Origin of the sequence: Haloechinothrix alba, from assembly GCF_900188115.1 — a bacterium.
Classification (GTDB): Bacteria; Actinomycetota; Actinomycetes; order Mycobacteriales; family Pseudonocardiaceae; genus Haloechinothrix; species Haloechinothrix alba.
The window spans coordinates 55746-113416 of sequence record NZ_FZNW01000012.1; the positions used below are offsets into that span (position 1 = coordinate 55746).

Consider the following 57671-nt stretch of genomic DNA (forward strand, 5'->3'; position numbering starts at 1 on the left):
CTCCACGGCCGGCACCCGCCTCGGCGGGCTCCTTGCCCTGGTAGCCGGACAGAAGCTGCAACACCTGCTGGCGGACCCTGTTGAGGTCGGCGCCCAGCTTCACCAGTACCTGCGCGGCGACACCCTCGCCCTCGCGGATCAGCCCGAGCAGGATGTGCTCGGTGCCGATGTAGTTGTGGCCGAGCTGCAACGCCTCGCGCAGGGACAGCTCCAGTACCTTCTTGGCACGCGGTGTGAACGGGATGTGCCCGCTCGGCGCCTGCTGACCCTGCCCGATGATCTCTTCGACCTGCTGGCGTACACCCTCGAGCGCGATCCCCAAGGACTCGAGCGCCTTGGCAGCGACACCTTCACCCTCGTGGATCAGACCCAGAAGGATGTGCTCGGTGCCGATGTAGTTGTGGTTGAGCATCCTGGCTTCTTCCTGGGCCAGGACAACCACCCGCCTCGCGCGGTCGGTGAACCTCTCGAACATTCCCACTCCCTCGACTGCTGCGTCGGCGGTGATGATGTCATCGTGCTCGGCGGGCTGCCCAGCGCGACTTATTCAGCACCGTAAGACCACTGTAGTAGCCATCCCCTGCCGGTTGGGTAACCACTACGAGGCTTTCCACCCGGGAAGCCCGCTAACGGCTTTCCTCGGGCCATTACTTCAGTCCACCACGTCGCCGCAGGCAGCGCACCCGCACGACGACATCCCGGGTGGAATCACCAGATCCGCTGGTCACACTCCACACAACGCGCGCGACCGTGCTGAGGGTTCCCGTATCGACCCCGTGTCCGCTCAGCGCGAACGGCCCTCCGGTCGGGTGAGTCGCACCGGCGGTATCAGCCATCAAGCGGAGCGATTAACCCGACGTGACGAATGACATCCCCGCGATCCGACTCCAGTACGTTAAAGTTAGGCACACCTAAGCACTCGAATGGACGCCGGAAGGGCAGTGGAGGTGGTCATGCCTGCACCGTTGCCGGTCAGTCGTGCCGCACGGGACCTTCCGGAGTCGATCTCCCGAGTCAACCAGCGTCAAGAGCTCGTGCACATCACGCTGGACACGCCGACGCCGGGCCGCCGAGGGCAGCGGGAATGGCAGCAGTGCGCCGACCTGCTCGCCCATCCGGACGGGCTCGCCACCTGGCGTGAGGTCGCGGCGGAATGGCTGCTGGCCGAGTACGGCGAAGCCCCGCACCAGACGGTGGCCGCGGGCGTCCGCTCCTGGTACCTCCAGGTGCCCGCGTATCTCGCCACGCTGCTGTTCCATCACGAGCGCCGCGTGCCCTCGCTGCGGCCGGAGGACCTGTCATTCCGGATCGCCGCACGCGGCAAGCCGGAGCCCGCCGGTATCGCCGTGGCGAACCGGGCCTTCGCCTGCCTGCCGGACGACCCGGCCGCGGGCTCGAGCGAGGCATTCGTCGTCGACTCCGAGGACCGGCTCGTCCAGCTGCTGCGCGCCCGGTACGTGGCGCACGCCGCGCGCTTCGTGCGCGCCTACCAGCCGACCGTGCGATTCGGCGCCCGCAACCTGTGGGGGGCTGCCACCGACGCGCTCGACGTCGGCATGTGGCGAGCAGGCAAGCAGAACGGTGACGAAGGGGCCGGGGTAACGGACGCGGAGTTGCTGCTTCGCGACTGTTCCGGCCCGTTCACCTCGGCGTCGACCCTGCATCCGGCCACGGACGAGCACGGCCGTCTCGGTTGGACACGGCGCAAGGAGTCGTGCTGCTTTCACTACATGCTCAGCGAGGGCAAAGGTCCCTGCCGGACGTGCCCCCGCGTCATCCCCCCGCTGTAGTGCACCGCGTCCGGAGGGCTGTTCACACCTCGCCGGGCGCGGCCCGGCAGCCGTACTCGCCGCTCACGAGTTGCCGCTCACGAGTGGCACAGCCGCGGCCTTCGCCCGGCGAGTTGCGAATAACCCTCCGGCGCTCCCGGGAAGGGGAGGTGTCACTTCCGCTTGTGGTAAGCGTCCACGACCTCGCTGGGAATGCGGCCACGGTCCGAGACGGTATATCCGTTCTTCCGCGCCCATGCCCGAATCGCCTGGTTCTGTTCCCTATCCACCGACGCGGAACGGCTCGATGCGGCACTGCTCTTTGTTCCCGCCTTCTTCCGGCCACCAGAACGCCGGGCGTGCTCGATGTATTGCGCCAGGGCGTCGCGCAGCTCCTCGGCATTCTCACCCGACAAGTCGATCTGGTAGGTAACTCCGTCCAAACCGAACTCGACAGTCTCTTCAGCCTCGCCACCATCCAAATCATCGATGAGTGACACGAGCACCTTCTGGGCCATTCGTTCCCTCCAGCCTAGGAATGATCAGAACCTTCGTGTATGCACGTGCGACCTCACCCACGGCAGTGGCAACAGCACGGCAACACATTAATACTCTAATTCCATGCTAAACGCAAACCGACAGCGGGTCCGACAACTTCGCTTCGCCATTCGCCTCCACCACGCACCGTTTCCTGTCACGGGGTTTCGACCCCTCGATCCGCGACCGGCCTCCCCATTCATATGTCGGGCTATTCGCCACAGTCGGCTCACCACGCATCACCAGCGACCCGCTGTCCCCGGCCGTGAGCCGCCCTTCGGGCTGCCCCGTTCGCCGGCCCGTGAATAGCCCTCGGGTAAGAGCGTTCAATGCCGACACATTCATCGCGTGCCGTATCCCGGCCCACCCCGAACGTGATGCCGCCGGATTGTCCGCAGCCGGTGACCGTGCGGCCCAGGCAACCAACCACACCACGCATAGCACCCCATGAGGTCGATCCGGTGGCTCACCGGATTGTGAATAACCTTCCGGCCCCACCCGGCCAACAGATCATACGACCCGGAAAAGAACGCGGAACGCGCGGGTCGGATACCGCCTGCACCGGCACGCACCACCACCTGCCCTCATAACGCGCCGGTCATTCACGAAGCCTACGTGCGGGGATCGCGCGAAGAATCCGCGGGCGCGCTGCACCACGATTGAAGGGCGCGGATGAGGGGCGAAAGGACGACGACAGGCAGCGGCCAACAATCCTCGCCGGGCGATGAGACGGCGGTGAATACCGCCGCCGGCAACGCCCCAGGCCATTCACGAGCAGCCACACGAGGTGCCGCGCGGAATGTATGACACGGAGCCCGGCCGTGGAAGGCGGCGGGTGACAGGCGGAAGAGTCGCCGCGGCCGACAACGGATACCGCCCCGGCACCCCGTCAAGAATATCCCGGTACGGGAACAACCCGGGATCTGTTCGCATCAATCCGTCGGTGCGATGGCCGTCGGCGAACTCGACCGCGGATACCCGAGGGCATTCCTCGTCCCTGCGGCTGCCCCGACCGGCGATCCGTGCTCGGCCGACCAGCGCCGCAGGGGCCGGATCCTCACCGCACGTTGCGCTCGTAGGCCAGCCGTAGTCCCGCCATCGTCAGATCCGGCCGGTGTTCGGTGACCGAGCCACACTCGCCGATCATCAGTGGGGCGAGCCCGCCGGTGGCGATCACCGCGACATCCTCGGCGGTGAACTGAGTATCCGCGCACAACTCGTGCTGGAATCGGCGCACCAGCCCGTCCACCTGCCCGGCGAACCCGTACAGGATCCCGGACTGCAAGCACTCCACTGTGGTCTTTCCGATGACCGAACGCGGCGGCACCAGCTCCACCTCGCGCAGTGCCGACGCCCGCGAAGCCAGGGCGTCGAGTGAGATCTCCACACCCGGTGCGAACGCGCCTCCCAGGAACTCACCCCGCGCCGAGACGGCGTCGACGACCGTGGAGGTCCCGAAGTCCACGACGACGCACGGCCCGCCGTACAGCTCGTGCGCAGCGACCGCGTTGGCGATCCGGTCGGGGCCGACCTCCTTGGGGTTGTCGACGCGCAACGGCAGCCCGGTCCGCACACCGGGCTCGATGATCACTGTTGGTACCAGCTCGTAGTACCGCGCGAACATCACCCGCAGCTCCCGCAACACGGACGGCACCGTGGACAGCGCGCAGATGCCGGTCACAGTGTCCGCGTTCTCCGCGAGCATGCCCCGTACGGACAGCGCGAGCTCGTCCGCGGTTACCCGGGTGTCGGTACGCATACGCCAGTCACTGACGAGCTCGGCGGATGCTCCCCTGCCGGTGTACAGGCCAATGACGATGTTGGTGTTACCGACATCCACGGTAAGCAGCATGGTTACCGAGCCACGCCTAGCTGTGTGCGTACACCGCGGTGCCCGGCCGCGTGATCGGTGTAGCCCCGCTGACCAGCCCGGATCCCTCCGGCGCGTGCCCGGGGTCACCACCGGTGTGCTCGATGCGGTTGTCGCCGTCCACGAAGAGCACTCTCGGCTGGTAGGTGACGGCTTCCGCGTCGTCCATCTGCCCGTAGGAGATCAGGATGACCAGGTCGCCAGGGTGGACCAGGTGGGCGGCCGCGCCGTTGATCCCGAGGACCCCGCTGTCGGCCTCGCCGGGGATGACGTAGGTCTCCAGGCGCGCTCCGTTGGTGATGTCCACGATCGTGACCTGCTCTCCTGGCAGCAGGTCGGCCGCGCGCATCAGTGTCTCGTCCACGGTCACGGAACCGACGTAGTGCAGGTCGGCCTGCGTGACGGTCGCACGGTGGATCTTCGACTTCAGCATGGTGCGGTACATGGTGGGAACTCCTGGATACGGGTGCCTGGGGCGTCAGATCGGGTCACCGATGACGAGTCCTGCGTTGTCGATCAGCCGGGTGCCACCCACCCGGGCGGCGATCAGCAGCCGTGCCTCTCCCTCGTCCGGCGCGGGCCCCAGCTCGGGGTCCCGCAGTGCGAGGTAGTCCACGGCCACCTCGGGTTGCGCGGCCAGCGTCTCGCGGGCCGCCTCGTACACCGCGTCCGGACCGTGGTGGCCCGCGTGCGCTCCTGCGGTGAGGGCCGCTGACAGCACGACGGCCTGCTCCCGCTGCTCGTCGGTGAGGTAGCGGTTGCGTGACGACAGCGCGAGCCCGTCACGTTCGCGCACCGTGGGGACACCGATCACCGACGGCTCCATGTTGAGGTCGCGCGTCATCCGCTTGAGCAGCACCAGCTGCTGGTAGTCCTTCTCGCCGAACAGCGCGTAGTGCGGGCGCACGATGTTGAACAGCTTCGCGACCACGGTCAGCACCCCCGCGAAATGCCCCGGCCGGTGCGCGCCTTCCAGCTCGTCACCGAGGGGTCCCGGGTGCACGGTCACCGCGGCGTCGCTGTCGTAGAGCTCGCTCACATCCGGGGTGAACACCAGCTCCACCCCGGCTCGCTCGAGAGCCTCCAGATCGGCCTCACGCGACCTGGGGTAGGCCTCGTAGTCCTCGCCGGGGCCGAACTGCAGCGGGTTGACGAAGATCGACGCGGCGACGACGGTGTTGGGGATCCGCTTCGCCCTGCGCACGATCTCGAGATGCCCCTCGTGCAGCGCGCCCATCGTCGGGACGAAAGCGACCTTGTTCCCGACCCGCCGCAGGGCGTTACTCGTACGGGTCACGTCCTCCGCGCGCGCCAGCACGTTCAGCTGGTCCCGGGTGAACCGGGCCTGGCTCACGGTCACTGCTTGCCCCCTAATGCTGTGTCGATGTCGGCGGCGGCCTCCTCGGTGAGCAGCCCGGTCTCGCGGGCCCGCACCGCCGTGCGGTGCGCGAGCGTCGTGTAGCTGCCGACGATCTCGGGGGCGTGCTGAGACAGCACATCGAGGTGCGCGCGCACCGTGCCGGAGTCGCCCCTGGCAACGGGACCGGTCAGTGCCCGGTCCCCGTGCCGGAGCACGTTGTCCAAGGACGCGGACAGCAGCGGCCCCACCAGTCGCTCGGCCTGGGCGACCCCGGCACCACGAAGCTGGTCGAGACAGTCGGCGATGAGCGTGATGAGGTGGTTGGCGCCGTGCGTCAGCGCGGCGTGGTAGAGCGGTCGTGCCGCCTCCGGGAGGCGTACCGGCTCGGCCCCCATCTCCACCGCGAGCGCCTCGCCGACCGGCCACGCGGCCTCGTCGTCCGCCGCCGCCGTGACGCCGATGCAGCAGGACGCCAGCCGCTGCACGTCCTCCGAACGGCCGGTGAAGGTCATCGCGGGGTGCAGGGCGAGGCACAGCGCGCCGGTCCCGGCGGCCGGGTCCAGCACATCGACACCGTGCGCGCCCGAGGTGTGCACGACGATCTGACCGGAACGCAGCGCCCCCGCGGCGACCAGTCCCCGTACCGTCCCGGGCAGCACGTCATCGGGTATGGCCAGCAGCACGAGATCGCTGCGCCGCGCGACGTCGTCCGGGCCGGCGATCTCGGCTCCCGGCAGGAGCTCCTCGCAGCGGCGAACCGAAGCGTCCGAGACGGCCGACGCGGCTATGACGGTGTGACCTGCGGCGGCGAGTGTCGCGCCGAGCACACTTCCTACCCTGCCGGCCGAGACGATACCGACAGAGAGCCGTGCGGGCCGGTTCATGTACATAGCTCCTTCGCTCGTTCCAGTCCCGCTCCACAGCAGGCTCTCCCGCGCAACTGGCCGGAGCGTTCCGGGTACCGGACGATGAGCGCGAGAGTAGCTGACACGCCGCCGTGCGCGCCTACTCTAGGTGACCAGCTTCACGTGTCAGGCACGCAGGTCGTGCCGGGCCCGCGGTCACTCCCGCCGTCTACGCCTCCGGGGTTCGACACCGCCGCCGTAGGAGGCCAGCAGCTCACTGACCGGCCGTCCCTCCGCGTGCGTCCCCGTGTCATCCGGCTCATCGGCCTCGTGCGCACCGCGCGCTCGCCGGTCATCGGCGGCCGGCCATTGACCGCCCGTCCGGTCCTCGCCCACCAACCGGTCATGAGTGGCATCGCCTGCGACCCGGTCATGCCGGGAATGCAGGCCGTGCTCGGCGGGGCGCTCGTGGCCGGAGCGGTGCTCGTGTTCGGGCCGGTCATGCTGACCCGCCCGAACCGCGCTGTGCGCACCGTGCGCGCCGCCGTGCCCGTGCCGCGGGGGGTCGCTGTCATCGGCGCCCCACTGCTGCCAGGTCCGTGGCTCGTGCTCGGCGACGTGCGAGCCGTGTCCGGCTGTGTGACGACCGGTCGGACCGGCGGCCGGACCGGCATCCGGCTGCCCGTCCGGCCGGCCCGACGACTGGCCCTGTGGCCGGCCCGACGACTGGCCCTGTGGCCGGCCCGGCGACTGGCCCTGTGGCCGGCCCGTTCCGTGCGTCGGTCCGGGACCGGTGGGAGGCGTGAACCAGGAGGAGGCTTCGCCGGAAGGGCCACCGGTGGCAGGCGAGTCCTCCGGACGAGCATGGTGGCTTCCCCGCGGCGGGGCGGGGTTGTGCGGCTCGTTGGCGCTGTGACCGTTGTTGTGCGCGGCAGGGGTACCACTTCCGCCGCGCGCGGCGTGCCCGTTGTAGGAGCTGCTATGGCCGTTGTACGGGGCACTTTGGAAGCCGCCTGCCGAGCTGTTCGCGGAACCGCCGTGCGAGGCGTCGCTGTACTCGATTACCCGAGCGAACGTCTCGGTGGACGCCTCCTGAGGCTGCCCGGGACGCACCCCGTTCGCGTGCCCGGCGCGCGCGGGCGCCGGGCTTCGCTGCCGGGCACCGTCGTGGTCGCTGTCCGTGCCCGCATTGTCACGGTACGCCGCGCCGTGGCGAGCGCCGTCCATGCTGTTCGCCAGCGCCTCGAGGCCGAGTTCGTCGTACGCGTCCATGCCACCCTGCTCGAGGTACCGCACGTCGTCCCCGCCGGCCCGCATCCGGGTGGCCTGGGCGGTCAACGCGATCCGCTCGTACAGCACCTCGCCGTCGAGCAGCTGGCGTAGCGTCTGCTGCAACGCCTCGACCTCGGAGCGCAGCCGGTCCAGCTCCGCGCGCGACGCGTCCTCGAGCTCCTTGCGCTTGGCGAGCTCGAACTCCAGCTCGTGCTGCTTGCGCGCGGTCACCTCGCGCTCCAGCTCCTGCTCGTAGACCTCCTGTGCCCGTTCGACCGAGTCCTGAGCCTGCTCGGCTACCTCCTCGGCCTGCACGGCATGCGTGCGGTAACGGGCAGCGAGCACGCCGGCGAGCATCGCGGCCCACAGCGCAGCGAGCAGTCCCAGGCGAAGTGCACGATCGTCCGACGTCAGCAGCAGCACACAGATCGCCCCGGCAGCCAGGACCGCGCTCGCGACGAGCATCAACGTGCCCGCGCGGCCGCCGGGTGCAACCTTCATGGCCGTGAGCCTACCTGTTAGTGACGAGACCGATACCAACTCGGTACTTTCGTTGTCGTCTCCTACGAGGTATCCACACCGATCTTGTCATCGAACGGTGAGTGAAACGGCATCCACCCGGCCGGCGCGACACTACTCCGACGACCGGTCACGCCGCTGCTCGTCGTCCGGCTCGGGCGAACGGCAGCTGTACTCCAGCCACAACGCGGCCCCGATCAGGCAAGCAGCGCAGATCACTCCGACCACCGCACTCGGCACATCGTCGGCCGCCGCCTGCACGGTGCTCGATCTGGGGGTCAGGTACAGCAACGCGCCGAGCCATCCACCCAGCATGAGTGCACCGAGCAGCGAGGACGCCTTGGCCAGGATGACGAACCTGGCGATGAGCAGCCCGGCGTAGACACGGCCGTCCCTGATCCTGCCCCGTGCCGATACGGCGAACCCGAGCTCGATCAGCGCGAGGACCAGCAACGTGACACCGGCCAGCGTCGGTAGGTCCGGCATCGCCCGGTACGCGTTGTCGAACAGCACGTACCCCACGCCGAGCCCGATCAGGCCCGCGAGAACCAGGTCTCTCGCCCGAGTGAACTGCACCCGGCCAGCGTATCGGGCACGGCCTACTGCAGGCGCAGGTCGTCCCGCCGCCGCACACCCGCGCGCTCCTCCGCGGGCAGCTGCTCCAGCAGCCCGGCGACCGGCCCCTGCTCCGGAAGCCGGGCCCGCGGCTCGATCTCCAGCCACGGGACAAGCACCGTCGCGCGCGAGGCGGTTCCCGGGTGTGGCAGCAGCAGGCGCGGGTCCTCTGAACGCACCTCGCCGACGACGACCAGGTCGACATCCAGGGTTCGCGGGCCCCATCGCCGCTCCCGCACCCGGCCGGCTGCCTCCTCGAGTTCCTGGGCGCGGCGCAACCAGTCCCACTCGTCGCGGGCACGATCATCCACAACACACACGGCGTTGAGGAAGTCCGGCTGGTCGGACACACCCCACGGCCGTGTCTCGTACACCGACGACACGGCGACCAGAGCCTCCCGCACACCGTCGACGGCGAGCTGCAGATACCCCAACCGGTCCCCGAGGTTCGACCCCAGCGAGAGCACGGTCCTGCTCACGAGACGCGCTCCCGGCTGACCGTGACCGCGACGTCCCCGAACGGAACCCGGATCGGGGCCGAGGGCTTGTGCACCGTCACCTCGACCCCCCACAGGCGCGGGTCGTCGGCCAGGTCATCGGCGATCCGTCCCGCGAGTGCCTCGATCAGGTCGCACGGCTCGCCGCCGACGATCTCGACAACCCTGTTGGCCAGCGCGCCGTAGTCGACGGTGTCCTCCAGCCGATCGCTGCGCTGCGCCTCGGCCAGGTCGGCGCGCAGCCGCAGGTCCACGACGAACTCCTGGCCCTGCCGCCGCTCCGAGTCGAACACCCCGTGCCTGCCGAAGGCCCTGATTCCCGTCAGGTCGATCCGGTCGTGCGGCTCGCGCACGACCTCCCGGCCCGCGCCGTCCCGAGTCGACCCCATCGATGCCTCACGCACCACCGCGAGCCCACGCAGCCGACACCGATACGGCGTCGAACGACGCACCGACCTCGTGCACCCGGACCCCCCACGCGCCCGCGGCCGCCGCCAGGGCCGACACCGCTGCCGTGGCGACCTCCCGGCCGTCGGGCTCGCGCGGGTTGCCGTCCGCATCCGGCAGCAACGCACCGAGGAACCGTTTGCGCGACGCACCGATCAACACCGGGAACCCCATGACGAGCAGCGTGTCGAGGTGATGCAGCAACGCCCAGTTGTGCTCGGCGCGCTTGGCGAAGCCCAGCCCGGGGTCCAGTACGACCTCCTCGGGCGCGACGCCCGCCGCGACCGCCGCATCCACCTGCTGCGACAGCTCGGTACGGACCTGCTCGACCACATCCGTGTAGGTCGCCAGCGAGTCCATCTCCCTGCTGTGCCCACGCCAGTGCATCAGCACGAACGGCACCCGCGCGGCGGCTGCGACCTTGGCCATGTTCGGGTCGGCCAACCCACCGGAGACGTCGTTGATGACGTGCGCACCCGCGTCGAGCGCGGCCTCGGCGACCTCGGCGCGAGTGGTGTCGATGGACAGTTCCAGCCCGTCCGCGGCGAGAGCCCTGATCACCGGGAGGACGCGCTCGATCTCCACATCGGCCGCGACCCGGTCCGCTCCCGGCCGGGTGGACTCCCCGCCGACGTCGATGAGGTCGGCGCCGCGCGCGGCCATCTCGTGCGCGTGGCGCAGCGCGTCGTCGACGTGGTAGTACCGTCCGCCGTCGGAGAACGAGTCCGGGGTGACGTTGAGAACCCCGACCACGCTGCACCTGCCGGCGTGGCGCGGTACCCCGGCGCCGGGTGTGAACCGCAGTGCACTCATCGGATTCGCCCCTTGAGCAGGTCCAGCGCCTCCGCCCGGGACGACGCCGACGACTTCAACAGACCCCGCACGGCCGACGTCGTGGTCCTGGCGCCCGGCTTGCGGATCCCGCGCATGGCCATACACAGGTGCTCGGCCTCGACGACCACGATCACGCCGCGCGGTTGCAACCTGCGTTCCAGCGCGTCCGCGATCTGCGACGTCAACCGCTCCTGCACCTGCGGTCGCCGCGCGTAAAGGTCGACGAGCCTGGCCAGTTTGGACAACCCGGTGACCCTGCCGTGCTCGTCGGGGATGTAGCCGACGTGCGCGACACCGTGGAACGGCACGAGGTGGTGCTCGCAGGTGCTGAACATCGGGATGTCGGTGATGAGAACCAGCTCCTCGTGGCTCTCGTCGAAGGTGCGGTCGATGACCGCGGCCGGGTCGGTGTGCAGCCCGGCGAAGAGCTCCCGGTAGGCACGCGCGACCCGGGCGGGCGTCTCCTGCAGACCCTCCCGGTCCGGGTCCTCGCCGCATGCGATGAGCAGCTCGCGGACGGCCTTCTCCGCGCGGCCGGCGTCGAACACGCGTCCCACGCCGGTCTCGCCGAGTTCCCCGGCCCCGTCCGGCTCGCCGTCGCGAACGTACTCGTCGCCGCTGGCGACATAGGGGCCGAGCTCGTCACCCTCGATGTTGCCCATCCTGCCCGTCGGCGTTCCGTCGATGCTTCCCGTCACCTGGCTGCCCATCTCCGTACTGCCCGGCCTGTGGCCACCCGTCGTCGTCGGCCGGCGTCTGGGACTGCTCACTTCCGAGCTGCCCACGCTCGCTACCGACGGGACCTTCCGGCCCCTGCGCACCCGGTCCCGGTGTTCCAGGTCCGGGTGCTCCCGGTCCCTGCGAGCCGGGTCCGTACTGCCGGTTCCGGCCGCTCGGGCTGGTAGCCGGCTTCCACCCGGGCGGGGCACCGTAGTTCGGCGGGCCGTTCGGGTTGCCCTGCCACGCCGAGCCCTCCTGCTGCGACTGCGGCCCGTAGCCACGGTACGCCTGTCCACCGTTCGGCCCCGTTCCGTACCGGGGGTCGCGTTGCTGGGGGTCGCCCGGCCACTGCTCGCGCTGCGCGCCGTGCCGGGTGTCCGTGCCCGTCCCGTTCGGCCCTGCCTGCCGGTAGGCGTACGGGTTGGCGGGGGCAGCGGACGGCTCCTGCTCGGCCTGCCGGCTCGACTCCTGGCCCTCTCCGGCCGCCTGCCCGGTCGCCGGGCCGCCGGCCGGAGCACTGCTCACCGGCTCCGGTCGCGACTGCTCCGGCGGTGGCCACGGCTCGCCCCGTTCGGCAGCGACCTCGGCAGGTGTCTTGATGGGCGGCTTCTCCGAGGGCTTGCGGCTGCCGAACTCGTTGAACACCGTGATGCGCGGCCGCTTGGAGACCTTCGCGAAGATGCGCTCCAGGTCGGGACGCTGCAGCGTCTCCTTGCGCAGCACCTCGTAGACCAGGTCGTCGAGTACGTCGCGGTAGTTGGACAGCACCTCCCACGCCTCGGTGTGCGCGGTCTCGATCAGCTTGCGCACTTCCTCGTCGATCTCGTGGGCAACCTCGAGCGAGTAGTCCGCCTCCTTGCCCGCCGAACGTCCCAGGAACGGGTCGCCCTGCTCCTGGCCGTACTTGACGGCGCCGAGCCGGGCACTCATGCCGTACTCCTTGACCATCGCCTTGGCGATCTTGGTCGCCTGCTCGATGTCCGAGGAAGCCCCCGTGGTGGGCTCGTGGAACACCAGCTCCTCGGCCGTGCGCCCGCCCATGGCGAAGACCAGCCTGCCGATCATCTCCGAGCGGGTCATCAAGTCCTTGTCGTCCTCCGGCACGAGCAACGCATGCCCGCCGGTACGGCCGCGTGGAAGGATGGTCAGCTTGTACACCGGTTCGATATCCGGCATCGCCCACGCGGCCAGCGCGTGCCCACCCTCGTGATAGGCGGTGATCTTCTTTTCCTTCTCGGAGATCACCTTGCCCTTGCGCGCGGGACCGCCGATGACGCGGTCCACGGACTCCTCGAGCGCGTACTCGTCGATCTCGGTCCGGTGCAGGCGCGCGGTCAGCAGCGCCGCTTCGTTGAGCACGTTCTCCAGATCGGCGCCCGACATACCCGCCGTTCGCTTGGCGAGGCCGTCCAGGCTGGCGTCCGGTGCCAGCGGCTTGCTCTTCGCGTGCACCTCCAGGATGGCCTTCCTGCCGCGCAGGTCGGGCGCCTGTACCGGGATCTGCCTGTCGAACCGGCCGGGACGCAGCAGGGCCGGGTCGAGGATGTCCGGGCGGTTGGTGGCGGCGATGAGGATGATCCCGCCCTTGGAGTCGAACCCGTCCATCTCGACGAGCAGCTGGTTCAGCGTCTGCTCGCGCTCGTCGTGGCCACCGCCGAGTCCGGCACCGCGCTGCCTGCCGACCGCGTCGATCTCGTCGACGAAGATGATGCACGGCGCGTTCTGCTTGGCCTGCTCGAACAGGTCGCGCACCCGGGAGGCACCGACACCGACGAACATCTCCACGAAGTCGGAGCCGGAGATGGTGTAGAACGGCACCCCTGCCTCACCGGCGACCGCACGGGCCAGCAGCGTCTTGCCCGTACCGGGCGGGCCGTAGAGCAGCACGCCCTTCGGGATCTTGGCCCCGAGCTCCTGGTAGCGCGCCGGGCTCTGCAGGAAGTCCTTGATCTCGTGCAGCTCCTCGACCGCCTCGTCGGCACCGGCGACGTCGGTGAACAAGCTGGTCGGCATGTCCTTCGTGAGCTGCTTCGCCTTGGACTTGCCGAAGTTGAGTACCTTGCTCCCGCCGCCCTGCGCGTTGTTCATGACCCAGAACAGCAGCAACAGCAGCAGCGCCAGCGGGATCATGTAGATCAGCATCTGGCCCAGCAGCGAGCTCTGCGAGACCGACGTCTCGACTTCCACGTCCTGCCCGAGCAGGTCGTTGTAGATGTCCTGGGACACCCGCTCCGGGTACTGGGTGATGATCTGGCTGGTCGACTCCCCCTCGACACTGATCGACTCGTCGAGGTCGAGCAGCAGCTGCTGCTCCTTGTCCTCGATCTCGGCCGAGCCGATGTTGCTCGCCGAGATCTGCTGCATGGCCTGCGACGTCGAAACCTCGGTGTAGCCGCGGTGGTCGTCGAGGAGCGTGGAGAACAGGAAGTACAGACCCACAGCCAGGGCGATCCACACCAGTGGGTTCTTGAGGAGCCGCTTTCGGTCCATGCTGATCGGCCGCTGAGGCCTTGACCCTCCCTGAATTAACCTCGAGAGTTTGCGATGCCTACCGACGGGTGGGCACGGCGCGGGCACGCCACGGGGAGTAACAGCAGTGCCGACGAGGCCGACACCGCATCATTTCAGGGTACCGCCCGGCAGTCACCCCTCCCACCGCCCCAGGCATACCCGACCAGAGGCGGCAAACCGGGAGCCCAAGGTGACCCCGCTTCCATAGAGGGAGCCGAATGTCACGTTCGGCTCCCTCCCTGGCGCCCGGTCAACGGTTGGTGGACGGGCGTTGTTCCGTGCCGGCCCCAGCGGACCTACCGGGTGTGACTCAGCTCGCCGGTCAGGTCCGCCAGGCGGCTGCGTAGCGTCTTCGTGTCCGCCGGGGACACGGTGATCCACTCGTGACCGTCCGAACCGGTCCTGGTCAGGCTCAGGTAGCGGCCCGTGTCGGTGTCGAACCACGCCAGCACCGGGGAGCGGCGGCGGGAACCGAACTCGTCGCGGGCGTTGGCGGCAAGCTGTCCACCGCGGATGCGCGGCTGCCCGGCCAGCCGGGCGTAGTCCGCACGCTGGTCACCGGCGGTCCGCTCGGACAGCCTGGGGCGTGAGCGGGTCCGGGACTGGCGCGCGAGGCCCAACCCGAAGCGGCTCGCCAGGCCCTCCTCGGGTTCGTCCGCCACGCTCGACGCGTGCGCACCCCGTGCCGGAGCCGTACGCGCGGCCTCCTCCCGGGAGATCGTGATCGAGCGCTCGGTACCGCGCCGGCACGCGGGCAGCAGATCGACGATCTCGGTTACCGCGGCGTCCGGGTAGATGGGCCGGAGCCGGATCCCCTCGGCGTCCTGCACCGCGAGCACCCCGCCGGAGCCGTCGGCCGCCGCGATCGCCGCGACCGGTTGCCCGCCGAGCTCGGGGACGAACAGCGCGTCGACGCTGTGCGGAGCGCGGGCCAGCAGCGTCAACCAGTGTTCGACGGCAGGCTCGATCCCGCCGACGGTGTCCTTGACGCCGTCGGCGCGCAACTCGTCCTCGGTACGGAAGCGCAGCGCCACCCGCTCGTCCATCGTCGCACCGTGTGAGGACACGCGGAGCGGGTACGGCACCTCACCCAGCCCCGCGGACTCCCAGAGGAAGTCGAAGGCGACCGGTGTGAAGAACCGCGCGGCGGATGTTCCCTGCGTCATTCTGTTGCCCTCCCGTTCGGCCGACCGGCGGCGGGAACGCCGCCTACCCTGCCATCGCCGAGCGGCGGGCTCCCATTAACATCTCGCCGACCCTGTGCCGCATGGTCGGCGCGTCGGCAGGGGCGATGGTGACCCAGTCACGGCCGTCGCCGCCCTGGCTCACCTGCGTCATGTAGCGCCCGCCGTCGGTGTCGAACCAGCTCAGCACCGCCGAACGCGACTTCTCCCCGAACGACGAGCGGCTGTTCGCCCCGATCTGTCCGCCCCGCAGCCGCGACTGGGCGTGCAGGCGCGCGAGCGCCTTGCGCTCCTCATCGGTACCCGGGCGTGTGGAGCCGTTGCCGCGTCCGGGCCTGGCAGCGAGCTCCGCCTCAGGCCTGCGCTGCAGGAAGTCCGCACCTGGGCCTGCCATGAGCTGCTCGATCGGTACCGTCACGGACCGCTCCTGGCCCCGCTGCGCGCGCGGCAGCAGCGACACGACCGCGGTCGCCAGCCCGTCCGGGTCGACCGCATCCAGCCTCAGCCCGTCGTCGGCCTGCACGGCAAGCACCCCCTTGCCACCCGCCGCGGCCGCGAGCGCGAGCACAGCACCGGAACCGGCATCGGGGATGAACATCGAGTCGACACTCGAGTCGGCCTGCGCGAGCACGTCCAACCGGTCGGCAAGCTCCGGGTGGAGCCTGCCGCGCTGGTCGAGCAGGCCGCGCTCGGCAAGCTCGCCGAGGGTGCGCCTGCGCAGCTCGGCTCGCTCGTCCATGGTGGCCCCGTGCGAGCGCACCTCGAGCGGGTACGGAAGCTCCCCGGCGCTGTGCGACTCCCAGAGGAAATCGAGCTCCAGTGGCGACAGCGGATCGGCCGCCTGCATCACTCTTCCTCGTCGATCATGCCGATAACGGGCGGTGTCATCGCTTCGCCCGGGCCGAACAGCTCGTCGGGATCGGGCTCGATCAGGTACGACTCGTGCGTGCGGTCCTCGTCGCCGCCCGCCGAGGCACCGGCCCCGCCTGCCATCCCGGCACCACCGCCGCCCATCGGCGTACCGGCTGGCGGCACCGGTCCGCCCGCGGCGGCCTGCGCACCGTAGCCCTGCGCGCTCTGTCCCGCTGTTCCGCCTGCGGGGGCCTGGTTCGCGGTGGCGCTTGTCTGCTCAGGGGAGGCGGGTGCGGTGCCGCTGTCCTCGGGCGGCTGCTGCCCTTCGGGCGCCTGCTGCTCCTCGGCCTGCGCGTTCTCGCCGCCTGCCGGGCGCTGCTTGCTGCCCGAGCGGTTGGCCTTGGCCATCGCCTTGGCCCCGCCTGCACCCACACCGGCCGCGAGCGCGGCCGCACCTGCCGTCACGCCGACACCCGACCCGCCCGAGCCGGACACCGGAGCGTTCCCGGAGGTCGTGACCGGGCCAGCAGGCGTGGCCGTCCCGGGTGAGGGCAGCGCGGGCTGCACGGACGCCTGCTGGTGCCCCGCGGCCGTACCGCCCGCGGCGACCGCACCACGCGCGGGCACGGGCTCCTGCGCGGCGGCACCGGTGGTTCCCAGCGCTGCGGCACCGCCGCCCGCACCGACTCCGACTCCGGAGCCGTACCCACCGATCCCGGCAGCTCCGGAGCCTCCGCTGTCGACCACCGGTCGCATCGCGAGCGACTCCGGCCCGAAGCTGGGGGTCCTGTCGTCGGTCTGCTGCAACGCAGCCGTGTAGGCGTTGCAGTACGCGATCTGCTGTTCCTTCACATCGCGGGCGGCGTCCGACTGCGCCTTGAGGTCGGCGGTCATCGCCTCCGGCCCGCCTTCCAGCATCGCCTGCAGCGCCTGCTCGGGGTCGAACTCCCGCGGCGGCGGCATCTTCTTGACCTCGGCTGCTGCCGCGGCCTGCTCGGCCATCCGCGTCCCCATCGCGCGTGCCGCCTCACCGGCCGACTCGCTGGACCTGGCGATCGCCGCCAGCGTCCCCTGCGCGGCGCCGGATGCCTGCCCGACCCAGGCGTGTCCCAGCTGGTTGATCGCCTCGAACAGGCCGTTGGCGACGTCGGTGAGAGCCGTACCGTGGTTCGACCACGCCTGCCCGGTCGCGTCGACCATCCCGGGGTCGTTGCGCATGGTCGCGCCGTTGTAGAGCTGGGTACTGTCCCGGCTCGCCCAGTTCGGCGGGTTCGTGATCGCCCGGTCGTCACCGAACAGGAAGCCCTGGTCACCCGCGCGCACCGCCGCGACAAGCTCCTCGTGCCTGCCGTCGGAACCGGTGAGCGTGCCGGAGCCCGCCCCGCCACCGGAAGCGGTCTCGCCGCCTGCGCCTTCCTGGCCGGTCGATCCACCGTCCGGCAGGTCGGCCTGGCCATCACCGCCCCCGGGCCCGGCTGCTACCTCGGTGTTCTCGGGATCCATGCTGCCCCCTGTCCTCGCCCGCGAATGCTTCTCTCGTGTTCGCTGATCCTTACAGCTGCCTGTCCAGCTCGGCCGCCGTATTGGCTTCCATCTCCTCGTAGTTGCGAATCGCGGAGTTGATCGCGCTCTCCACCTGCTCGTACTGCGCACGCAGGTTGCGAAGGGCCTGCAGGTAGGAGTCGCCGTGCCCACCCGCGCGGTCGGCATACTTCGCGGCCATCGCGTCGCCGACGGGATTGGCCCCCAGCTGTGGTGCTACGCCGACATCGGACGCCTTGGTGATGAGGTCATCCACCGCGTCCTTACCGGAGCGGATCTTCTTCAGTACGGCCTGCGCGGCGTCCGGGTCGAGCCCGATCTCCCCAGTCGCGGCGGCCTCCATGAACGCTGCGGTGTCCATACCGCTGTAGGACATTGTCACTCTCCCCTGGTCCACCGGCCACACTGCGCGGCCACGGCTGCCGTCACCCAGGCTAACGCAATCTCGTGGTCGCTATGACGCGTTCCGGAAGAAAAGGGTTCCAAGGGGATGCTCCACGACCCTCGCGCGCGCGAGGGTCACCCCTCGTACACGTGCGGCGCCAGGGTGGCGATGTAGGGCAGGTCCCTGTAACGCTCGCCGTAGTCGAGCCCGTACCCGACGACGAACTCGTTGGGGATGTCGAACCCGACGTAGGCGACCGGCACATCCACCTTCACCGCGTCCGGCTTGCGCAGCAGCGAGCACACGGCCAGCGAGGCGGGGTTACGCGTGGCGAGGTTGCGCATCAGCCAGGACAGCGTGAGCCCCGAGTCGACAATGTCCTCGACGATCAGCACGTGCCGGCCGGTGATGTCGCGGTCCAGGTCCTTGAGGATCCGCACCACCCCTGAGGACGTCGTCGCCGAGCCGTACGAGGACACGGCCATGAACTCCAGCTGGGACGGGACAGGCAGGGCTCGCGCGAGGTCGGTCATGAACATCACCGCGCCTTTGAGGACGCCGACAAGAATGAGGTCCTCCTCACCGCCCTCCGGGTAGTCCGCTGCGACAAGCTTGGCCAGCTCCGCGGTCTTGTCCTGGATGTCTTGCTCGGTGATGAGCACGGAGGCGATGTCGCCGGAGTACACGGTCGGTTCCCCTCTAGTCGGGTTCTTGCGGTCGGTCGGTGACGCTTCCGGACACGAAGTGCTGCACACGAAGCGTCCCATGTGCGCGGCTCGCCACCAAGTTCCCTGGCAGCCACACGCCTCCCTGGCCACGCCACGCGGAGACCAGCGCATCGACGGAGCGCAGGTGCCCGTCGGAGAGGTCGCGGGCACCGGCAGCGTGCAGCCAGTGCCGGAGCGCCCGCCTGCGTAGCGCCGCGCGCGCTGTGCCGAGCGTCTCGGCGTCGAGCCCGTCCGCGACGTCCCCGGCGCCCGGATCGCCGTGCCCGGGCAGCCGGGCCTCGGCGTAGAGCTCCCCGGCCAGCTCGTCGAGCACGACGAGGTCCTCGCGGAGCTGCGCCGCGGTGCGCGCCAGCGCAGCGGAGACCCCGTCCTGCAGCACGTCCTCCAGCAGGGGGAACACCTCGGTACGCAGCCGTGACCTGGTAAAGCGCGGGTCCGCGTTGTGTGGGTCCTGCCACGGGCGCACGCCGAGCTCGGCACAGGCCTGCTGGGTGTCTGAGCGGGGCAGGTCCAGCAGGGGCCGCGCCCACGGCGGGTCCAGCGGCCGCATCCCGGCGATCGAGCGCGGCCCGGAGCCGCGACCCAACCCGAGCAACACCGTCTCTGCCTGGTCGTCCCGGGTGTGGCCGAGCAGCACGAGCGCGTCCTCCTCCGGCATCGCCGCGCGCAGCGCCGTGTACCGCGCCCGGCGCGCGGCCGCTTCCGGCCCACCGGCTCCGTGCACGTCCACCGGCAGCACCCGTGTCTCGGTCACGCCGAGCGAGCGGGCTGTGTCGGCCGCCCACGCGGCGGTGTCGGCCGAGCCGTCCTGCATGCGGTGGTCGACGACGAGCCCGCGGGTGGCTATGCCCAGCCGCGCGCAACTGTATGCCGCCGCATCGGCCAGCGCGAGGGAGTCCGCACCGCCGGAGATCGCCACCCCGACGACACCGGCGCGCCTGTGCGCAGCGCACTCCGGGGCACCGAGCAGGTCACGCACGGCCGAGCGCACCCGCAACCCAGCGGGTCCGACCGTGTTACCGGTCATCGCCGGTGTACACCCTGCGCAGCCACGCATCCGGATCGGTGATCTCGTCGCGCGTCGGCAGGTTCTCCGGTGCCTGCCACACCTCGTTGAACCCGGTCATCCCGGCACGGTCGATCACGTGCCGGACGAACGCCGCGCCCTGCTCGTACTGCTTGATCTTGGCGTCGATACCCAGCAGGCTGCGCAGGAACCGGTCGATCAGGCTGCCGCCCTTGCGGCGCTCGGTGAACTTGCGCCTGATCTCCTCGACGCTCGGCACCACCCGCGGTCCCACCGCGTCCATGACGTAGTCGGCATGCCCCTCGAGCAGCGTGGCCAGCGCGATCAGCCGGTCGAACGCCCGGCGCTGCTCGGGCGACTGCAGCGCCTCTGCTATCCCCAGCGCACCCGGCCGGTGTTTCCTGGCCTCCCTGAGCACCTCGGGCAACCTGCTCAGCGAGCCCGCCGTGGTGTCGTCCATGGCATTGATGAACCGGTCGACCTCGGTGGCGAAGTACTCGCGCAGCCAGCTCACCGCGGTGAACTGCAGACGGTGCGTGCACTCGTGCAGGCAGACCCACATGCGGAAGTCGTCACCCGAGACGTCCATGGCGCGCTCGGCCTGGATCACGTTCGGCGCGACCAGCAGCAACCTGCCCTCGCCGGGTTCGCCTGCGTCACCCGCCCCACCGAACGGGTCGTACTGGCCGAGGACCTTGGACCCGAGGAACGCGAGAGCGAGGCCGGTCTGCACACCGGCGCCACCCGCCATCAACGGCCGGAACGGGTTGCGCGCCGCCGTGCCCGGCGAGCCATCTCCCTCGCCGGAGGAGTCCCCGTCCGGACCCCGCGTCGTCAGCGCGCGCAGGCCCGCGGCGGCGGACTCGACCCACCCGCGCCGGTCGACCACCGTTCCCGGCAGGAGGGGAAGGTCCGTACCGAGGCCGGTCAGCTCGCGGACGTGCCGCTCCGCACTCACCGACAGGTCGGAAAGCTGGGTAACGACACGGTCGGCGTCCCCCCGCGGCACGCTCGGGCCGCTACCGACGAGGCGCACGCCGGTAGCCGCCGCGACCGACCAGTCGACAGGGACACGCCCACCGGACTCGCTGCGCTCGCTCCGCGTGTTCACGCCCTCGACGCTACCTGCCGGGCACGCGGGCACGCTCGTCGGATCGGACCGCCCGCGCTGCGCGTCGAGCGGGACCCGCACCCTCATTCGCAGCCGCAGTCGCGCAGGGTGGCTGCGATCTCATCGAGCGCGGCCCTGCCCTCGCGCACCGTGGAGCCTTCGGACATCAACGCGAACACCAGCACGCGGCCTTCCTGGTCGAGCACGGTGCCGGCGAGCGTGTTCACCTCCGACAGCGTGCCCGTCTTGGCGCGGACCCAGCCCCGCGCGGACTCCGCGGGCTCCTCGGCATAGCGTTCGAGCAGGGTGCCGTCGCCGCCCGCGACTGGCAGGCCGTCCAGCAGGGGGCGCAGCTCGGCGACGGGACGATCACCATCGAGCGGTCCGGCCGTCACCGCGAGCAGCTCCGCCAACAGCCGGGCGGGTATGCGGTTGTGCTCCGAGAGCCCGCTGCCGTCGTGCAGTTCGACGCCGCTGGTGTCGAAGCCCGCGCGCCCCAGCACGTCGAGCGTGGCCTCGGCCGCGCCCTCGAACGAGGGCTCCGTGCCCTCGGCGATGGCGACCTGCCGGGCGACGGCCTCGGCGAGGAGGTTGTCCGACGCGGTCAGCATCTGGCGCAGCAGGTCGGTCAGCGGTACCGAGCGCACCTCACCGAGCACCTCCGCCTCCGGCGCGGCATCCACGACGCTGGGCTCGGCCACCTCGGCGTCCAGCCGCTCGGCGAGCGCGGTCACCAGTTCACCGGCGGGGTTCTCCTGGCGCATCGGGTGATCCTCGTCCAGCTCGGTCCGCGCGCCGTCCAGCATCCCCGCGACGACGGGCGCGGCATAGGTGGAGGGCACGTCCTCGGACGACCATCCATCGGCGGTGGTGTCGCCGGTGTAGGCGGACAGGTCGACGGCCACCGTGTCGATCTCACCGCCCGCGGCGTCGAGTACCTGCTCGGCGAGCTCGTCCAGCCGTGGCGCGCCCGGGTAGAACGTGTCCTCGCCGTCCGCGGCCCGCGACAGCGTCGGGTCCCCGCCGCCGACGAGCACGACGTCTTCGGGCTGCTCGCCCCGCACCACGGTCGTGGACAGCCTGGTCGTGCCGTCCAGCGACAGCGCGGCCGCAGCCCCGGTGAGCAGCTTCGTCGTCGAGGCCGGGGTCAGCGGGCGGTCGGCATCCTGCTCCCAGAGCACCGAACCTGTGTACGGGTCCATCACGCTGCCGGTCAGGTCGCCGAGCACCGGGTCGGACACGGCGTCCTCGATCGCCGCGGTCACGCCCGCACCGCTCGGGCGTTCCGCGGTCGCGTCCGAGCCGAGCAGGCCACGTTCCACCGCGGCCGGCTCGGGTACCGGGCCGAGCGGCGCGTTCGGCGCCCACGGCAGCTCGAGGCGGTTCGACACGTCCGGCACGGCCAGCGCACCGGCGAGCGCGGCCACGACGAGCAGCGCTACCGAGCCGAGGACCAGCTTCCTCCGGTGGCTGCGGGGCGGGGCGTGCTCCTCGGTCGGACCTTCGTCGGCGGGCGCACCGATGCGTTCGGGCAACACCTGCCCCGGCGCGGGCGGCACACCGCCGGGATACCCCCCGTCGTGCGCGTGCTCCTCGTCCTCGTCGACGGTGGGCCAGCCGTGTTCGCCCTCGTGGTCCTCATCCGCCACGCATCTCACCCCTTGGCCGAACCCGGCTGCTGACCTGACTACCGTCCTCGCCTCCGAGCATAGGCAGCCACGAACGGCGGCCCGCGCCGGCTTCCGCGGGCGGTCTCGCACACGTGCTCCGCGCGGGCGGGGCGCACGACCCGAAGCGGTCGAAGTCACAGCTGACGAGCGACATCCTCTCCTCCCCGTGAGCCAGCACATAGTCCACACTGGGAAGGCCAGTACGAGAGTTCCGCACACCCGGCCGGCACCGTGGTCGCGGGTCCGCACGTCGGACGCGCCCCAGGACGTGTCGCGCCGCCCACGAGAGCAGCGAGGACGCCGTGGAGTTCGACGTCACGATCGAGATCCCCAAAGGGGCACGCAACAAGTACGAGGTTGACCACAAGACGGGCCGGATCAAGCTGGACCGCACGCTGTTCACCGCAACGCAGTACCCGGCCGACTACGGGTTCATCGACGACACGCTCGGCAGGGACGGTGACCCGCTGGACGCGCTCGTTCTCGTGCAGGAGCCGACGTTTCCCGGCTGCCTGATCCGCTGCCGGACGATCGGCATGTTCCGGATGACCGACGAGAAGGGCCCTGACGACAAGGTTCTCGCCGTGCCGAGCGACGACCCGCGGCTGGAGCACCTGCGCGACATCCACCACCTGAACGAGTTCCACAAACTCGAGATCGAGCACTTCTTCCAGGTGTACAAGGACCTCGAGCCTGCCAAGAGCGTCGAGGGTTCCAGCTGGGGCGGCCGCGACGAGGCCGAGACCGAGATCAAGCGCTCCCTGGAACGCGAGGTCGAGCGCCTCGCCAACCTCGGCGACAGCGACCCCCACTAGCAACACCTTCGAGTAGGTGGGAGCCGAATGTGACATTGGGCTCCTTCTAAGAACCCAATGTCACATTCGGCTCCCACCCCTGGGGTGGGGTGACCGTTACTCGTCGATGCGTTCGACGCCTGCGCGGTGGCGCTCGGCGAGCTGCTGGTAGACCTCGGCGTTGTGCTCGACCCAGACGCGTGCCGAGTCGCTCAGCGGCACGTGTTTCTTGGCGGGCGAGCCCATCGCGATCGTCTCCTCTGCGACCTCCGAGTCCGGTGTGACAACCGAGCCCGCAGCGACCAGGGCCTTCGCCCCGATCACCGACCGGTCGAGAACCGTCGAGCTGTTCCCGATCAGCGCCTGCTCGCCGATGGTGCAGTCGTGCACGAGGCACATGTGCCCGACGGTGACGTTCTTCCCGATCTCACACACCCCACCGTTGAGATGCACGACCGCGTTGTCCTGGATATTGGCGCCCGCACCGACGACGATCCGGCCGAAGTCGGCGCGTAGCACCGCCCCGTACCAGATCGACGCTCCCGCCTCGACCGTGACGTCGCCGACCAGGGTGGCGGTCGGCGCGACCCACGCGTCGGGGTGAACGTTCGGTCGCGAGCCCTCAAAAGCAAACATCGGCATGGACGCATGCTAATCGGCGGACACACCCGGCACGCCCGCAGGCTCAGCTCGCCGCGCTGATCCCCTTGATGGCCTTGAGCTCGCCCATGAGCGTCGCGCTGGGCTCCACCGAGAAGCGGTCCAGGGCGAAGATCGTCTCCCTGCTGCCGCCGAGCAGCTTGAGCCGCACCGGCGTATCGCCCTTGTGCACCTCGAGGGTGCGTTTGAGCTCGGCGACCGCACCGGCGTCGAGCTGATCCTCCGAGGCAAGCAGCACGAACGGCTGCTCCTCGTCCTCCGGTCCGATGTCGGACAGGTCGAGCGGCACCAGCCCGCCGCCGAAGACGGACATCTTGTCCTCGCGCCAGTTCACCCGTCCCTTGACGACCACAGCGTTGTCCTCGACCAGATCGGCCGAGTACAGCGCGTAGGCCCGCGCGAAGAACAGCACCTCCAGCGAGGCGTCCAGGTCCTCCACCGTGCAGATCGCCCAGGGCTCGCCGCTCTTGTTCACCCTGCGGTCCAGACCGGTGATCAACCCGGCCACGGTGATCTCGCCCTCGCTCGGCGGGTCGTGCAGGATCGCCGCGATCGGCTTGGGCGCGTGCTTGCGCAGCGCCCGTTCCGCCCCGTCGAGCGGGTGCCCCGAGACGTAGAGCCCGAGCATCTCCCGCTCGTAACCGAGCTTCTGCTTACGCGGGTACTCGTCCTCACCGATGTCGAGGTGCGCAAGCGGCGAGGAGGACTCGGTACTCTCCGCGCTGGAGTCCGCGCCGAACAGGTCGAACTGACCCATGGCTTCCTGCCGCTTGAGCGGGACGACGGCATCCACAGCCTCCTCGTGGCACTGCACGAGGGACAGCCGCGTGTGGCCGAGCGAGTCGAACGCCCCGGCCTTGGCCAGGGACTCGACGACCCGCTTGTTGCACGCGACGAGGTCGCACTTGTCCATGAAGTCGGCGAACGAGGAGAACTTCCCCTTCTTCTCGCGCGTCGCGATGATCGACTCCACGACGTTGGCCCCCACGTTGCGCACCGCGCCGAGCCCGAAGCGGATGTCGTCGCCGACGGCGGCGAACCGCTGCGCCGACTCGTTCACATCCGGCGGCAGCACCCGGATACCGAGCCTGCGGCACTCGGAGAGGTACACGGCGGACTTGTCCTTGTTGTCGCCGACCGAGGTCAGCAACGCCGCCATGTACTCGGCGGGGTAGTTCGCCTTGAGGTAGGCGGTCCAGTACGACACCAGGCCGTAGCCCGCGGCGTGCGACTTGTTGAACGCGTAGCCGGCGAACGGGAGGATGGTGTCCCACAGCGCCTTGATCGCTTCCTCGCTGAAACCGCCCTCGCGCAGCGGGCTCTGCCGCATCCCCTCGGCGAAGCCCTCGAACTCCTTCTCGAGGACCTCCTGCTTCTTCTTGCCCATCGCGCGGCGCAGCACGTCCGCTCGGCCCATCGAGTACCCGGCGACCTTCTGCGCGATCTGCATGATCTGCTCTTGGTAGACGATCAGACCGTAGGTGTCGCCGAGGATGTCCGAAAGCGGGTCCTCCAGCTCCGGGTGGATCGGGATGACCTGCTGCCGCTTGTTCTTGCGGTCGGCGTAGTCGTTGTGCGCGTTGACGCCCATCGGGCCCGGCCGGTACAGCGCGAGCACGGCGACGATGTCCTCGAATCCCGTCGGCTGCATGCGCCGCAGCAGGTCGCGCATCGGGCCGCCGTCGAGCTGGAACACGCCGAGGGTGTCGCCGCGGCCGAGCAGCCGGTACGACTCGGGGTCCTCCAGGCCGAGCCGGTCCAGGTCGATCTCCTCGCCCCGGTTGGCCCTGATGTTGCCGATCGCGTCCTCAATGACCGTGAGGTTGCGCAGGCCGAGGAAGTCCATTTTCAACAGACCGATGGCCTCGCAGGACGGGTAGTCCCAGCCCGTGATGATCGCGCCGTCCTCACGCTGCCACAGCGGGATGCAGTCCATCAGCGGCTCGGATGACATGATCACGGCGCAGGCGTGCACACCCGCGTTGCGGATCAGGCCTTCCAGCCCCTTGGCCGTGTTGAAGATCGTCGCGACGTCCTGGTCGTTCTCCACAAGCGACCGGACCTCCGCCGCCTCGGCGTAGCGCTCGTGCTCCGGGTCGACGATCCCCTCGAGGGGGATGTCCTTGGCCATGATCGGCGGGGGAAGGGCCTTGGAGATCTTGTCCGCGAGCGCGAAACCCGGCTGTCCGAAGTGTACTCGCGCGGCATCCTTGATGGCTGCCTTCGTCTTGATGGTGCCGAAGGTGATGACCTGCGCGACCTTGTCCTCCCCGTACTTCTCCGTCGCGTAGCGCACCATCTCGCCGCGCCTGCGGTCGTCGAAGTCGATGTCGATGTCGGGCATCGACTCGCGTTCCGGGTTCAGGAACCGCTCGAACAGCAGCGTCTGGGGGATCGGGTCGATGTTGGTGATCCCCATCGCGTAGGCAACGAGCGCACCGGCGGCAGACCCCCGGCCCGGCCCCACCCGGATACCCACGCTCTTGGCGTAGTTCACGAGGTCACCGACCACGAGGAAGTAGGCGGGGTAGCCCTTCTCGGCGATCACGCCGAGCTCCATCTCGGCGCGTTCCTCGTAGCCCTCGGGAACCCCCTCGGGGAAGCGCCACTGCAGCCCGTTCATCACCTCGCGGTGTAGCCAGCTCGCCTCGGTGTGCCCCTCGGGCACCGAGAAGCGCGGCATCCTGTCCCGGTGCGCGTAGACGTCGGCGTAGGACTCGACACGCTCGGCGATCTCCAGGGTGGCGTCACACGCTCCGGGGACCTCGGAGTCCCAGTACTCGCGCATCTCCGCGGCGGACTTGAGGTAGTAGCCGTCCCCGTCGAACTTGAACCTGTTCGGGTCGTTGAGCGTCTTGCCCGCCTGCACGCACAGCAGCGCGCTGTGCGAGTCGGCCTGGTCCTGGGTGACGTAGTGCGAGTCGTTCGTGGCCAGCGGGGTGAGCTCGAGCTTGCGGCCGATCTCGAGCAGGCCCTCGCGCACGGACTTCTCGATCGGCAGCCCGTGGTCCATCAGCTCGAGGTAGAAGTTCTCCTTGCCGAAGATGTCCCGGTAGTCCGAGGCAGCCTGCATCGCCTCGTCGAACTGGCCGAGTCGCAGGCGGGTCTGCACCTCGCCGGACGGGCAGCCGGTGGTGGCGATGATGCCATCGGCGTGTTCGGAGATCAGCTCACGGTCCATCCGCGGCTTGCGGTAGTGCCCCTCCATGCTCGCCAGCGAGGACAGCGTGAACAGGTTGCGCAACCCGGTCGCGTTCGCCGCGATCATCGTCATGTGCGTGTAGGCACCGGCGCCCGAGACGTCACCGCCCTCGCCGTACTCGTCCGCGCCGCGCTGGCTGCTCTGCCCCCAGAACACCGGCTTCTTGTGGAAACGGCTCTGCGGCGCGACGTAGGCCTCGATCCCGATGATCGGCTTGACACCGGACTTGAGGGCCTGCTGGTAGAACTCGTCGGCGCCGTACATATTGCCGTGGTCGGTCATGCCCACAGCGGGCATCTCGAGCCGGGAGGCCTCGGTGAACAGGGCGGCGATCTTCGCGGCGCCGTCGAGCATCGAGTACTCGGTGTGGACGTGCAGGTGAACGAACGAGTCCTGCGACACCGCCGGCTACCTCCCCATGGCTCGCCTCGTACGTCTCCGACGGCTCCTACCTTAGCCTCCCGAAGAACGGGGTGCGGGACGTGCCCGACGGCGCGTCCCGCACCCGTGTTCACCGGTCGCTCACCGGCCGGTAGGCGGCCCGGTCACGTACCTGCGCGCTCAGCTGTTCAGGCGCGCGCGGGCGAGGTACAGCGCGGCACCGCCGCCGATCAGCAGCAGAGCGCCGACCCAGATCAGGGAGCCCGCACCGAACCCGGTATCGGCCAGCGGCCCGGAGGCGCTTGCCGGGGTCACGTCGTCCTGCTCCTCGTCCTCGGCCTCGGTCGTGGTCGACTCATCGGTGGTCGACGTCGACGACACCGGGGTGGACGAGCCCGGGGTCTCCGACTCCGTGGTCTCCGGCAGCTCGCTGGTCTCCGGCGGCTCGCTGGTCTCCGGCGGCTCGCTGGTCTCCGGCGGCTCGCTGCTCTTCGTGGTCGTGGGCGCTGGCTCGTCCGGCGACGTCGGGGTCGGCGTCGAGTCGTCGAGCTCACCGCAGACGAACCAGTGGCTGATCTGCGGGATCTCACCGCCGGGGTTCAACGGCGCCCGCAGCTCGTCCCACGACGCCGTAGCGGGCAGCTCACGCTCGCCGGGCTCGTAGACGTTGTATCCGGGACCACCCTTGACCACGATCCCGGTGACCTCGGAGACGTCAGCGACGACCGAGGTGATCGTCAGATACTGGTCAGTGTTGAGCTCGCCACCGTCGAACACGACGTTGGCGAGGTCGTCATCCTCCCCGTCGTGCACCGCGATGAGGTCGCCGCCGAGGTCGACCTCTGCGCAGGTTTTGGCGTTACCGTCGCCGATGTTCGCGCGCGAGTCCTCGTCGCTCGTCGCATGGGCGGCCGCGGCCCCCAGCATCATGGCCGCGGACAGCGCGGCCGCGGTGGCCGTTCCCACCACCGCACGTCGTATCCCTGGAGGGGATAAGGGCATAGGGCTTCTCCTTCGTAATGCCTGTGCGGTTGCTCCTGCCCCGGCAGAGACCGGGCAGGAGCAACCGCACAGGCACGAGATGGACAGTCTGTGTCACAGGGTCCATCGATTCGTCCCCCACAAGGGTTACGCCCATTCGATAACAGAGATATATCAACCGGAAACGACACTCACCGTGGTACCGCCGGATGCGGCAGCCGTTCGAGGTGAATCGGCAGCCCGTCCGTGGGCGTCGGGCCGGTACCGTACCGCATCGGCGGCTCGTACCCGGCCGGGACGCTCCACCGGAAGCGGAGCAGCATCTGGTGCATGATCGCCTTGACCTCCATGCTGCCGAAGTGCATACCGATGCACTTGTGCACGCCCCCGCCGAACGGCGCCCATGCGTAACGGTGCACCTTGTCCTCCCGGCGATGCTCCGCGAACCGCTCCGGGTCGAAGGTGTCCGGGTCCGGCCACCACTCCTTCATCCGCTGCGTCGGGTAGATCCCGGCGACCACCTTCGTCCCTGCCGGGATGTAGTGGCCGAGCAGCTCGGTGTCGGCGACGGCCTCGCGGAAGAGGCCGCCCACCGGCGCGTTGATGCGCATGGCCTCGGCGAAGACCATGTCCAGCGCCGGCAGCCGGTCCAGGTCCTCGTAGTCGAGCGCGGGCTTGCCCAGCTCCTGCGACTCGGCGCGGGCACGCTCCTGCCACTCGGGGTACCGGCCCAGATAGTAGGCCATCATCGCCAGGGTGATCGTGCTGGTGTCGTGCGCGGCCATCAGCACGAAGATCATGTGGTTGACGATGTCCTCGTCGCTGTAGCGCTCGCCGTCCTCGCTCTCCGCCCGGCAGAGCACGCTGAACAGGTCGTCGCCGTGGCCTGCCCGCTTGGCGGGCAGCTGCCTGCGGAAGTACTCCTCGAGCACGCGCCTGCCACGCAGGCCACGCGCCCAGGTGCCGCCGGGCACGTTGGCCCGCACGACCGCGTGACCGCCGTGCACGGCGTCGACGAAGGCCTTGTTGATGCGGTCTGCGTCAGCACCCACGTCGTCTCCGACGAAGACATCCGTGGCGATGTCCAGGGTGAGCTGCTTGGCCGCGGTGTAGATCGGGAACCGGTCGTCGGGGTGCCAGCGCGCCACGCCGCGCTCGATACTCGGGTTCATCGCGCCCAGGTAGCCGACCAGGCGGTCCTTGGTGAAGGCCTGCTGCATGATCCGGCGATGGTGCCGGTGCTCGTCGAAATCCATCAGCATGATGCCGCGATGGAAGAACGGGCCGATAAGGTACTCGTAGAACCCCTCGTTGGCGAACGCCTTGTCCCTGTTGATCGCCACCCTCTCCAGCGCTTCGGGGCCGTTCACGGCGACGACCTTCGTGCCGAGCAGGCCGATCCACTGCACCGGCCCGAACCGCGCGTACCGGCGCCGGAAGAAGCCCAGCATGTCCGTCAGCGCACTGATCGAGTGCCCGATGAGCGGCAGCCCGTAGTCCCCGGGTACCGGCTTGAGCCCGGAACCGGGCGGTGGCTCGGCAAGCGGCCGCACCCTGCTGGGAACCCGCTCCGACACCGATCGCGCGGCGGCTTGCACCTTGCTGGTTACTCCGGTCATGGCGAGGTTCCTTTCGCGACGCTGTGAACCGTGCCACGAGCGACGCTATCGGAATCATATGTTTCCGTAAACACTCGTTTCCGGAGTTGGGTTCTGTGCCAGACTTGGGCCCGTGACGCGGGCAGTGACAGGGGTCTACCGGGGCGCATCGGCCGAGCAGCGACGTGCGCAGCGGCGCCGCAGGCTGATGGACGCGGGTCTGGACATCATCGGGACGCAGGGCTGGTCGGCCACTACCGTGCGCGGCGTGTGCGAGCAGGCGCGCGTCGGTCCCCGGTTCTTCTACGAAAGCTTCGACGACCTCGACGCGCTCGCCGCAGCCGTGCACGACGAGATCCGGGACACCGCGCTGGAGCGCGCGCTGGAGGCCGTCGCGGCGGCCCCGGACGACGTGGGTGCCAAGATTCGTGCCGGGATCGAGACCATCATCACCGACGTCACCGACGACCCGCGCCGCGCGCGCGTGGCCTTCGCCGAGGCGCACGGCAGCGTGACCCTCATGCACAGGCGGTTCACCGCGATGCGCACTATCGCCGGGGTCATCGTGGACCAGGCCCACGAGCTGCTCGACCTGCCCTCGGACAGCGAGCACGTGGTCCAGGCCGTCGCGCAGCTGCTCACCGGCGGCGTCACCGAGCTGGTACTGGTCTGGATCAACGACGGCGTGGCCATCGACCGCACCGCACTCATCGACATCAGCGTCGAGTTCACCCGCACCATGCTCGAGAACCTGACGGACATCACCGAGAAGGTGTCGGGCGGTGCAGGCGAGGCACCGGGCACGGCAGACTCACCCGACGGACCGAGCGAAACAGGGAACGCTCCACACTAGGCATCGGGACAACCCGCGCCACCGTCGAGCTGCCCGTCCGGAGGCGGTGCGAGCAACAGGCAGGGCTCACACGGCATGCCCCGGATACCGTCCAGCAGCTCCAGCTCACCCGCGCCGAACGAAGCCCCGCAATAGGCATCCAACTGCGCCGCATCGCCGCCCGGCTCCGGGAAGACGTGCGTGACGCGGCGCGCCTCGCCGACCGTGCCCGGCAAGGGGCGTGCCAGCAGCAGGCGTACCCCCATCACGTCTCACCCCGTTCGGGGTGGAGACCGGTGGGAACGGGCGAGGTCGGGGTCATGCCCGTTCCCACCGGAGCCATCAACCGTGCCAGGTAGGCCGCGATCGGCCCCCGCCTGCGGCGCTGCCGCAGCTCGCTCGCCCGTTCCGGGGTCACCACGCTCGGGTGCACCCGCACGAACCGCACACAGGTAACACACGCCGGGCCCGGCGGCTCCAGCATCGAACCCGGCATCACCACATGCCCGCACAGCGCGCGGTACTTCCCACCGCGCCGCCCCGTCAGCCCGGACAGCTCGGCATGCGTGACCACGTGATCCCGGCCATCGGACAGGCACCCCAACCACGAGGCGCGTACGCGCCGCTGACTGTCGTGATTAGACACGAGCCGTGCTCACGAAACATTGCGAGCGAACGCAACCGGCACATAAGTCCGCAACCGCATACCTGCTGCCCTCCACGGCAATCTCTACTGGGAAGCGCCCCATCTCGGGACATCTCCAGGAGACACCCGGATACAACGGAGACCCCGGAAAAACGTTCCGGGGTCTCCGCGATGGTTCGGAAGGCGCGTTGGCCGGTCAGCGATGGTGCACGGTGGTGGGCTCGCCGTGCTCGAGATACTCCGGCGTCGGCGTCCGCAGCGCGGAGCGGATCCGGCGCGCGAGACGATCGAGAGTGTAGCCGTCCAGCTCCTCCAGCCGTACGTAGCGGGCTTCGGCGATCTCACCGTCAGCGAAGGTGAAGCGCGTGTCGGGGTCGAGCCGGGGACCGTCGAACACGAAGAGTATCTTGTCGCCCTCGGAATCCGAGGGTGCCCAGTCCACGGCGAGCAGGCCACCGACCGCGATGTCTAGGCCCAGTTCCTCGCGTACCTCGCGAGCGGCGGCTGCCTGCGGGGACTCACCGGGCTCGACATAGCCGCCAGGGATGTCCCAGAAGTCCTTGTAGGTCATCCGCAGCATCAGCACCCGGCCGGTGTCGTCGGTGAACAGCACACCGGCCGCTACGCGCGGCGCCGCCGCGTTCAGCCGTTCGTCTGGCATGGCCCCAGCCTACGTCAGCTCATGCCACGTTCAGCCGACTCGCCAACCCGGTTAGGTCATCCCCGAGTGCGCCCTTGGCGCGGCGCATCCAGGTCAGCACCAGATCTCGGCTCAGCGAGTGGTGCCGGACCTGCTCCGGGGCCGACTGCTCAGCTTCCAGGATGAGCCCGAGCGCGGCGTCACGGTCGCTGACAGCGCTGTGCGCGCGGGCGACCTCCAGGTGGTGGCGCACCTGTCGCTCGGTCGGCAGGGGTGTGGGATCGACCCGCGGCCCGAGGTCCAAGGCCTGTTGGATGTTGCCCAGCTCCATAGCGGTCGAGACCTTGTGTATGGCCACGTTGGTCGGGCCGAACGCGGTCCACATCAGGTTGTCATCACGCCCGATGCGTTGCGCCGCCGTGTCCGCCTGCTGCAGGAACTCCCGCGTCACCGCCCGGTCGTCGGCGCGGGCAGCGGCCATGGCCCCGGTGAGATACATCGTCCCGTACACCGACACGTAGGCACGGCTAGAGTCGCTGGTCAGCCCGCCGAGATTGCGCGGTGCATCGCTGATCAGGCCCACGGCGTCGCTGTAGCGGCCGGTCGATAGCAGGGCATGACACACCGAGCGGGTCAGCGAGGCCAACACGACCCGCTCCTCGGCTTGCTCGGCCAGGTCATAGCCTCGCTGCGCAGCCACACACGCGAGGTCGGTCTCGCTGAGCTTGGTCAGCACCGCCGTACTCGCCTGGTACGTCAATGCCAGTAATCGTTGGCACCGCACCTTCTCCTGACCCTCGTACTGATCCACCGCATACGCCAGATCCTCAATGAGACCGGACAGCGAAGCCGTCATGTAGCCGAACCGAGAGGCCTGGTAGGCATCCCACACCGCGCTCACCCGGCTGAGCAACACATCCGGCGTCTGAAGCTCCCGATCAGTCGAACGCCCCGGAATCAACTGCCGGTAGGTCAGCAGAGCGTCACGCAACGCAGGAACCGTCTTACGGGGCGTCTCCGGCGACCACTCCACCAGCGACGGCTCGGCCAGCAGATCCCCAAGGGTGACGTCCAACTCCCACGCGATCACGTTGATGACCGACAAACGATCGAGCTGAATACGGTTGTTCTCAACCTTGTTCAACCAGTCCTCAGTCCGACCGATCAGGTCAGCCAACACCCGCTGCGACAACCCCCGCCGACGCCGATACCACGCGATCCGCTCACCGATCGTCAGCCGAACCGTCTCCCGCTTCACGCGGGTAGCTTCTCACCTCACCCCGTCAGGAAATCCAACCGGCGCGGCCTTCACCGTCACCTTCGCGCTTTCATCCAGGTCAGGACGTATGCTGCCACCGAAAGATCCGCAACCGCAAGCAGCATGCTCGCAGATGAATCAACCCCTGTGCGTCGGGCACGGCATAAACCAGCTTCGAACGCACGGGGAGCTGGGTATCCCCATCACGCCAGCGGACCAACGAGGGGCGGCTCATGGCTCGCATCGACTACTTCCACGACCCGCATGCCCCGGAGGCAAATAACGTGGTCCCGTCGGTCACCGTCGGGGTGCGCGACGAACAGGGCCGCATCCTGCTCGTGCACAAGGCCGACAACGATCTCTGGGCACTACCGGGCGGTGGGCACGACGTGGGGGAGTCCATCACCGACACCGCCGTACGCGAGATCCGCGAGGAAACCGGCACCGACGTGGAGATCACCGGGCTCGTCGGCCTCTACACCGACCCCAACCACGTGATGGCTTACGACGACGGCGAGGTGCGCCAGCAGTTCTCCATCTGCTTCTCCGCCCGGCCCACCAACGCGACAGCGCAGGCCGACGGCACCGAGACGAATGAGGCCCGGTGGGTCGACGTCGATTAGCTCGACGCCCTCAGCATTCACCCGTCCATGCGGATGCGCATCGACCACTACCTCGAAGAACGTGCACACCCCTTCCTCGGCTGACCACCGGACAGCCCGCCGCTACCGCATGCGCCGAGCAGCAATCATGGCGACATCCTCCCCGGCACGAACGGAAGCGCGCCACGGTCTCCTCATAGCGCGGGATCGTGCCAGCGACCGTGCGGCTCGATCAGTGCGTCGGCAGCAGCGGGGCCCCACGTACCGCGCTCGTACCGGTGGGGTGGCGACTGCTGCTCGGCCAGCAGCGGCTCAACGATGCGCCACGCCTCCTCCACGGTGTCCGACCGCGCGAACAGGCGTTGGTCGCCGTGCACCGCGTCGTACAGCAGTCGCGCATAGGCGTCGAGGCGCGGACCTTCGCGGTCCTCGTCGTAGACGTAGTCCAGCTCGACCGGGCGGCTGACGAGCTCGTTTCCCGGGGCTTTCATGTGCATCGCCATGGACACCCGTTCCCCCGGCTTGGTGCGAAACGCCAGGTGATTCGGGTGCCGCGGCGGTTCCTGGCCCCGCGTGAAGAACAACTGCGGGGGTCGCCGGAACTCGACGAGGATCTCGGTCGCGGTGGTCGCCAGCCCCTTGCCGGCCCGGATGTAGAACGGCACGCCCGACCAGCGCCACGAGTCGATCGCGAGCCGCAGGGCGACGAACGTCTCGGTGTGTGACTCCGGATCGACTCCCGGTTCCTCGCGGTAGCCGTCGAACTGCCCCCGCACCGCATCGCCGGGATCGACCGGTCGCGCGGACCGGAGCACCTTGGCTTTCTCGTCGCGCAGTGCGGTGGCGTCGGTAGCCACCGGCGGCTCCATCGCGGTGAGCGCCACGAGCTGCATCAGGTGGTTCTGCGCCACGTCACGAACGGCACCGACCCCGTCGTAGAACGCGCCCCTGCCCGCGACACCGAAGTCCTCGGCCATGGTGATCTGCACGCTGTCGATGTAGTTGCGGTTCCACGCCGGTTCGAGGATGGTGTTGGCGAACCGCAGGACCAGCAGGTCGAGCACCTCCTCCTTGCCGAGGAAGTGGTCGATCCGGAACACGGCCTCTTCCGGGAACCGCGCGAGGACACACCGGTTGAGCTCCCGCGCGGACTCGAGGTCCCTGCCGAACGGCTTCTCGAGTACGACCCGGGCGTTGTCGTTGAGGCCGGCTTCGGCAAGCCGCTCCACGACGGTCTCGAACAGCGCCGGGGGGATTGCCAGGTACAGCAGCGGACGTCGCGAGCCGTGCAGTGTCGCGCGCAGGCGCTCGTAGGTCTCCGGCTCGGTGTAGTCACCCTGCACGTACGTCACTGCGGACGCCAGCCGCTGCCACGCGGAGGCGTCCGGCGACCCGTCGCCGTCAGCCGCGATGGCGTCCCACACGTGCTGCCGGAAGTCGTCGTCCGACCAGTCGGAGGCGGCGACGCCGACCACGCGCGGCGGGAGCCATTCTGCCCGTGCCATCTCGTGCAGCGCGGGAAGCAGCTTCTTCCGTGCCAGGTCGCCGGTCGCGCCGAACAGCACGACGGCATCACACCGTTGGTCCATCACACCGAACGTACTCCGTGACCGGCAAACCGCCGCCGCACTCCCATCCGTCGCGTGTCGGGCGCGACGAGTCGCACCCGGATCACCGCTCCGTCAGCTTGTCCACTTTGACACCGAGGTTCTCGATCATCTGCTTGAACGAGTCGGCGAACGCTCGGTCACCGTCGGCAAGCAGCCGCGTGCCCAGATCCTCGAGGTCGACCCCCGCCTGCTGCGCCTCGGCCACGACCGCACGGGCGTCCTCGGCATGTTCGCGCCGGTCGGACATGGCCTCGGGCGCCTCACCGGACTCCGCGAACTCCGTCAGGGCCCGGTCGTTCATGGTGTCCACCGTCTTCGGGGCCGCCAGGGCCGAGACATAGTGCGTTTCGGGCAGCCGTGGATCCTTGGTGGACGTCGATGCCCACAGCAGACGCTGGGGTGCGGCGCCGGCCTCGGCCAGGCTTCGCCAGCGGCCGGTCTCGAGCCACTCCCGGTACGCGACGTAGACCAGCTTCGCGGTCGCCACAGCCAGCCGGTTCTGCAGCCGGTCGGGCAGTTCCTCGTTGGCCTTGGCGTCGATACGGGAAATGAAGAACGACGCCACGGAGTGCACGTCAGGGGCGGCACCCTCGGCGACGCGGCGTTCGAGCCCGCGTGCGTGAGCCTCCGCCACCGCTCGCCAGGCCTCGGGGGAGAACACCAGCGTCACGTTCACGTTGACGCCGCGGTAGATCAACTCCTCGATCGCCGCCATACCCGCCGTGGTGGCGGGCACCTTGATCATGACATTGGCCCGGTCGACCCGCCGGAACAGCTGGTCGGCGAACTCGATCGACTCTCCCGTGCTGTGCGACAGCCGCGGTGGCAACTCGAGGCAGACGAACCCGTCCCTGCCGCCTGCCGCGTCGTGGACCGGCCGCAGGATGTCCGCCGCCGCCACGATGTCGGCGACCGCGACCTCCCAGAACACCGACTCGGGATCGGTCACACCACGCCCGACCGCCTCGCGCACCGCGTCGTCGTAGTCGGTGCCCTCGGAGAGCGCTCGCTCGTATATCGTCGGGTTCGAGGTCACGCCGCTGACCGCGTACTCGTCGACGAGCTCGGCCAGCGTCCCGTCCTCGATCAGCGTGCGGTGAATGTTGTCGTACCACACGCTCTGACCAAGCTCCCGCAGCTTGTGTAGCGGGTTCATGCCACCAGTCCTCCTGCCACGCGGGTACTTCTCTCGCCGAAAGCCAGGACCGTGCGCGAGCCGATCCGGAGAGAAGCCGAAGGATCGGCCCTTGACCGTCCACATTGGTTACTCAGAAGGCGAGGTGCAGCTGTTGATCGCGTGTCCACGAGGGGCCCATCGCGTTGACCCGCGGAGACATCCCTCCGGATCACGCTGCCACTGCCTCACGCCGCCTGTCGATCAGCTTCTTGCGCTCTGCCTCGTCGAGGCCGCCCCATACGCCGTACCGTTCTCCCGCGCGGAGCGCGTAACTCCTGCAGTCCACGAGCACGGGGCAGCTGCGGCACACTGCCTTGGCGTGCTCGGTGCGCTGCTTACGCACCCCGCCCCGCTCGTGCTCGGGCGAGAAGAAAACCTCGCTCGCCATGTCACGGCACGCGCCGAAGCGTTGCCAGTCCCAGTTCTCCGTCACCGGCGTGGGCAGCCGCGCGGTCTCAGCCAACCCGTCAGCACCTCCTCGGTCCGTGGATCATCTCCCTGCGAGTACCCACGTAGCCGGTGCCTAATCACACCGCTGCGATGTATGGCTACGGACGACAACGGGTCATCGACGACGAACAATCGACATCAAGGGACGACGGGGGCTTCCCGGACGAATCGGTCTGTCTGGAAAACGTACAGCAGCGACCGCGCTGGACGCGGAACCGCGTCGAGGCGCCCCGTACGCGGACACGAACGTCACCCCGGAATCACCGGCGACCACCGACCCCACGGACTGCTGCCCGGCCCCAGAACGATCCCACACACGAAACGATGTCCCGGGACACCTGCCAACGGTGTCCCGGGACATCACACGGAGCCGCCTAGGGGATTCGAACCCCTGACCTATTCATTACGAGTGAATCGCTCTGACCGTCTGAGCTAAGGCGGCGTGCGTAGACAGTGTAGCGACCCCGATCGCGCGGCATTCACACCCCCGTCATCGCAGCAGGCGGGCCGCACCGGCCGTGCCCTACGATTCGGTGGGCGGTCGTCGTACTCGAAGGGCAGGTGCCGATGCACGGACGTTCACTTCGCCTGGCGGCGATGTTGCTGGCCTGTGCCCTGCCCGCGCTCGCGGCAGCACCCGCCGGGGCGGACGCCCCACCGACGGACGGGCACGCCGTCGGCCACGCCGGGACGGCGTTCGGGCTGGCACGGGTCCTGTCCAGCTCGATACCCGACGACTCGATCCTGACCGAGCTCGATGACGAACGGAGCATCGACCGGCTGCTGGCCACCGACAACGGCGTGGGCCTGACCAGCGCCCGGGCGAACTCGACAAGCAGCGCGCGGTTCGAGCGCGCGATGGCGCAGGCCGCGCCGCACGGATCGTCCTCAGAGGGCGCGTCCACGGTCCCCCGCCCCGTGCCCGGCACGCTGCTGCAGACCGCGCTCGAGGACAACGAGGAGCCGCTGACCGGCGACATCGAAGCCTCCGAGCCACCGAGCGCCGTGCTCGCCCAGATCGGTGAGATGGAGGGCAGCGTGCACGCGCGGTGGAGCGAGGCCACAGGCCCGTGCGTGGACCCGATCGCCGAGGCCGACCTCGAGGCCGAGTCGGTAGCGCTCGGCAACGCGGTACTCACCCTGCCCGACATCCCGTTTCGCGACCTCGACGCTGCCTTCCCCGACGGCTACGAACCGGAGGGCACCCTCGCCACGCTCGGCGGGCTGCTCGCCGGCGCGGAACCGCAGGACGAGGTGGCCGGATCGCTGGTGAGCATGCCCGACGGCCTGTCCTCGCGCTCCCGTGTCACGCTCAGCGAACCGGACGACGGGGCCGACACCAGCGCCGTGACCTCCACAAGCACCCTCGAAGGCGAGGACATCGGCATCCTCGCAGGCAGCCCGGTGGGGCTGGACCTCGACGTCACGCGCGAGCCCGAGCTGACCGCGACCTCGACCGGGAACGCGGAGACCTCGGAGATCGACTACCGCGCGCCCGAGATCGAGGGCTCGTTCGAGGAGGAGCCCCTGTTCGAGCTCGATGAGGACGACCCCCGCATCGACATCCCCATCGGGGTTCCCGTCGAGGGTTTCGAGGACCTCTCGGCCCACGACGACCTCGGCGACCTGCCGATCGTGGGCGGGGTCGCCGCAAGCGAGGACGGCGAGGCTCTACCGCTGCCCTCCGAAGCCGACGAGCACGTCACCGACCTGTTCATCCTGCGCCTGAGCATCGCCGGTCTCGACGAGCGCACCCAGAACGACGACCTTCCGTTCCCCGGGCACCACCTCGGCGCGTCGGCCCGCCTGCTCGACGTGCAGCTGCTGCCGACGGAGGCACTGGCCGAGGCACTGCTCGAACAGGACATCGACCCGCCGTCGACACTCGCCCAGCACACGCTCGGCGAGCAGGTCGCCAGTGCCTACGCACCCGAGGGCGGGGTCGTCTGCGCGCCCACCGACCCCTCGGCCGTACCCAGCGACGAGATCGCCCAGCTGGCCGGGCCCGCCTACGCCGCCACCCCGATCTCGCTCGGCGGTGCCGCCGCCGTTCTGGTCGGCGTGGCACTCGTGACCGCCGCAGGCAGGCGTGGCCCCGGGATCGATCGGGTGCCCACACCGCAACCCCGCGCCGGAGGCGAGGACTGACGGTGGCTCGCCCGTGTAGCCGGGACCCGACGGCCGCGCAGGCGGGATGATACCCGGCTACCCGACCAGGGCGGCTGCCATCGACTCCACCGCGATGCGCGGTTTGACGTTCCAGCGGATCGCGTCTCGGCAGGCCAGTACCGCCTCCAGGCGGCGAAGCGCAGCCTCCGGCTCCCACCGCCGGGCCGCATCCCGAATGTGCTCGGCGTGATCGGGGTGGTTCAGCGTCAGCTCACGCTCACCGTGACCGGCCGCGACGACCAGCACGTCGCGGTAGAACCCGGCCAGGTCGACGAGCGCCAGGTCCAGCGTGTCGCGCTGGGTGCGCGTGGCACGCATCTTCTGCCGCTTCTCCAGCTGCTTGACGGCCGCGTCGGCGGAGCGCTTCGCTGCCGCCGTGCCCTTGCCGGTGCCGTCGGCACCCATGGCGGTGCGCAGCTCCTCCTTCTCCGAGTCGTCCCGGGCCTTGCTCTCCTCGTCCGCGTCGGCCTCGGCCGCCCGGATCAGCACGTCGGCACAGTCGAAGGCATCGGTCAGCCGCCGCGTGTTCGTCGGGATACGCAGCACCTCGGCCCTGCGCTCCCGGGCAGCGGGATCGGTGGCCAGCCTGCGCGCCCGGCCCACATGCCCACCGCACACCGATGCGGCCCACTCCGCGTCGCCGGTATCGACCCCGTCCCGCTCGACGAGTACCCGCGCGATCGCCGACGGCGGCGGCGTCCGCAGCGCGACCAGCCTGCAGCGGGAACGGATCGTGACCGAGACATCCTCCGGATGGTCGGAGGGCGCGCACAGCAGGAACACGGTGCGCGCCGGGGGCTCCTCGATCGCCTTCAGCAGCGCGTTCGACGCCCCTTCGGTCAGCCGGTCGGCATCGGAGATGATCACGATCTGCCACCGCCCTGTGGTCGGCCGGCGCGCAGCGGTCTGCACAAGCGACCGCATCTCGGCCACCGAGATCGACAGCCCTTCCGGCACGACCGGGTGGACGTCGGCATGCGTGCCTGCCAGTGCGGTGGTGCACCCGGAGCACTGCCCGCAGCCGGAACCTTCGGAGCACTGCAACGCGGCCGCGAAGGTGCGCGCGGCGACCGAGCGGCCCGAGCCGGGCGGGCCGGTGAACAGCCACGCATGCGTCATCGCCTCGGACCGGGTCGTCGCAGCCGACAGCGTCTCGATCGCAGGCTCCTGCCCCACCAGCTGGGACCACACCGTCTGCGTACTCACACGACCTCCGCCCGCCGCGTCGTCGGCGTCGCCGCCAGCAGCCCCCTGTCCACCAGGGCCGCCTTGACAGCAGTGTGCACCCTGTCGGCGACCTCCTCGGAGTCGCCCTTCGCGTCGACGACGACGTAACGACCGGGGTCGGCCGCGGCCATCTCGGCGAGCAGCCCCCGGATGCGCCAACGCTGGTCGGTCGCGAGCTGCCCGGCTGCGGCGTCCGGCTCGATGTCGAGCAGGACCGTCACGTCCGGGCGGAGGCTGCCGGTCGCCCAGTCGGCCAACCCCTCGAGCTCCTCGGCATCCAGCCCTGCCTCCGCGGTCAGCTGGGCGACCGGGGAGTCCACGAAACGCTCCATCACCACAACGGCCCCCTGGTCCAGCGCGGGGCGCACGTCCCGCTCGACGACGTCGGCCCGCACAGCAGCCGCGGCCAGCGCCCTGGCCCGCGCGCCCGTCAGCGACGTCGCGGACAGCAAGGCCGACAGCTGGTGGTCGTTCAGCGCCGGGTCGGTCGCCAGCCGGACGGGGCGCGGCTGCCCGCTCAACCGGTTGGCCAGAGCAGCGGCCTGGGTCTGCGTATCGGTGCTGCTGGTGCCCTCGATCGCGATGAGCAGGCCGTTGACGCGCCGGGGGGTGCGACGCAGGGCGTTGCGCAGGTCCGCGAGCACCGGAGCACCGCGTCGCGTGTCCATCAGCCAGTAGGCGAGCAGGCCGACCAGGGCGGCGAGGACGCCACCGCTGAGCAGTATCGGGCGCGTTCCGTCGATGACGACGGGGTTGCCGAAGATCGTGACCGTGCGCGGCCGCATCAGCCCGATCAGCAGCGGCACCGCCGCCATCGTGCCGCCCAGCACCACCTTCATCAGCGACTGGTAGATGGCGTTGATACGCCCCCGGATGTCGTCGTCGATCCGCGTGCCGATGATGGTCACACCTGCCAGGAACGCTGCCCCGGCGCACGCGCCGACCAGCCCTACCGCGAACAGGGAGACGAACAGGTGGGGTGACAGCGCGACCGCGCACAACGCGATGCCCGCGCCCACGATCGCGAGCCCGAACAGCCGCTCGTGCGGCAGGCGCCTTGCCAGCCGGGACGTCCCGGTCATGCCCAGCGACATCCCGGTGAATACGGCGATGAACAGCAACCCGAACGCCGCGTCACCCGCCATCAGGCTCGTGGCATAGGCGTTGGACGACCCGATCACTGCGCCGCCCGCCGCGAACGCCCCCAGCATGCCCACCAGCAGGCCGCGCACCAGCCGGTTCCCGTGCACGTACCGTGCCCCGTCGAGGATCATCCCGAACAGGCCGCGACGTGGCTGCCCGTCCCGCTTCGCGACCGCGGCGGCGTGGTCGGAGCGGACCGGATGCACGTTGCGCCTGGACAGCTCTGGGATGCGGGTTGCGATGAGGATCGCGCTCGTCAGGTACAGCAACGCGTTGATCACCAGGATGATCTTCGCGAGGCCCAGCGTGCCCAGCACGGCCTCCCGCTGTCCCAGCGCCGGGCCGATTCCGGTGATCACCGCGTACAGGCCGGCGCCGCTGACCACGGCGACGCCGTAGGTCATCACCATGTTGAGCTGGTTCGCCGTCTCCACCTGGTCCGGCCTGCGCAGCAGGTTCGGTACCGCCGCGTCCTTGGACGGGATCCACAGCATCGAGCAGAACCCGACGAGGAAACTACCGATGAACAACCACAGCGGCTCGCCGACGACAGCGATGGACAGCAGCAGCCCGCACCGCACCACATCGGCACTGGCCATGATCGTGCGGCGGTCGAACCGGTCGGCCAGCAGACCGCCGAGCGGGGCGAACAGCAGGCCAGGCAGCAGCAGGGTCAGCACGACGCCGGTGAAGGCGAAGTTCTGCGCCATGTAGCTGTCCGTCAGCTTGGTGACGTAGCCGGTCAGGCCCAGCAGCGTCAACCAGTCGGCGGTGCTACACAGATAGGTGACGCCCCACAGCCTGCGGAACGGCCTGATCGCGAGGACCCGCCGGGCGCGGTAGACGATCGAGGGCGACGCGAGCGCACCCGTCTCGGCGGCACCGTCCTCCGCGGCTTCGCTAGCGATGCGCCCCACCCCGCTTCCGCGCCGGACCGTGTGCGCGTGTGCGCCGTGCACAGTCCGAACGTTGCATACGACTTCCGGCCAGGCGGCCGTTACGTGCGTAGCCGGCGCCACCCGACGGGGAACTACACCGCGCATGCGCCGCCGGGCGTTACGCCGACACAGCCGTCAGCGTAGCGCCCGCCGCGGAGCGTGTCTGTTGATCCCCGCACATGCACGTACGGGAACCGGGCGAACACTCTCTGGTTACTCGCTCGATCGAGTTACGCGGACACCAGGCCCACCAGGCTGGCGAGCAGGGCGACGGCGATGATCGCGAACAGCACGATCAGGACAACCGCCACGGCCACGCCGGCAGAGGACTTGGTCTCCGCGTCCGTGAGGACCCGCTTGGCCTGCTCGCCGGCACCCGACATCATGCGCTGCGCGGACCCGAAACCGCGCCTGCCTTCCGGCTGACGATCTTCCGGCCGCAGCTCCCGCGCCCCCTGCTGAGCGGCCTGGCTGCCCGCACGCTCGTGCGGTTCGTCATCGAGCACCACGCGCAGCATCGCGTCGAGACCGTCGGGGTTGCCCTCAAAGGTTCGCCGGGTCGGCGCGTCGAAACCGCTGCTGTCGGTGCCGGGAACGGCTGCCTGCGTCGACTCGCCGGTGATCAGCCCGGCGAGCGGGTCAGGATACATCGGCTGCGGCGCGGGCTCCTGAGTGCCGTCCGCGCTCGATCCTGCCCTCATGGCGCTTCCCTCCCGGTCCGACAGCCTCGCCAACGCACAAGCGTAGCGACCCCGACGTATACCGTCAGTAATGCATGCGAGGGAAAAGTCCTGGCGATCGGCACGCTCGGTCACACCGCGGAGGCGTGCCGCGCCCCGGCTCCCTGCCCGGCGGGCGTCGCCCGGCAGCCCGCCGGCAGCCCCGGGGAGAGCTACTCCCCGGCGTTACTTGGACTTGGCCGTCGTCCGGCGCTTCTTCGGTGCAGGCCCCTTGGCGCGCTTCTCGGCGAGCAGCTCGGCCGCACGCTCGTCGGTCAGCTCCTCTACCGTGTCACCCTTGCGCAGCGAGGCGTTGTACTCGCCGTCGGTGACGTACGGACCGAACCGCCCGTCCTTGACAACCATGGGCTTGCCGCTCGCCGGGTCGTTGCTCAGCTCCCGCAGTGGCGGTTTCGCGGCGGCCTGCCTGCCCCTGCGCTTGGGCTCCGCGAAGATCTTCAGCGCCTCGTCCAGCGTGATCTCGAAGATCTGGTTCTCGGTCTCCAGCGAGCGCGAGTCCGTTCCCCGCTTCAGGTACGGGCCGTAACGGCCGTTCTGCGCGGTGATCTCCTCGCCGGACTCGGGATCGGTGCCCACCACCCTGGGCAGGGCGAGCAGCTTCAGCGCATCGTCGAGCGTGACCGTCTCCAGCGACATCGACTTCAGCAACGACGCCGTGCGCGGCTTGGGCTTCTTGCTCTTGGTGGTCTTGCGCCCCTTCTTCGCGGCCTCGCCGTTCTCCGACTTCTCCGCCGAACCGTTCCCGGCCTGCTCATCCTCCTCCGGGAGGATCTCGGTGACATACGGGCCGAACCGCCCGTCCTTGGCCACGATCTCGTGTCCGGTCTCCGGGTCGGTGCCGAGCACCGTGCCCTCGGCGGGGGTGGCGAACAGCTTCTCAGCCACCTCCTGGGTCAGCTCGTCAGGCGGCAGGTCCTCCGGCAGGTTCGCGCGCTGCGAGCTGCCGTCGACCTCCCGTTCCAGGTACGGGCCGTAGCGGCCGACCCGCACGTAGACGGTCGTGCCGTTCTCGTCGGTGAGCATCGGGATCGAGTTGATCTCGCGGGCGTCGATGTCCTCCACACCGCTGCCGACCAGCTTCTTCAAGCCACCGGAACGGCCGATCGACCCCTCCGGACCGATATCGCCACCGAAGTAGAAGCCGGACAGCCAGCGCGTCCGCTCCTGGTTGCCGGAGGCGATCGCGTCCAGCTCGTCCTCCATGGCGGCGGTGAAATCGTAGTCGACGAGCCGCTCGAAGTGCTTCTCGAGAAGCCCGACGACCGAGAAGGCCACCCAGGACGGCACGAGGGCCGACCCCTTCTTCCACACGTAGCCACGCGCCTGGACCGTGTTGATGATCGACGCGTAAGTCGACGGCCTGCCGATGCCCAGCTCCTCGAGGGCCTTGACCAGGCTCGCCTCGGTGTAGCGGGCGGGCGAGCTGGTCGAGTGCCCGTCCGGGACGAGGGATGTGGCGCTCACTTCCTGGTCGCGTTCCAGATGCGGGAGCCTGCGCTCGACGTCGTCGGCCTCGCCACCGGCCTCGCTGTCCACAGCCTCGACGTAGGCGCGCAGGAAACCCGCGAAGGTGATCGTGCGCCCGGACGCGGAGAACACGCACTCCTCGCCGGTGCCTGCGGCCACGCCGGTGATGCGCACCGACATCGTGGTTCCCTTGGCGTCGGCCATCTGCGAGGCGATGGTGCGCTGCCAGATCAGCTCGTAGAGCCGGAACTCGTCGGTCTCCAGCTCCGCAGCGACCTGCCCCGGGGTGCGGAACGACTCGCCGGCCGGGCGGATCGCCTCGTGCGCCTCCTGGGCGTTCTTCACCGCGCGGTTGTACTGGCGGGGCTTGGGGGAGAGGTACTCGGATCCGTAGAGCTCGGTCGCCTGGTTGCGCGCCGCGGTGATCGCGGTGTCCGACAGCGTGGTCGAGTCGGTCCGCATGTAGGTGATGTAACCGTTCTCGTAGAGCCGCTGCGCGGTGCGCATCGTTCGGTCGGCCGCGAACCGCAGCTTCCGGCCGGCCTCCTGCTGCAGCGTCGACGTCATGAACGGTGCGTACGGCTTACGGGTGTACGGCTTGGACTCGACGCTGCTGACCGTGAACGGCCTGCCGTCGAGTGCCTCGGCGAGCCTGGTGGCCTCCGCCTCGTCCAGCACGCGCACGTCGGAGCTCGCCGCGACCGAGTCCTTCAACCGGCCGTTCGAGCCGAAGTCCTTACCGGTGGCCAACCGGGAGCCGTCCACGGACACCAGCCGCGCGGAGAACGTCGCGGGAGCCGACTGCTCCCCGCCGGAGCCCGCGTCCATGGTCGCGGCGATGTCCCAGTACGACGCGGAGGTGAAGTCGATCCGCTCGCGCTCCCGCTGCACGATGACCCTGGTCGCCACCGACTGCACCCGGCCTGCCGACAGTTTCGGCATGACCTTCTTCCACAGCACGGGCGAGACCTCGTAGCCGTAAAGGCGGTCCAGGATGCGCCTGGTCTCCTGCGCATCGACCAGGTTCGAGTCCAGCTCGCGGGGATTCTCCGCGGCCGCCTGGATCGCCGACTCGGTGATCTCGTGGAAGACCATCCGGCGCACAGGGACCTTGGGCTTGAGCGCTTCGAGCAGGTGCCACGCGATCGCTTCCCCCTCGCGGTCACCGTCCGTCGCGAGGTAGAGCTCGTCGGCATCGGCGAGCAGCTGCTTGAGCTCGGTGACGGTGGACTTCTTGTCCGGCGTGACGATGTAGAGCGGCTCGAAGTCGTTGTCCACGTCGACGCCGAGACGCGCCCACGACTCACCCTTGTACTTGGCGGGTACGTCCGCCGCGCCGCGCGGCAGGTCGCGAATGTGGCCCTTCGATGACTCGACCACGTACTCGCTGCCCAGGTAGGAGGCAATCTTGCGAGCCTTCGCCGGGGACTCGACGACCACAAGCCGTCGCCCCGTCTGGCTCGATGCGGCGCGCCCGCCGCGCTTGCTCCCTGTCGATCCAGCCACTACTCGGCAGCCTCCGCTTCCTGTCACTCAGCCACGAACCGGAGTCCACGTCCGGTACTCACCCGGGCTGAGACCTTAATTGCTCAGTAGGGGTGCTGAACACACAGCAACCCGCACCGTATTTCCACCACTAGCATGCACAGCCACCACATTCACGCGGCAGGGCGGTGTATTCGCCCGATTTCGCTGGTCACGAGGCGGCGACCGCCCTCGACTCGGCCGGCCACTGTGCTTCGGCACCCACCGGCGCCCGGCCTGCAAGCTCGGCGAGCCTGCGCATCCGCTTGACACCGACGATCCGCACCGCGGGCCCTCCGGCACGCGGCCCGAGCAGGTTCGCCGAACCGGACGCCGACACGAGGCCCGCAGCGCTCACTCTACGGAGCAGCGGCTCGTGTGTCTCCTCCGCCCTGGGATCGAGCTGGAGCTGGTAGCCGCGCTCCGCACGCCTGCCGCAGGCCAGCATCCACAACCGCAACGCGGCACCGTCCAGCATGAAGCCCGCGGGAACCGCCTTGACCGCCCCCCGGCTCCACGCCTGCGCCACCGCGAGCAGATCCGCCCGGAACGCCGTGCGCACCAGCGGGTAACCACCGTCCGACGAGGTGATCTCCGCCTCGATCCCGCGCTCGGCGAACTCCTCCGCGAGCGCGCCGGCGCGCCAGGGCTCGTCGTCGGTGACCACGGACAACCGCGCTGCCGTGTCGGCGAAGCTCACGATCTGACCGTGCCCGCACAGCACGCCTGCGAGGTCCGCCACGCAGGGCGCGCTCGCCTCCGCGGAGAAGAACGACAGCTGTGCCACGTCCCATAGCATAGAACACGCGTTCGAGGGTGTGGAAGTGGTGCGTGGCACCCGCCTCGCCCGCGGATTCGCCGCCGGGGTCACTCCCGGGGCCCGTCCGGGTTCAAGCTGGGCCGTGCCCCGGCCGACAGTAGCTCCGCGCACGAGTCGGCGGACCGGCTCGCCTCGACGAACTCCGGTATCTCCTCCATACCCCCCAACAAGTTGACCTCGCCGACCTCGTCGAGCACGTTACTGGTGACGTCCAACGCCGACCTGGTCTCGGCGACATCCGGCTCCTCCCGCTGCCGTGTCGCGGCGAGCCGGTTCCGCGCACCCTCCGAACGCTCCCGGAGTTCGCTGAACTCACCCTTGGTGCGCTCGAGCACGTCATCAGCGCCCCTGATCGGGGCCGGGCCGAGGCCATCCAGCTCACGCTCCACCTGTCGCAGCCCCTGAGAGACAGTGGCGAGCATGTCCATGGACGTCTCCGAGGCACGCTCCGGCGAGCTGGGATCGACCTGCGGGGACGTGGAGACGGCCTGCACGAGGCGCCGTGTGGCGCTGCAGTAGGAGTCGGCCCACTCGATCGTGCGAGCGTCGTGCGTGCCGCCATCGGACTCGGTCTCCTGCTGCTGAGACGGCTCCGGCCGCGCCCGATCCGCGTTCTCCTCGCCGGACCCGCATCCGGCGACGAGCAGCAGGAACGCCACAGCGGCCTGCACGCCGATGCCTCGCCACATTCCCTGCACTCCTCCATGAGCCTGTGGGGCTGAATACACGAGTCGGGCCATTCACCACGGCCACGCCGACGAACGGCTCACCCGTCGCCCGCGTTCGAGGGCCGACACTAGTACAACTGGCCCCGCCTCGCTGGTTCGAACGCGAGGCGGGGCCAGTGTCAGCCGTGCCGGGTTACGAGGAGCGTGCTTCCTCCTCGGCCGGGTTGTCCGAGATGGACCCCTCCCGGCGCTTCGCGACGACGACCGCGACCACGATGATCGCCACCGCAGCCAGCGCGATGACGTAGCGCACCGGAGCCGATGCGTCCGGCCCGACGCTGAACTGCACCACCGCGGGCGCGATCAGCAACGCGACCAGGTTCATCACCTTCAGCAGCGGGTTGATCGCCGGGCCTGCCGTGTCCTTGAACGGGTCGCCGACGGTGTCACCGATCACCGTCGCGGCATGGGCCTCCGAGCCCTTGCCGCCGTGGTTGCCGTCCTCGACCAGCTTCTTGGCGTTGTCCCACGCACCACCGGAGTTGGCGAGGAACACAGCCATGAGCACACCGGCCGTGATGGCTCCGCCGAGATAGCCTGCCAGCGCGCCCGTGCCGAGGCCGAAGCCAACGGCGACCGGCGCGAAGATCGCGAGCAACCCCGGCGTCGCCAGCTCACGCAGCGAGTCCCGGGTGACCAGGTCGACCACCCGCCCGTACTCGGGCTTGGTGGTGCCCTCCATGATTCCCGGGATGTTCTTGAACTGGCGCCGCACCTCGTAGACGACCGCGCCCGCAGCCCGGGACACCGCGTTGATGGCCAGGCCGGAGAACATGAACACCACGCAGGCACCGATGATGACGCCGACGAGCGTGTTGGGGCTGACGATCTGGGTGCTGAACGCGTTGGGCAGCTCGCCCTCGGTCAGGCCCATCGACTCGACGCGATCGTTGATCGAGGTCATGTAGGAGCCGAACAGCGCGGTCGCCGCGAGCACGGCTGTCGAGATCGCGATGCCCTTGGTCACCGCCTTGGTGGTGTTGCCGACCGAGTCCAGTTCCACGAGGACATCCGCGCCCTCGCCCTCGATCTCGCCGGTCATCTCGGCGATACCCTGCGCGTTGTCCGCGACGGGCCCGAAGGTGTCCATCGCGACGGTGACGCCGACGGTGGTCAGCAGGCCGGTGCCGACAAGGGCGACCAGGAACAACGCGATCAGCACCGAGCCGCTCAGCAGGAACGCGCCGTAGACCGCCGCGGCGACGACCAGCGCGGTGTAGACCGCGGACTCGAACCCGACGGACACCCCGGACAGGATGACCGTGGCAGGCCCGGTACGGCCGGTCTCGGCGACGTGCTGCACCGGCTTACGCTCCGGAGCCGTGTAGTAGCCCGTCAACCACATGATGACGCCCGCGAGGACGATACCGATGATCACCGCGGCGCTGGCCGCGACGGCCGGGGAGACCCCTGCCTCGGGGTCCTCGAACTGGCCGGGCAGGAAGATGAACGCGGCTGCGACCGAGAGCACCGCCGAGATCAGCCCGGACAGGTAGAACGACCGGTTGATCGTGGTCAGGCCCGGCTCGCCCGCGCGGGAGCGCGTGATGTAGATACCGATCACGGCTGTGATCACACCGATGGCGGGGATGATCAGCGGGAACGTCAGGCCGCTCGCCGAGGTACCGAAGGCGAAGCTACCCAGGATCAACGCGGCGACCAGTGTGACGGCGTACGACTCGAAAAGGTCGGCGGCCATACCGGCGCAGTCGCCGACGTTGTCGCCGACGTTGTCGGCGATCGTCGCGGCGTTACGGGGGTCGTCCTCCGGGATGCCCTGCTCGATCTTGCCGACCAGGTCGGCACCGACATCGGCGGCCTTGGTGAAGATGCCACCGCCGACACGCATGAACATCGCGAGCAGCGCGGCACCCAGGCCGAAGCCTTCCAGCACCTTCGGCGCCTCGCCCGCGTAGACGAGCACGACGACCGCGGCACCGAACAGCCCGAGGCCGATCGTGAACAGGCCGACCACCCCGCCGGTGCGGAACGCGATGCGCAGGGCGCGCTCCCTTCCGCCGCCCTCGCGTGCGGCGGCTGCGACCCGCAGGTTCGCCCGCGTGGCGAGCCACATACCGAGGTAGCCGATGACGAAGGAGAACGCGGCACCCACGACGAAGAAGATCGAGCGCCCGATGCGTTCCGCCCAGTCATCGGCCGGTAGGAAGAACAGCAACACGAACACCACAGCCCCGAAGATGGCAAGGGTGTTGCGCTGCCTTGTGAGGTAAGCGGCTGCCCCTTCCTGCACGGCCTTGGCGATCTCCTGCATTCTCTCGGTGCCCTGGCCGGTGGCCAGCACCTCCCTGAGCAGGCCATAACCGACGGCCAGTGCAGCAAGGGCGATCACGGCGACGACGGCAACGATGCCGTAGTCACCTCCGGACAGCTCGGGGCTGTCCGCGAGGAATAGCCGGGACATTCGTCCTCCTGTTTGTCGTCCACTTCTCGTGTGTCGCCAGCGCCGACAAAGAAACCAGACATGAGTCGCCACTGACGTGGGATTCGCATCACACGGGTGATATCGGCGGAGTCTATTGGTACGGCAGTGTCCTGTGTGCATGGGGCGGGCCGAAGGGCTCGTTCGGTGCATATTCGGCACGAGGAGTCCTTCGGCCCCTCCCTGCTCAACCGCTAGTCTGCGAGGCGATGTCACGCCAGGCCGATCGATTGCTGGAGCGGATCCTCGCGGGTTCGGCCGCCGAGGAGAGCCCGGTCACCCACCACACCCGGATGCCCGCCCGGCACGGCCGCACCGAGCCGTGGCCGGACTGGGCTCCGGCCGAGGTCATCGAGGCCATCCAACGCAGCGGCATCCCGCACCCCTGGGCGCACCAGCGGCAGGCAGCCGACCTCGCCCGGTCCGGGCGAGATGTGGTGCTCGCGACGGGAACGGCCTCCGGCAAGTCGCTCGGCTACCAGCTACCCGCGCTGTCCGCACTGTGCGGCGACGACAGCGGCACGGACCGCGCAGGAACCGTGCTGTATCTCGCGCCGACCAAGGCGCTCGCGGCGGACCAGCTACGCGCGATCACCAGCCTGGGCCTGGACGCCGTCCGCGCGGCGACATTCGACGGGGACACCCCGCGCAGCGAGCGGGACTGGGTGCGCGCGCACGCGAACTGGGTGTTCACCAACCCCGATATGCTGCATTTCGGGGTCCTCTCGGGGCACTCGCGCTGGCGGCGGCTGCTGCGCGGGCTCCGCTACATCGTCGTCGACGAATGCCACACCTACCGTGGCGTCTTCGGCTCGCACGTGGCGCTGCTGCTCCGCCGGCTACGGCGGGTGGCCGAGCATTACGGGGCCGCACCGGTGTTCGTTCTCGCCTCGGCGACCATGGCCGACGCCGGCGAGTTCGCCACCCGGTTGACCGGCGACAGGTGCGAGGAGGTCACCGAGGACGCGTCCCCGCGCGGCGCGCGCACCGTCGTGCTGTGGGAACCACCCCTGCAACCGGAGATCACCGGGGAGAACGGCGCACCGATCCGCCGCTCGGCAGGCGCCGAAGCCGCCAGGGTCCTCACCGACCTGGTCACCGAAGGTGCCCGCACGCTGGTGTTCGTGCGCTCGCGCCGTGGCGCGGAGCTGACGGCGCTCACCGCCGGGCGCGCCCTGGCCGAGGTGGATCCCGACCTTGCCGACCAGGTCGCCGCCTACCGCGGTGGCCTGCTCGGCGAGGAACGTCGCGACCTCGAAGCCAGGTTGATGGACGGGCGGCTGTGCGGTGTGGCGACCACGAACGCGCTGGAACTCGGCGTGGACATCTCCGGCCTGGACGCCGCCGTGCTCGCGGGCTACCCGGGAACCCTGGCATCGTTCTGGCAGCAGGCGGGCCGCGCGGGCAGGGCCGGAGCCGAGTCGCTCGTCGTCTACATCGCGAGGGACGACCCGCTCGACACCTACCTCGTGCACCACCCGGAGGCACTGCTCGAGCGGTCGTTCGAGTCGGCCGTGCTCGACCCGGGCAACCCGCACGTCATGGCACCGCACCTGGTGTGCGCGGCGGCTGAGCTCCCGCTGCGCGCCGGTGAGCTGGAGCGTTTCGGCGAGTCGACCCGCGCGCTGCTCGACGACCTCACCGCGGAGGGTTCGCTGCGCCGCAGGAGCAGTGGCTGGTACTGGACCTCCTTGCGGCACCCGCACGAGCAGGTGGGCATCCGGGGTTCCGGCGGCGAACAGATCACCGTGGTCGAGGGCGACACGGCGCGCGTGCTCGGCACCGTCGACCCGGCGACGGCGTGCTCGACCGTTCACCCGGGGGCGGTGTACCTACACCAGGGTGTCTCCTATGTCGTCGACGACCTGGACCTGGAGCGCTGCCTCGCGTTCGTGCACCCCGAGGACCCGGAGTGGAACACCTCGGCGCGGACGGTGACCGACATCACGGTCCTGGAGGAGTCCACCCGCGAGGTGGCAGGCGGCATCAGCATGGCGCTCGGACGGGTCGCGGTTACCGAGCAGGTCGTCGGTTACCTGCGCAAGCTGCCCAGCGGGGAGGTCGTCGACCAGGTACCGCTCGACTTGCCGGAGCAGACTCTCGAGACGCGTGCCGTCTGGTACTCCATCAACGAGGATCTGCTGAATGGCAGGGCACCGGGGGGCGCCTGGTTGGAACCGGCGCGCGTCCCCGGTGCCCTGCATGCTGCCGAGCACGCGGCGATCGGCCTACTACCGCTGTTCGCTACCTGCGACCGCTGGGACATCGGTGGCGTATCCACTGCGCTGCACGCGGACACCGGGGAGGCAACGGTGTTCGTGCACGATGGGCATCCCGGGGGCGCGGGATTCGCCGATCGTGGATACGCCACGCTCGTCCCGTGGCTGGCCGCGACGCGGGAGGCGATCGCATACTGCGAGTGCCCGGCAGGCTGCCCGTCCTGCGTTCAGTCGCCGAAGTGCGGGAACGGCAACGAACCGCTGGACAAGGCAGGGGCGGTGGCCGTACTCGACATCGTGCTCGGGGCCGTCCGTCGAGACGGGAAGGCCAGAGCGTGAGGGATGAGGGAGCGGTCCCGCACGCTCGCTCGACGGCGCACGACGTTGATGTACAGCCACGTCTACCCCTCTCAGGCGGCGGAGGTTTCCACGGTGTGCGCGGGTTCCTCCGCCGTGCCTGTCAGCTTGCGCAGTGCGCGGACCAGGACGCCGTGCATGGCGCTCGGGTGCGGAAGCTGCCAGCCCCACACCTCGGGCTTGACGCGCCAGTGCACGACCCCGTGATCCAGCGGGGTCGGGGGCAGGGCGACACAGCTACCTCCCCCATGCCTGCGAACACCCTCGCGAGCGCGGAGCTCGGCCGGTATCTCGTCACCGGCAGCGGTCAGGAACAGCCACCTGCCGTTGGGCATCGACACGATCGGCGCCGGACGCTCGCACGCACGCAGCAGGGTCGCCGTCGCACGACCGAGCTCGGCGTCGACCTCGACCGCGTCCAGCATCGTCCCGGTCGCGACCAGCACGCTGTACGGGTAGGTGGTCCACCACTCCGCTACCTGCTGGGGATGCATCGCCGGCCGGTCCGCCCAGCCGGACTGCACCGGCTCGGGCGCGTCCCCGACCTGGTCGGGGTAGCTGCCCGGTAGCACCGGCCAGCCCCGCGAGGCCAGGCCGATGGCGACGGCACGCAGCTCGATACGGAATGCGTCCCGCCACCCTACGGTGTCCAACATCGAATCTCCCGCCTCCAGAGTCATATCGCGGCTGGGGCACTCACGGCCGGGGTACGGCTGCGGCCGTGCCGCTACCGACACTGCCGACGTTGCCGACACCCGCCCTGCTCCGGCGGTCGCACTCGACCTCGCCCGCCGGGCCGTGAACGACCCGCCCATATGTTTTGTGGCTGCTCGACCGAATGGCTTCGGCCTGCTGTGACCTACTCAACAACACACACCGCGTCGTCGGAAGTACGCGGTCGGTAACCGGTGGCCGTTGCACGACGAACGACCGGCACCCAACTGTCGCGCCAAACTCTCGCCGACCGCTCGCAGCCCACGATCAGCGGCCAACGGGGCCTGCACGCGCCCCGACGGTCACCGTGCCGAGCTCGGCCGGCACGAGCGGTGGCTGAGCACGCACCCGTACCAGCGCATCCCGGCCGTCCAGCTCGCACGCCCGCAACCGCGTGTCCATCCGCCGGGCCACCCGGCCCGCCTGCGCGCACGCGCCGTCCGAGCCATCGGCGACATGCGCCGCGGCGGCCAGCGCGGCAAGGTCGGCCGCGGCCGCCACGCGGTGCCGTGTCACCGTGGCAGCGCCCAGCCAGATCAGCAGGCCGTAGAAGGTCAGGACCGCCAACACGGCTCCCGCGGCCCACACCGTGGCGAAACCCTCGTCGCCAGGACCGGTCACGGCGCACCGCCCTGCCGCTCGCCCGGTGGCGCCGCCACGGGCTCGGGGACGGCGAACGCATCCCCGCGAACGATCACCCCTGGCAACAGTCCGCCCGCCGGAACGACACTCACCGTGACGGCGATACCGTTCGTCGTCTCGTCCACCTCCCACCGGGCATCAGCCGGGGCAATACGGCTGACCGCCTCATCGGCACGCTCCGCCTGGCCCCGAGCGATCAATCGAGCGGCCTCCCGCGCGGCATCGGTACAGCGAAGCTGGTCGGTGACCGCTGCGACGCCCGCGATCGTCGCGACCAGCACCGCGACAAGGGAAGCCAGCGCGAGCGCCGCCTCCACGGTCACCGACCCCCGCTCCGAACTCCCGCACGACCGCATCTAGAACCCTGCGCTGAGCGCTCGTTCGATCAGCGCCGTCAGTGCGGACACAACCGAGTCCCCGGTCACGACGCTGTAGAGGACCGCTGCGAACGCCGCAGCGGCGAGCGTGCCGATGGCGTACTCCACGGTGCCCATCCCGTCCTCGGCCGCTCGCAGCGCCGCGAGCCGGGGCCGCATCCCCTTCGGCACGCAAGGGGGGACGTTGTGGGGCGGAGTGCTGCTGCGCTGTGTCGTCGACATGACGGTCACCTCCGATATCTCGAGTCGCCACCTCCCGCGAACGCCCCGGGTGAGCGTTCACCGCTGATACATCTCGAAGCTCGGGCCCGGTCGCGCGGTCAGTACGCGGTCGTCAACTCACCGAAGAGCCCGAACACCACGGGCGCGACCCCCACACAGACGAACGCCGGGAGGAAACACAGCCCGAGGGGTCCCGCGATGAGTACTCCGGCGCGCTGCGAACGCTCCTCAGCGCGCTCGGCCAGCCGCGCCCGCACCCTCGTGGCGAGCTCACGCGCCACGCCCGCGAGCGCCGTACCGGACATCGCGGCGCGGCGCGCCGCGCGTGCCAGCTCCGCGGTCTGCCTGCACGCCAGCGCGGGTTCCCACGCGGTGCCTGGATCGGCGCCGAGCGCGAGCAGATCGGCTGTCGCCCGCAACGCGCCTGCCGGCTGATCGGGCAGCACCCCCGTGATCGCGAGCACCGCATCCTGGACAGACAACCCGGCCCGCAGACCGGCGGCGAGCAAGTCGAAACACGCCGCCAGGTCCAACTGCTCGGCCGCCGTCGAGCCCCGCGCGCGGGCCAGTACATCCCGCACGTGTGGGCGCGCCCACCAGACAATCGCGCCGACGGCCGCGGCGACGGCGAGCGCGTACCAGCCACCGCTCACCGCCGCGGCCAGCACACCCGCGACCACCGCGGCGTATGCCGGGAGAGCCTGCTCCACGGTCGGACCTCCTCCCATGCGGGTAACCCCGGTGACGAGCAGCCGGCGCGTCCGCGCCTCCGCCACGGCACCGGCAGGTGACGCGAGGACAGCGACACCGAGTACCCCGACGGCCACCGCGTTCACAGCTGCACCTCCGTTCTGGTCAACCGGGCACTCCACGCGAGACCGGCGCACAGCAACGCGCCGCCGAGCACGAGCAGCAGCTGCCCTTGCGCGGTCGAGCCGAGGACGTCCAGCGGGCGAGCGCCCATCAACTGCCCAAGGGCCAGGCCCAGCAGTGGCAATGCCGCGAGCACCAGCACGCTGGTCCGTGGTCCCGCCATCCGCGCGCGGTGTTGGGCGGTGAAGCCTGCCACCGCGTCCAGGTCGCCACGTACCGCCTCGAGCACGTCGGCGAGCGGGACACCGTGGCGCTGCGCGAGGCGCCACGCGTTGGCCAGCTTGACCAGTGGTCGCCGCGGTACGGGCCCGGTGGCCGGCATACCGCTCAGTGCCGCCTCGACATCTCCGCCGAGGCGCGCGAGGGTGGCCACCCGCCGCAGGACCGCGCCCGCCAAGCGGTGCGAGCCGGAGGCGTCCTCGGCCGCGGCCTCCGCCGCCTGCGCCGGATGGGTACCGGAACGCAGCTCCGCCACCAGCGTGGCCAGGCCCGCCGACAGTCCTCGGAGCGCGGCCTGACGCGTACGCTCCCTGCCACGCACCCGCTGCTGCCGCCGGACCAGTAAGCCCAGCGCGGCAGCCACGCCCGCACCAGCGGGACCGAGGACGAGCCCTGCCCCTGCGCAGATCACGACCAGCCCTGCGACAGGCCACAGGCCGCGTCCGGCCGGCCCGCCGCGCCGGTCCCGCCGAGAACCATGCAACGCCCGCAACCGGGCACGTCCCTGGCAGGCAGGCAAACCCAGCAGGGCGGCGGTCAGCGACAGCACGGCGGCGATCAGCATTCGCACCGCACCCCACGATCGTCGAGGGCGGCACGAAGCGCGTCCCCGTACCGGGCCCACTGCCCGTCCCGCCACGCGGGAACGATCTCGACCTCGCCCCGGGCCCTGCGTGGGACACCGATCTCGGCAAGCACGCGGCCGCCGCCTGCCGAACGCCGCATGTGCAGGACGACCTGGACGGCCGCGGCCAGTTGGCTGTGCAGCGCCTCGCGCGGCATACCGCCGAGCGCGGCGAGCGCCTCGAGCCGGGCAGGCACCTCCGCAGGCGAGTTCGCGTGCAGCGTCCCTGCACCGCCGTCGTGGCCGGTGTTGAGCGCGTTCAGCAGATCGCAGACCTCCCTGCCGCGGACCTCGCCGACCACGATCCGGTCCGGCCGCATCCGCAGCCCTTGACGCACCAGGTCACACACGGTTATCTCCCCCGCTCCCTCCACATTGGCGGGACGGGCCAGTAACCTGACGAACTGGGGATGGACAGGTCGCAACTCACCGGCATCCTCGACACAGACGATCCGCTCGGCATGCGGCACCGCGCCGAGCAGGGCTCCGAGCAGCGTGCTCTTGCCGGACCCCGTACAGCCGGTGACCAGAACGGCCAGCCGGGCCGCGACCACGGCCGCGAGAACCGCCTCCGTCCCGGCGTCCAGCGTGCCCAGCCGCGCAAGCGTCGCCAGATCGTAGGTGGTCGGCCGGAGCACCCGCAACGACAGGCATGTGCCGTCCGGGGCCACGGGCGGCAGCACCGCGTGCAACCGCACCTGACGATGCGGGTCCGTCCCAGGCAACCAACCGTCCACATAGGGCTGGGCATCGTCCAACCTGCGGCCTGCGGCCAGCGCGAGCCGCTGCGCGAGGCGGCGTACCGCGGGTTCGTCCGGGAACGTGACCGAGGTCCGGCGCAGCCCTTCCGGGCCGTCCGCCCACACCTGGTCCGGGGCGGTGACGAGCACATCGGTCACCGCCGGGTCGCTCACCAGCTTCTCGAGCGGGCCTACCCCCTCGAACTCGTCACGCAACGTGTGCAACGCGGCGAGAACATCGCCGTGCGCGGCGACGCCGCCGATCTCGGCGCGCACCGCATCCGCGACAGCCGACGGCCGCACATCTGCACCGTCGACCGCGATCCGGCGACGAACCCGCTCGACCAGGTCTCCACGCATC

General features: G+C 69.8%; 52 protein-coding genes and 1 tRNA gene (1 of these 53 only partly in view). 6 read left to right on the forward strand and 47 right to left on the reverse strand.

Annotation, left to right across the window (positions count from 1 at the left end; translation table 11 throughout):
* Positions 1 to 475, reverse strand: partial view of an ATP-dependent Clp protease ATP-binding subunit gene (locus tag CHB84_RS12980; RefSeq protein WP_089301857.1) — the 5' end (the start) only. The gene continues 2087 nt to the left of window position 1, outside the view; the window shows 475 of its 2562 coding nt (coding positions 1–475); its start codon is at positions 473 to 475; its stop codon lies off the left edge, out of view.
* A 478-nt stretch (positions 476 to 953) separates the two neighbouring features.
* On the opposite strand from CHB84_RS12980, the gene CHB84_RS12985 reads away from it, so the two are divergent.
* Positions 954 to 1790 carry an iron-sulfur protein gene (locus CHB84_RS12985; protein WP_245818717.1) on the forward strand — a complete coding sequence of 279 codons (837 nt, stop codon included), beginning with the start codon at positions 954 to 956 and terminating at the stop codon, positions 1788 to 1790.
* A gap of 152 nt (positions 1791 to 1942) precedes the next feature.
* Here the strand turns inward: CHB84_RS12985 and CHB84_RS12990 are convergent, their stop codons facing one another.
* The 20 genes from CHB84_RS12990 to dacB all read right to left on the reverse strand — a co-directional run bounded on the left by CHB84_RS12990 (position 1943) and on the right by dacB (position 22274).
* Positions 1943 to 2287, reverse strand: coding sequence for a histone-like nucleoid-structuring protein Lsr2 (locus tag CHB84_RS12990; RefSeq protein ID WP_089301858.1), 345 nt, complete (start codon positions 2285 to 2287; stop codon positions 1943 to 1945).
* Between the two features lie 1076 nt (positions 2288 to 3363).
* Complete coding sequence (locus CHB84_RS12995; protein WP_089301859.1) at positions 3364 to 4158, reverse strand: type III pantothenate kinase; 795 nt, start codon at positions 4156 to 4158, stop codon at positions 3364 to 3366.
* Between the two features lie 16 nt (positions 4159 to 4174).
* Positions 4175 to 4621 (reverse strand): aspartate 1-decarboxylase, encoded by a 447-nt coding sequence (gene panD, locus CHB84_RS13000; protein ID WP_089301860.1) that lies wholly within the window; start codon positions 4619 to 4621, stop codon positions 4175 to 4177.
* Positions 4622 to 4654: 33 nt separating this feature from the next.
* Complete coding sequence (panC, locus tag CHB84_RS13005; RefSeq protein WP_425432302.1) at positions 4655 to 5530, reverse strand: pantoate--beta-alanine ligase; 876 nt, start codon at positions 5528 to 5530, stop codon at positions 4655 to 4657.
* A 2-nt stretch (positions 5531 to 5532) separates the two neighbouring features.
* The gene (locus CHB84_RS13010) at positions 5533 to 6420 is read right to left on the reverse strand and encodes a Rossmann-like and DUF2520 domain-containing protein (RefSeq protein ID WP_089301959.1); all 888 of its coding nucleotides are present in this window, start codon (positions 6418 to 6420) and stop codon (positions 5533 to 5535) included.
* 177 nt (positions 6421 to 6597) lie between these two features.
* Positions 6598 to 8154 carry a DUF6779 domain-containing protein gene (locus CHB84_RS13015; RefSeq protein WP_089301862.1) on the reverse strand — a complete coding sequence of 519 codons (1557 nt, stop codon included), beginning with the start codon at positions 8152 to 8154 and terminating at the stop codon, positions 6598 to 6600.
* 132 nt (positions 8155 to 8286) lie between these two features.
* Positions 8287 to 8748, reverse strand: a complete 462-nt coding sequence (locus CHB84_RS13020) for a DUF3180 domain-containing protein (RefSeq protein ID WP_089301863.1) — start codon at positions 8746 to 8748, stop codon at positions 8287 to 8289.
* Positions 8749 to 8771: 23 nt separating this feature from the next.
* A complete protein-coding gene (gene folK, locus CHB84_RS13025) occupies positions 8772 to 9266 on the reverse strand; it encodes a 2-amino-4-hydroxy-6-hydroxymethyldihydropteridine diphosphokinase (RefSeq protein WP_089301864.1) in 495 nt (164 codons plus the stop codon).
* Positions 9263 to 9673, reverse strand: coding sequence for a dihydroneopterin aldolase (gene folB, locus CHB84_RS13030; RefSeq protein WP_089301865.1), 411 nt, complete (start codon positions 9671 to 9673; stop codon positions 9263 to 9265). Before folB ends, folK begins: the two co-directional genes overlap by 4 nt.
* Before the next feature lie 7 nt (positions 9674 to 9680).
* Positions 9681 to 10544, reverse strand: coding sequence for a dihydropteroate synthase (folP, locus tag CHB84_RS13035; protein ID WP_089301866.1), 864 nt, complete (start codon positions 10542 to 10544; stop codon positions 9681 to 9683).
* Positions 10541 to 11263 (reverse strand): GTP cyclohydrolase I FolE, encoded by a 723-nt coding sequence (folE, locus tag CHB84_RS13040; protein WP_245818718.1) that lies wholly within the window; start codon positions 11261 to 11263, stop codon positions 10541 to 10543. The genes folP and folE overlap by 4 nt, the downstream gene beginning before the upstream one ends.
* Complete coding sequence (ftsH, locus tag CHB84_RS13045) at positions 11208 to 13775, reverse strand: ATP-dependent zinc metalloprotease FtsH (RefSeq protein ID WP_089301868.1); 2568 nt, start codon at positions 13773 to 13775, stop codon at positions 11208 to 11210. Before ftsH ends, folE begins: the two co-directional genes overlap by 56 nt.
* 317 nt (positions 13776 to 14092) lie before the next feature.
* Positions 14093 to 14962 carry an ESX secretion-associated protein EspG gene (locus tag CHB84_RS13050; RefSeq protein WP_089301869.1) on the reverse strand — a complete coding sequence of 290 codons (870 nt, stop codon included), beginning with the start codon at positions 14960 to 14962 and terminating at the stop codon, positions 14093 to 14095.
* 43 nt (positions 14963 to 15005) lie between these two features.
* A complete protein-coding gene (locus CHB84_RS13055) occupies positions 15006 to 15827 on the reverse strand; it encodes an ESX secretion-associated protein EspG (RefSeq protein ID WP_089301870.1) in 822 nt (273 codons plus the stop codon).
* A complete protein-coding gene (locus CHB84_RS13060) occupies positions 15827 to 17335 on the reverse strand; it encodes a hypothetical protein (protein WP_141134670.1) in 1509 nt (502 codons plus the stop codon). The genes CHB84_RS13055 and CHB84_RS13060 overlap by 1 nt, the downstream gene beginning before the upstream one ends.
* Before the next feature lie 49 nt (positions 17336 to 17384).
* A complete protein-coding gene (locus tag CHB84_RS13065; protein ID WP_089301871.1) occupies positions 17385 to 17750 on the reverse strand; it encodes a hypothetical protein in 366 nt (121 codons plus the stop codon).
* A 143-nt stretch (positions 17751 to 17893) separates the two neighbouring features.
* Positions 17894 to 18445: a hypoxanthine phosphoribosyltransferase gene (gene hpt / locus CHB84_RS13070; protein ID WP_089301872.1), complete on the reverse strand. Its 552-nt coding sequence runs from the start codon at positions 18443 to 18445 to the stop codon at positions 17894 to 17896.
* Positions 18446 to 18458: 13 nt separating this feature from the next.
* Positions 18459 to 19514, reverse strand: coding sequence for a tRNA lysidine(34) synthetase TilS (gene tilS, locus CHB84_RS13075; protein WP_089301873.1), 1056 nt, complete (start codon positions 19512 to 19514; stop codon positions 18459 to 18461).
* A complete protein-coding gene (locus CHB84_RS13080) occupies positions 19504 to 20625 on the reverse strand; it encodes a zinc-dependent metalloprotease (protein ID WP_245818719.1) in 1122 nt (373 codons plus the stop codon). The genes tilS and CHB84_RS13080 overlap by 11 nt, the downstream gene beginning before the upstream one ends.
* Before the next feature lie 83 nt (positions 20626 to 20708).
* Positions 20709 to 22274: a D-alanyl-D-alanine carboxypeptidase/D-alanyl-D-alanine endopeptidase gene (gene dacB, locus CHB84_RS13085; RefSeq protein ID WP_176439935.1), complete on the reverse strand. Its 1566-nt coding sequence runs from the start codon at positions 22272 to 22274 to the stop codon at positions 20709 to 20711.
* A gap of 323 nt (positions 22275 to 22597) precedes the next feature.
* Between dacB and CHB84_RS13090 the strand changes: the two genes are divergently transcribed.
* Complete coding sequence (locus CHB84_RS13090) at positions 22598 to 23110, forward strand: inorganic diphosphatase (RefSeq protein ID WP_089301876.1); 513 nt, start codon at positions 22598 to 22600, stop codon at positions 23108 to 23110.
* A 96-nt stretch (positions 23111 to 23206) separates the two neighbouring features.
* Here CHB84_RS13090 and CHB84_RS13095 read toward each other — a convergent pair whose 3' ends face one another.
* From CHB84_RS13095 to CHB84_RS13110, 4 genes are all read right to left on the reverse strand, one after another.
* Positions 23207 to 23731, reverse strand: coding sequence for a gamma carbonic anhydrase family protein (locus CHB84_RS13095; protein ID WP_089301877.1), 525 nt, complete (start codon positions 23729 to 23731; stop codon positions 23207 to 23209).
* 43 nt (positions 23732 to 23774) lie between these two features.
* A complete protein-coding gene (gene dnaE / locus CHB84_RS13100; protein ID WP_089301878.1) occupies positions 23775 to 27353 on the reverse strand; it encodes a DNA polymerase III subunit alpha in 3579 nt (1192 codons plus the stop codon).
* 159 nt (positions 27354 to 27512) lie between these two features.
* Entirely contained in the window at positions 27513 to 28298 is a 786-nt protein-coding gene (locus tag CHB84_RS13105) for a hypothetical protein (RefSeq protein ID WP_245818720.1), read from the reverse strand.
* 206 nt (positions 28299 to 28504) lie between these two features.
* Positions 28505 to 29932, reverse strand: coding sequence for a cytochrome P450 (locus CHB84_RS13110; protein ID WP_089301880.1), 1428 nt, complete (start codon positions 29930 to 29932; stop codon positions 28505 to 28507).
* Positions 29933 to 30044: 112 nt separating this feature from the next.
* Between CHB84_RS13110 and CHB84_RS13115 the strand changes: the two genes are divergently transcribed.
* Positions 30045 to 30764, forward strand: coding sequence for a TetR/AcrR family transcriptional regulator (locus tag CHB84_RS13115; RefSeq protein WP_089301881.1), 720 nt, complete (start codon positions 30045 to 30047; stop codon positions 30762 to 30764).
* Here CHB84_RS13115 and CHB84_RS13120 read toward each other — a convergent pair.
* The 4 genes from CHB84_RS13120 to CHB84_RS13135 form a co-directional block, all read right to left on the reverse strand.
* Positions 30761 to 31009, reverse strand: a complete 249-nt coding sequence (locus tag CHB84_RS13120; RefSeq protein WP_089301882.1) for a hypothetical protein — start codon at positions 31007 to 31009, stop codon at positions 30761 to 30763. The two genes, CHB84_RS13115 and CHB84_RS13120, sit on opposite strands and share 4 nt — an antisense overlap.
* Positions 31009 to 31389 (reverse strand): hypothetical protein, encoded by a 381-nt coding sequence (locus CHB84_RS13125; protein ID WP_141134672.1) that lies wholly within the window; start codon positions 31387 to 31389, stop codon positions 31009 to 31011. Before CHB84_RS13125 ends, CHB84_RS13120 begins: the two co-directional genes overlap by 1 nt.
* A gap of 196 nt (positions 31390 to 31585) precedes the next feature.
* Entirely contained in the window at positions 31586 to 32050 is a 465-nt protein-coding gene (locus CHB84_RS13130) for an NUDIX domain-containing protein (RefSeq protein ID WP_089301884.1), read from the reverse strand.
* 19 nt (positions 32051 to 32069) lie between these two features.
* Complete coding sequence (locus tag CHB84_RS13135) at positions 32070 to 33287, reverse strand: helix-turn-helix domain-containing protein (protein ID WP_217898537.1); 1218 nt, start codon at positions 33285 to 33287, stop codon at positions 32070 to 32072.
* A gap of 233 nt (positions 33288 to 33520) precedes the next feature.
* Here CHB84_RS13135 and CHB84_RS13140 point away from each other — a divergent pair, with 233 nt between their 5' ends.
* Positions 33521 to 33910 carry an NUDIX domain-containing protein gene (locus tag CHB84_RS13140; RefSeq protein ID WP_342743961.1) on the forward strand — a complete coding sequence of 130 codons (390 nt, stop codon included), beginning with the start codon at positions 33521 to 33523 and terminating at the stop codon, positions 33908 to 33910.
* Between the two features lie 173 nt (positions 33911 to 34083).
* On the opposite strand, the gene zwf is transcribed toward CHB84_RS13140, so the two are convergent.
* From zwf to CHB84_RS13160, 4 genes are all read right to left on the reverse strand, one after another.
* On the reverse strand, positions 34084 to 35478 hold the full coding sequence (gene zwf, locus CHB84_RS13145) for a glucose-6-phosphate dehydrogenase (protein ID WP_089301885.1): 1395 nt from the start codon (positions 35476 to 35478) through the stop codon (positions 34084 to 34086).
* An 82-nt stretch (positions 35479 to 35560) separates the two neighbouring features.
* Positions 35561 to 36655, reverse strand: a complete 1095-nt coding sequence (gene tal, locus CHB84_RS13150) for a transaldolase (RefSeq protein ID WP_176439936.1) — start codon at positions 36653 to 36655, stop codon at positions 35561 to 35563.
* A gap of 190 nt (positions 36656 to 36845) precedes the next feature.
* A complete protein-coding gene (locus tag CHB84_RS13155; protein ID WP_089301887.1) occupies positions 36846 to 37139 on the reverse strand; it encodes a WhiB family transcriptional regulator in 294 nt (97 codons plus the stop codon).
* Positions 37140 to 37494: 355 nt separating this feature from the next.
* Positions 37495 to 37568: transfer RNA gene (locus tag CHB84_RS13160), tRNA-Thr, on the reverse strand.
* A 125-nt stretch (positions 37569 to 37693) separates the two neighbouring features.
* Here CHB84_RS13160 and CHB84_RS13165 point away from each other — a divergent pair.
* Positions 37694 to 39274 (forward strand): hypothetical protein, encoded by a 1581-nt coding sequence (locus CHB84_RS13165; RefSeq protein ID WP_141134674.1) that lies wholly within the window; start codon positions 37694 to 37696, stop codon positions 39272 to 39274.
* A gap of 57 nt (positions 39275 to 39331) precedes the next feature.
* Here CHB84_RS13165 and CHB84_RS13170 read toward each other — a convergent pair whose 3' ends face one another.
* The 7 genes from CHB84_RS13170 to CHB84_RS13200 all read right to left on the reverse strand — a co-directional run bounded on the left by CHB84_RS13170 (position 39332) and on the right by CHB84_RS13200 (position 50304).
* Positions 39332 to 40501 (reverse strand): DNA polymerase III subunit delta', encoded by a 1170-nt coding sequence (locus tag CHB84_RS13170; RefSeq protein ID WP_089301889.1) that lies wholly within the window; start codon positions 40499 to 40501, stop codon positions 39332 to 39334.
* Positions 40498 to 42582 carry a bifunctional MFS transporter/dTMP kinase gene (locus CHB84_RS13175; RefSeq protein ID WP_425432303.1) on the reverse strand — a complete coding sequence of 695 codons (2085 nt, stop codon included), beginning with the start codon at positions 42580 to 42582 and terminating at the stop codon, positions 40498 to 40500. Before CHB84_RS13175 ends, CHB84_RS13170 begins: the two co-directional genes overlap by 4 nt.
* Before the next feature lie 251 nt (positions 42583 to 42833).
* Positions 42834 to 43304: a hypothetical protein gene (locus CHB84_RS13180; protein ID WP_141134676.1), complete on the reverse strand. Its 471-nt coding sequence runs from the start codon at positions 43302 to 43304 to the stop codon at positions 42834 to 42836.
* Positions 43305 to 43508: 204 nt separating this feature from the next.
* A complete protein-coding gene (gene topA, locus CHB84_RS13185) occupies positions 43509 to 46316 on the reverse strand; it encodes a type I DNA topoisomerase (RefSeq protein ID WP_089301892.1) in 2808 nt (935 codons plus the stop codon).
* A 190-nt stretch (positions 46317 to 46506) separates the two neighbouring features.
* The gene (locus CHB84_RS13190) at positions 46507 to 47121 is read right to left on the reverse strand and encodes a hypothetical protein (protein ID WP_089301962.1); all 615 of its coding nucleotides are present in this window, start codon (positions 47119 to 47121) and stop codon (positions 46507 to 46509) included.
* An 80-nt stretch (positions 47122 to 47201) separates the two neighbouring features.
* Positions 47202 to 47843 (reverse strand): hypothetical protein, encoded by a 642-nt coding sequence (locus tag CHB84_RS13195; protein WP_089301893.1) that lies wholly within the window; start codon positions 47841 to 47843, stop codon positions 47202 to 47204.
* A gap of 172 nt (positions 47844 to 48015) precedes the next feature.
* A complete protein-coding gene (locus CHB84_RS13200; protein WP_089301894.1) occupies positions 48016 to 50304 on the reverse strand; it encodes a sodium-translocating pyrophosphatase in 2289 nt (762 codons plus the stop codon).
* Positions 50305 to 50531: 227 nt separating this feature from the next.
* Between CHB84_RS13200 and CHB84_RS13205 the strand changes: the two genes are divergently transcribed.
* On the forward strand, positions 50532 to 52880 hold the full coding sequence (locus tag CHB84_RS13205) for a DEAD/DEAH box helicase (RefSeq protein WP_141134678.1): 2349 nt from the start codon (positions 50532 to 50534) through the stop codon (positions 52878 to 52880).
* A 71-nt stretch (positions 52881 to 52951) separates the two neighbouring features.
* On the opposite strand, the gene CHB84_RS13210 is transcribed toward CHB84_RS13205, so the two are convergent.
* From CHB84_RS13210 to CHB84_RS13240, 7 genes are all read right to left on the reverse strand, one after another.
* Positions 52952 to 53554 (reverse strand): bifunctional DNA primase/polymerase, encoded by a 603-nt coding sequence (locus CHB84_RS13210; RefSeq protein WP_089301895.1) that lies wholly within the window; start codon positions 53552 to 53554, stop codon positions 52952 to 52954.
* 325 nt (positions 53555 to 53879) lie between these two features.
* The gene (locus CHB84_RS13215) at positions 53880 to 54233 is read right to left on the reverse strand and encodes an Rv3654c family TadE-like protein (protein ID WP_089301896.1); all 354 of its coding nucleotides are present in this window, start codon (positions 54231 to 54233) and stop codon (positions 53880 to 53882) included.
* On the reverse strand, positions 54230 to 54577 hold the full coding sequence (locus CHB84_RS13220; protein WP_342743962.1) for a TadE family type IV pilus minor pilin: 348 nt from the start codon (positions 54575 to 54577) through the stop codon (positions 54230 to 54232). The genes CHB84_RS13215 and CHB84_RS13220 overlap by 4 nt, the downstream gene beginning before the upstream one ends.
* Positions 54578 to 54610: 33 nt before the next feature.
* Entirely contained in the window at positions 54611 to 54853 is a 243-nt protein-coding gene (locus CHB84_RS13225; RefSeq protein WP_089301898.1) for a DUF4244 domain-containing protein, read from the reverse strand.
* A gap of 98 nt (positions 54854 to 54951) precedes the next feature.
* The gene (locus tag CHB84_RS13230; protein ID WP_089301899.1) at positions 54952 to 55689 is read right to left on the reverse strand and encodes a type II secretion system F family protein; all 738 of its coding nucleotides are present in this window, start codon (positions 55687 to 55689) and stop codon (positions 54952 to 54954) included.
* Positions 55686 to 56510, reverse strand: a complete 825-nt coding sequence (locus CHB84_RS13235; RefSeq protein WP_089301900.1) for a type II secretion system F family protein — start codon at positions 56508 to 56510, stop codon at positions 55686 to 55688. The genes CHB84_RS13230 and CHB84_RS13235 overlap by 4 nt, the downstream gene beginning before the upstream one ends.
* Positions 56504 to 57670 carry a TadA family conjugal transfer-associated ATPase gene (locus CHB84_RS13240; RefSeq protein ID WP_089301901.1) on the reverse strand — a complete coding sequence of 389 codons (1167 nt, stop codon included), beginning with the start codon at positions 57668 to 57670 and terminating at the stop codon, positions 56504 to 56506. The genes CHB84_RS13235 and CHB84_RS13240 overlap by 7 nt, the downstream gene beginning before the upstream one ends.
* Position 57671: the final 1 nt, after the last annotated feature.

What these genes read in the sequence shown, in the direction of transcription:
- CHB84_RS12985 (WP_245818717.1), top strand. Translation starts at nt 954, where the DNA reads ATGCCTGCACCGTTGCCGGTCAGTCGTGCCGCACGGGACCTTCCGGAG.
- CHB84_RS12990 (WP_089301858.1), bottom strand. Translation starts at nt 2,287, where the DNA reads ATGGCCCAGAAGGTGCTCGTGTCACTCATCGATGATTTGGATGGTGGC.
- CHB84_RS12995 (WP_089301859.1), bottom strand. Translation starts at nt 4,158, where the DNA reads ATGCTGCTTACCGTGGATGTCGGTAACACCAACATCGTCATTGGCCTG.
- panD (WP_089301860.1), bottom strand. Translation starts at nt 4,621, where the DNA reads ATGTACCGCACCATGCTGAAGTCGAAGATCCACCGTGCGACCGTCACG.
- CHB84_RS13010 (WP_089301959.1), bottom strand. Translation starts at nt 6,420, where the DNA reads ATGAACCGGCCCGCACGGCTCTCTGTCGGTATCGTCTCGGCCGGCAGG.
- CHB84_RS13015 (WP_089301862.1), bottom strand. Translation starts at nt 8,154, where the DNA reads ATGAAGGTTGCACCCGGCGGCCGCGCGGGCACGTTGATGCTCGTCGCG.
- folB (WP_089301865.1), bottom strand. Translation starts at nt 9,673, where the DNA reads ATGGGGTCGACTCGGGACGGCGCGGGCCGGGAGGTCGTGCGCGAGCCG.
- folP (WP_089301866.1), bottom strand. Translation starts at nt 10,544, where the DNA reads ATGAGTGCACTGCGGTTCACACCCGGCGCCGGGGTACCGCGCCACGCC.
- ftsH (WP_089301868.1), bottom strand. Translation starts at nt 13,775, where the DNA reads ATGGACCGAAAGCGGCTCCTCAAGAACCCACTGGTGTGGATCGCCCTG.
- CHB84_RS13050 (WP_089301869.1), bottom strand. Translation starts at nt 14,962, where the DNA reads ATGACGCAGGGAACATCCGCCGCGCGGTTCTTCACACCGGTCGCCTTC.
- CHB84_RS13055 (WP_089301870.1), bottom strand. Translation starts at nt 15,827, where the DNA reads ATGCAGGCGGCCGATCCGCTGTCGCCACTGGAGCTCGATTTCCTCTGG.
- CHB84_RS13060 (WP_141134670.1), bottom strand. Translation starts at nt 17,335, where the DNA reads ATGGATCCCGAGAACACCGAGGTAGCAGCCGGGCCCGGGGGCGGTGAT.
- CHB84_RS13065 (WP_089301871.1), bottom strand. Translation starts at nt 17,750, where the DNA reads ATGTCCTACAGCGGTATGGACACCGCAGCGTTCATGGAGGCCGCCGCG.
- tilS (WP_089301873.1), bottom strand. Translation starts at nt 19,514, where the DNA reads ATGACCGGTAACACGGTCGGACCCGCTGGGTTGCGGGTGCGCTCGGCC.
- CHB84_RS13095 (WP_089301877.1), bottom strand. Translation starts at nt 23,731, where the DNA reads ATGCCGATGTTTGCTTTTGAGGGCTCGCGACCGAACGTTCACCCCGAC.
- CHB84_RS13110 (WP_089301880.1), bottom strand. Translation starts at nt 29,932, where the DNA reads ATGACCGGAGTAACCAGCAAGGTGCAAGCCGCCGCGCGATCGGTGTCG.
- CHB84_RS13120 (WP_089301882.1), bottom strand. Translation starts at nt 31,009, where the DNA reads ATGGGGGTACGCCTGCTGCTGGCACGCCCCTTGCCGGGCACGGTCGGC.
- CHB84_RS13130 (WP_089301884.1), bottom strand. Translation starts at nt 32,050, where the DNA reads ATGCCAGACGAACGGCTGAACGCGGCGGCGCCGCGCGTAGCGGCCGGT.
- CHB84_RS13140 (WP_342743961.1), top strand. Translation starts at nt 33,521, where the DNA reads ATGGCTCGCATCGACTACTTCCACGACCCGCATGCCCCGGAGGCAAAT.
- zwf (WP_089301885.1), bottom strand. Translation starts at nt 35,478, where the DNA reads ATGGACCAACGGTGTGATGCCGTCGTGCTGTTCGGCGCGACCGGCGAC.
- tal (WP_176439936.1), bottom strand. Translation starts at nt 36,655, where the DNA reads ATGAACCCGCTACACAAGCTGCGGGAGCTTGGTCAGAGCGTGTGGTAC.
- CHB84_RS13165 (WP_141134674.1), top strand. Translation starts at nt 37,694, where the DNA reads ATGCACGGACGTTCACTTCGCCTGGCGGCGATGTTGCTGGCCTGTGCC.
- CHB84_RS13180 (WP_141134676.1), bottom strand. Translation starts at nt 43,304, where the DNA reads ATGAGGGCAGGATCGAGCGCGGACGGCACTCAGGAGCCCGCGCCGCAG.
- CHB84_RS13195 (WP_089301893.1), bottom strand. Translation starts at nt 47,843, where the DNA reads ATGTGGCGAGGCATCGGCGTGCAGGCCGCTGTGGCGTTCCTGCTGCTC.
- CHB84_RS13200 (WP_089301894.1), bottom strand. Translation starts at nt 50,304, where the DNA reads ATGTCCCGGCTATTCCTCGCGGACAGCCCCGAGCTGTCCGGAGGTGAC.
- CHB84_RS13205 (WP_141134678.1), top strand. Translation starts at nt 50,532, where the DNA reads ATGTCACGCCAGGCCGATCGATTGCTGGAGCGGATCCTCGCGGGTTCG.
- CHB84_RS13210 (WP_089301895.1), bottom strand. Translation starts at nt 53,554, where the DNA reads ATGTTGGACACCGTAGGGTGGCGGGACGCATTCCGTATCGAGCTGCGT.
- CHB84_RS13225 (WP_089301898.1), bottom strand. Translation starts at nt 54,853, where the DNA reads ATGTCGACGACACAGCGCAGCAGCACTCCGCCCCACAACGTCCCCCCT.
- CHB84_RS13235 (WP_089301900.1), bottom strand. Translation starts at nt 56,510, where the DNA reads ATGCTGATCGCCGCCGTGCTGTCGCTGACCGCCGCCCTGCTGGGTTTG.
- CHB84_RS13240 (WP_089301901.1), bottom strand. Translation starts at nt 57,670, where the DNA reads ATGCGTGGAGACCTGGTCGAGCGGGTTCGTCGCCGGATCGCGGTCGAC.